The 57,472-nt window shown below is 69.2% G+C and carries 49 protein-coding genes (1 of these 49 cut by a window edge); 18 read left to right on the forward strand and 31 right to left on the reverse strand.

What is annotated here, in order from left to right; all coding sequences use genetic code 11:
* Window positions 1-145 precede the first annotated feature (145 nt).
* The 5 genes from ACFWIW_RS06080 to ACFWIW_RS06100 form a co-directional block, all read right to left on the reverse strand.
* Complete coding sequence (locus ACFWIW_RS06080; RefSeq protein ID WP_378367403.1) at window positions 146-859, reverse strand: ABC transporter ATP-binding protein; 714 nt, start codon at window positions 857-859, stop codon at window positions 146-148.
* The gene (locus ACFWIW_RS06085) at window positions 849-1,622 is read right to left on the reverse strand and encodes an ABC transporter ATP-binding protein (RefSeq protein WP_378367404.1); all 774 of its coding nucleotides are present in this window, start codon (window positions 1,620-1,622) and stop codon (window positions 849-851) included. The genes ACFWIW_RS06080 and ACFWIW_RS06085 overlap by 11 nt, the downstream gene beginning before the upstream one ends.
* Window positions 1,619-2,758 carry a branched-chain amino acid ABC transporter permease gene (locus tag ACFWIW_RS06090; protein ID WP_378367405.1) on the reverse strand — a complete coding sequence of 380 codons (1,140 nt, stop codon included), beginning with the start codon at window positions 2,756-2,758 and terminating at the stop codon, window positions 1,619-1,621. The genes ACFWIW_RS06085 and ACFWIW_RS06090 overlap by 4 nt, the downstream gene beginning before the upstream one ends.
* Entirely contained in the window at window positions 2,755-3,726 is a 972-nt protein-coding gene (locus ACFWIW_RS06095; protein ID WP_340688273.1) for a branched-chain amino acid ABC transporter permease, read from the reverse strand. The genes ACFWIW_RS06090 and ACFWIW_RS06095 overlap by 4 nt, the downstream gene beginning before the upstream one ends.
* A gap of 114 nt (window positions 3,727-3,840) precedes the next feature.
* Complete coding sequence (locus ACFWIW_RS06100) at window positions 3,841-4,995, reverse strand: branched-chain amino acid ABC transporter substrate-binding protein (RefSeq protein ID WP_378367406.1); 1,155 nt, start codon at window positions 4,993-4,995, stop codon at window positions 3,841-3,843.
* A 437-nt stretch (window positions 4,996-5,432) separates the two neighbouring features.
* Here ACFWIW_RS06100 and ACFWIW_RS06105 point away from each other — a divergent pair, with 437 nt between their 5' ends.
* The gene (locus ACFWIW_RS06105; protein WP_378367407.1) at window positions 5,433-6,245 is read left to right on the forward strand and encodes an alpha/beta hydrolase family protein; all 813 of its coding nucleotides are present in this window, start codon (window positions 5,433-5,435) and stop codon (window positions 6,243-6,245) included.
* Here ACFWIW_RS06105 and ACFWIW_RS06110 read toward each other — a convergent pair.
* Together ACFWIW_RS06110 and ACFWIW_RS06115 are read right to left on the reverse strand one after the other, a co-directional pair.
* Window positions 6,211-7,179 carry a LysR family transcriptional regulator gene (locus ACFWIW_RS06110; protein ID WP_378367408.1) on the reverse strand — a complete coding sequence of 323 codons (969 nt, stop codon included), beginning with the start codon at window positions 7,177-7,179 and terminating at the stop codon, window positions 6,211-6,213. The two genes, ACFWIW_RS06105 and ACFWIW_RS06110, sit on opposite strands and share 35 nt — an antisense overlap.
* 133 nt (window positions 7,180-7,312) lie before the next feature.
* Window positions 7,313-7,741: a PaaI family thioesterase gene (locus ACFWIW_RS06115; protein WP_038511292.1), complete on the reverse strand. Its 429-nt coding sequence runs from the start codon at window positions 7,739-7,741 to the stop codon at window positions 7,313-7,315.
* Window positions 7,742-7,961: 220 nt separating this feature from the next.
* Between ACFWIW_RS06115 and polA the strand changes: the two genes are divergently transcribed.
* The 7 genes from polA (at window position 7,962) to ACFWIW_RS06150 (ending at window position 18,736) form a co-directional block, all read left to right on the forward strand.
* Window positions 7,962-10,703 (forward strand): DNA polymerase I, encoded by a 2,742-nt coding sequence (polA, locus tag ACFWIW_RS06120; RefSeq protein ID WP_378367409.1) that lies wholly within the window; start codon window positions 7,962-7,964, stop codon window positions 10,701-10,703.
* A 64-nt stretch (window positions 10,704-10,767) separates the two neighbouring features.
* On the forward strand, window positions 10,768-12,372 hold the full coding sequence (locus ACFWIW_RS06125) for a serine protease (protein ID WP_378367410.1): 1,605 nt from the start codon (window positions 10,768-10,770) through the stop codon (window positions 12,370-12,372).
* Window positions 12,369-14,609, forward strand: a complete 2,241-nt coding sequence (locus ACFWIW_RS06130; RefSeq protein ID WP_378367411.1) for a tetratricopeptide repeat protein — start codon at window positions 12,369-12,371, stop codon at window positions 14,607-14,609. Before ACFWIW_RS06125 ends, ACFWIW_RS06130 begins: the two co-directional genes overlap by 4 nt.
* 10 nt (window positions 14,610-14,619) lie before the next feature.
* Complete coding sequence (locus ACFWIW_RS06135) at window positions 14,620-16,032, forward strand: VWA domain-containing protein (RefSeq protein WP_378367412.1); 1,413 nt, start codon at window positions 14,620-14,622, stop codon at window positions 16,030-16,032.
* Complete coding sequence (locus ACFWIW_RS06140; protein ID WP_378367413.1) at window positions 16,029-17,117, forward strand: hypothetical protein; 1,089 nt, start codon at window positions 16,029-16,031, stop codon at window positions 17,115-17,117. The genes ACFWIW_RS06135 and ACFWIW_RS06140 overlap by 4 nt, the downstream gene beginning before the upstream one ends.
* Entirely contained in the window at window positions 17,114-18,403 is a 1,290-nt protein-coding gene (locus ACFWIW_RS06145; RefSeq protein ID WP_378367414.1) for an ABC transporter substrate-binding protein, read from the forward strand. Before ACFWIW_RS06140 ends, ACFWIW_RS06145 begins: the two co-directional genes overlap by 4 nt.
* A gap of 9 nt (window positions 18,404-18,412) precedes the next feature.
* Window positions 18,413-18,736 carry a CU044_2847 family protein gene (locus ACFWIW_RS06150; RefSeq protein WP_378367415.1) on the forward strand — a complete coding sequence of 108 codons (324 nt, stop codon included), beginning with the start codon at window positions 18,413-18,415 and terminating at the stop codon, window positions 18,734-18,736.
* Window positions 18,737-18,775: 39 nt separating this feature from the next.
* Here ACFWIW_RS06150 and ACFWIW_RS06155 read toward each other — a convergent pair whose 3' ends face one another.
* The 6 genes from ACFWIW_RS06155 to ACFWIW_RS06180 form a co-directional block, all read right to left on the reverse strand.
* Window positions 18,776-19,357 (reverse strand): TetR/AcrR family transcriptional regulator, encoded by a 582-nt coding sequence (locus ACFWIW_RS06155; protein WP_378367416.1) that lies wholly within the window; start codon window positions 19,355-19,357, stop codon window positions 18,776-18,778.
* Entirely contained in the window at window positions 19,354-21,249 is a 1,896-nt protein-coding gene (locus ACFWIW_RS06160) for a YhgE/Pip family protein (protein WP_378367417.1), read from the reverse strand. The genes ACFWIW_RS06155 and ACFWIW_RS06160 overlap by 4 nt, the downstream gene beginning before the upstream one ends.
* Window positions 21,246-21,920: an ABC transporter ATP-binding protein gene (locus tag ACFWIW_RS06165; RefSeq protein ID WP_378367418.1), complete on the reverse strand. Its 675-nt coding sequence runs from the start codon at window positions 21,918-21,920 to the stop codon at window positions 21,246-21,248. Before ACFWIW_RS06165 ends, ACFWIW_RS06160 begins: the two co-directional genes overlap by 4 nt.
* Before the next feature lie 139 nt (window positions 21,921-22,059).
* A complete protein-coding gene (locus ACFWIW_RS06170; RefSeq protein WP_378367419.1) occupies window positions 22,060-22,989 on the reverse strand; it encodes a GNAT family N-acetyltransferase in 930 nt (309 codons plus the stop codon).
* A 207-nt stretch (window positions 22,990-23,196) separates the two neighbouring features.
* Window positions 23,197-24,099 (reverse strand): GNAT family N-acetyltransferase, encoded by a 903-nt coding sequence (locus ACFWIW_RS06175; RefSeq protein WP_378367420.1) that lies wholly within the window; start codon window positions 24,097-24,099, stop codon window positions 23,197-23,199.
* Window positions 24,096-24,947, reverse strand: coding sequence for a class I SAM-dependent methyltransferase (locus tag ACFWIW_RS06180; RefSeq protein WP_378367421.1), 852 nt, complete (start codon window positions 24,945-24,947; stop codon window positions 24,096-24,098). Before ACFWIW_RS06180 ends, ACFWIW_RS06175 begins: the two co-directional genes overlap by 4 nt.
* Window positions 24,948-25,249: 302 nt before the next feature.
* Here ACFWIW_RS06180 and rpsA point away from each other — a divergent pair, with 302 nt between their 5' ends.
* Window positions 25,250-26,749 carry a 30S ribosomal protein S1 gene (gene rpsA, locus ACFWIW_RS06185; protein WP_007028125.1) on the forward strand — a complete coding sequence of 500 codons (1,500 nt, stop codon included), beginning with the start codon at window positions 25,250-25,252 and terminating at the stop codon, window positions 26,747-26,749.
* 151 nt (window positions 26,750-26,900) lie between these two features.
* Here rpsA and ACFWIW_RS06190 read toward each other — a convergent pair whose 3' ends face one another.
* On the reverse strand, window positions 26,901-27,125 hold the full coding sequence (locus ACFWIW_RS06190) for a hypothetical protein (protein ID WP_378367422.1): 225 nt from the start codon (window positions 27,123-27,125) through the stop codon (window positions 26,901-26,903).
* Window positions 27,126-27,322: 197 nt separating this feature from the next.
* On the opposite strand from ACFWIW_RS06190, the gene coaE reads away from it, so the two are divergent.
* On the forward strand, window positions 27,323-28,507 hold the full coding sequence (coaE, locus tag ACFWIW_RS06195) for a dephospho-CoA kinase (RefSeq protein ID WP_378367423.1): 1,185 nt from the start codon (window positions 27,323-27,325) through the stop codon (window positions 28,505-28,507).
* Window positions 28,508-28,515: 8 nt separating this feature from the next.
* Here the strand turns inward: coaE and ACFWIW_RS06200 are convergent, their stop codons facing one another.
* The 3 genes from ACFWIW_RS06200 to ACFWIW_RS06210 all read right to left on the reverse strand — a co-directional run bounded on the left by ACFWIW_RS06200 (window position 28,516) and on the right by ACFWIW_RS06210 (window position 32,295).
* Window positions 28,516-30,036 (reverse strand): ArnT family glycosyltransferase, encoded by a 1,521-nt coding sequence (locus ACFWIW_RS06200; RefSeq protein ID WP_378367424.1) that lies wholly within the window; start codon window positions 30,034-30,036, stop codon window positions 28,516-28,518.
* 90 nt (window positions 30,037-30,126) lie between these two features.
* Window positions 30,127-31,641, reverse strand: coding sequence for an ArnT family glycosyltransferase (locus ACFWIW_RS06205; protein WP_378367425.1), 1,515 nt, complete (start codon window positions 31,639-31,641; stop codon window positions 30,127-30,129).
* A 138-nt stretch (window positions 31,642-31,779) separates the two neighbouring features.
* Window positions 31,780-32,295, reverse strand: coding sequence for a DUF402 domain-containing protein (locus ACFWIW_RS06210; RefSeq protein WP_378367426.1), 516 nt, complete (start codon window positions 32,293-32,295; stop codon window positions 31,780-31,782).
* A 142-nt stretch (window positions 32,296-32,437) separates the two neighbouring features.
* Between ACFWIW_RS06210 and ACFWIW_RS06215 the strand changes: the two genes are divergently transcribed.
* Together ACFWIW_RS06215 and uvrB are read left to right on the forward strand one after the other, a co-directional pair.
* Window positions 32,438-33,748, forward strand: coding sequence for a DUF5685 family protein (locus ACFWIW_RS06215; protein WP_378367427.1), 1,311 nt, complete (start codon window positions 32,438-32,440; stop codon window positions 33,746-33,748).
* 52 nt (window positions 33,749-33,800) lie between these two features.
* Window positions 33,801-35,957 (forward strand): excinuclease ABC subunit UvrB, encoded by a 2,157-nt coding sequence (uvrB, locus tag ACFWIW_RS06220; RefSeq protein ID WP_378367428.1) that lies wholly within the window; start codon window positions 33,801-33,803, stop codon window positions 35,955-35,957.
* 98 nt (window positions 35,958-36,055) lie between these two features.
* Here the strand turns inward: uvrB and ACFWIW_RS06225 are convergent, their stop codons facing one another.
* From ACFWIW_RS06225 to ACFWIW_RS06245, 5 genes are all read right to left on the reverse strand, one after another.
* A complete protein-coding gene (locus tag ACFWIW_RS06225; RefSeq protein WP_378367429.1) occupies window positions 36,056-37,465 on the reverse strand; it encodes a S28 family serine protease in 1,410 nt (469 codons plus the stop codon).
* 69 nt (window positions 37,466-37,534) lie between these two features.
* On the reverse strand, window positions 37,535-38,308 hold the full coding sequence (locus ACFWIW_RS06230; RefSeq protein WP_378367430.1) for an enoyl-CoA hydratase/isomerase family protein: 774 nt from the start codon (window positions 38,306-38,308) through the stop codon (window positions 37,535-37,537).
* Between the two features lie 42 nt (window positions 38,309-38,350).
* Window positions 38,351-38,773, reverse strand: coding sequence for a hypothetical protein (locus ACFWIW_RS06235; RefSeq protein ID WP_378367431.1), 423 nt, complete (start codon window positions 38,771-38,773; stop codon window positions 38,351-38,353).
* 259 nt (window positions 38,774-39,032) lie between these two features.
* Window positions 39,033-39,992 carry an ABC transporter permease gene (locus tag ACFWIW_RS06240; RefSeq protein WP_378367432.1) on the reverse strand — a complete coding sequence of 320 codons (960 nt, stop codon included), beginning with the start codon at window positions 39,990-39,992 and terminating at the stop codon, window positions 39,033-39,035.
* A complete protein-coding gene (locus ACFWIW_RS06245; RefSeq protein WP_378367433.1) occupies window positions 39,985-42,894 on the reverse strand; it encodes an alpha/beta fold hydrolase in 2,910 nt (969 codons plus the stop codon). Before ACFWIW_RS06245 ends, ACFWIW_RS06240 begins: the two co-directional genes overlap by 8 nt.
* Before the next feature lie 319 nt (window positions 42,895-43,213).
* Here ACFWIW_RS06245 and ACFWIW_RS06250 point away from each other — a divergent pair, with 319 nt between their 5' ends.
* A complete protein-coding gene (locus ACFWIW_RS06250; RefSeq protein ID WP_378367434.1) occupies window positions 43,214-44,188 on the forward strand; it encodes a TerC family protein in 975 nt (324 codons plus the stop codon).
* A 30-nt stretch (window positions 44,189-44,218) separates the two neighbouring features.
* Complete coding sequence (locus ACFWIW_RS06255; protein WP_378367435.1) at window positions 44,219-46,180, forward strand: S9 family peptidase; 1,962 nt, start codon at window positions 44,219-44,221, stop codon at window positions 46,178-46,180.
* A 57-nt stretch (window positions 46,181-46,237) separates the two neighbouring features.
* On the opposite strand, the gene ACFWIW_RS06260 is transcribed toward ACFWIW_RS06255, so the two are convergent.
* The 3 genes from ACFWIW_RS06260 to ACFWIW_RS06270 form a co-directional block, all read right to left on the reverse strand.
* A complete protein-coding gene (locus ACFWIW_RS06260; RefSeq protein WP_240593208.1) occupies window positions 46,238-46,894 on the reverse strand; it encodes an RES family NAD+ phosphorylase in 657 nt (218 codons plus the stop codon).
* Window positions 46,895-46,989: 95 nt separating this feature from the next.
* Complete coding sequence (locus ACFWIW_RS06265) at window positions 46,990-47,571, reverse strand: DNA-binding protein (RefSeq protein WP_240593207.1); 582 nt, start codon at window positions 47,569-47,571, stop codon at window positions 46,990-46,992.
* Between the two features lie 324 nt (window positions 47,572-47,895).
* Window positions 47,896-48,876: a LacI family DNA-binding transcriptional regulator gene (locus tag ACFWIW_RS06270; RefSeq protein WP_038511357.1), complete on the reverse strand. Its 981-nt coding sequence runs from the start codon at window positions 48,874-48,876 to the stop codon at window positions 47,896-47,898.
* A gap of 114 nt (window positions 48,877-48,990) precedes the next feature.
* Here ACFWIW_RS06270 and ACFWIW_RS06275 point away from each other — a divergent pair, with 114 nt between their 5' ends.
* Window positions 48,991-50,514, forward strand: coding sequence for an FGGY-family carbohydrate kinase (locus ACFWIW_RS06275; protein ID WP_378367436.1), 1,524 nt, complete (start codon window positions 48,991-48,993; stop codon window positions 50,512-50,514).
* Here the strand turns inward: ACFWIW_RS06275 and ACFWIW_RS06280 are convergent.
* Window positions 50,445-51,131, reverse strand: a complete 687-nt coding sequence (locus ACFWIW_RS06280; protein WP_378367437.1) for a helix-turn-helix domain-containing protein — start codon at window positions 51,129-51,131, stop codon at window positions 50,445-50,447. The genes ACFWIW_RS06275 and ACFWIW_RS06280 overlap by 70 nt on opposite strands.
* Before the next feature lie 30 nt (window positions 51,132-51,161).
* On the opposite strand from ACFWIW_RS06280, the gene ACFWIW_RS06285 reads away from it, so the two are divergent.
* The 3 genes from ACFWIW_RS06285 (at window position 51,162) to ACFWIW_RS06295 (ending at window position 53,094) form a co-directional block, all read left to right on the forward strand.
* A complete protein-coding gene (locus tag ACFWIW_RS06285; protein WP_378367438.1) occupies window positions 51,162-51,566 on the forward strand; it encodes an NUDIX domain-containing protein in 405 nt (134 codons plus the stop codon).
* Between the two features lie 201 nt (window positions 51,567-51,767).
* The gene (locus ACFWIW_RS06290; protein WP_378367439.1) at window positions 51,768-52,253 is read left to right on the forward strand and encodes an MmpS family transport accessory protein; all 486 of its coding nucleotides are present in this window, start codon (window positions 51,768-51,770) and stop codon (window positions 52,251-52,253) included.
* A gap of 73 nt (window positions 52,254-52,326) precedes the next feature.
* Window positions 52,327-53,094 carry an ABC transporter permease gene (locus tag ACFWIW_RS06295; protein ID WP_192741596.1) on the forward strand — a complete coding sequence of 256 codons (768 nt, stop codon included), beginning with the start codon at window positions 52,327-52,329 and terminating at the stop codon, window positions 53,092-53,094.
* On the opposite strand, the gene ACFWIW_RS06300 is transcribed toward ACFWIW_RS06295, so the two are convergent.
* The 5 genes from ACFWIW_RS06300 to ACFWIW_RS06320 all read right to left on the reverse strand — a co-directional run.
* On the reverse strand, window positions 53,057-53,743 hold the full coding sequence (locus ACFWIW_RS06300) for a histidine phosphatase family protein (RefSeq protein ID WP_378367440.1): 687 nt from the start codon (window positions 53,741-53,743) through the stop codon (window positions 53,057-53,059). The two genes, ACFWIW_RS06295 and ACFWIW_RS06300, sit on opposite strands and share 38 nt — an antisense overlap.
* Window positions 53,744-53,761: 18 nt before the next feature.
* Window positions 53,762-55,630: a Na+/H+ antiporter gene (locus tag ACFWIW_RS06305; RefSeq protein WP_378367502.1), complete on the reverse strand. Its 1,869-nt coding sequence runs from the start codon at window positions 55,628-55,630 to the stop codon at window positions 53,762-53,764.
* A gap of 40 nt (window positions 55,631-55,670) precedes the next feature.
* Window positions 55,671-56,066, reverse strand: coding sequence for a VOC family protein (locus ACFWIW_RS06310; RefSeq protein WP_378367441.1), 396 nt, complete (start codon window positions 56,064-56,066; stop codon window positions 55,671-55,673).
* Window positions 56,067-56,071: 5 nt separating this feature from the next.
* Entirely contained in the window at window positions 56,072-56,476 is a 405-nt protein-coding gene (locus tag ACFWIW_RS06315; protein WP_378367503.1) for a helix-turn-helix transcriptional regulator, read from the reverse strand.
* A 117-nt stretch (window positions 56,477-56,593) separates the two neighbouring features.
* Window positions 56,594-57,472: the 3' portion of a CBM35 domain-containing protein gene (locus ACFWIW_RS06320; protein WP_378367442.1), read on the reverse strand. 2,202 nt of this gene lie beyond the right edge of the window; only the last 879 of its 3,081 coding nucleotides appear in the window; its start codon lies beyond the right edge, outside the window; its stop codon occupies window positions 56,594-56,596.

Consider the following 57,472-nt stretch of genomic DNA (forward strand, 5'->3'; position numbering starts at 1 on the left):
GCGTTAATCGCCGGGGGGGTTTTCAAAACCCCATTCCCAAAACCAAATCGTTGCCTATTTTGTATTCCCAAACCCGCCATATTCGACTTATCCGCAACAAAAAGGGCCCCGCCGCGGAAAGCGACGGGGCCCTTCTCGAAAGGCGTCAGACGCCCAGATCGCCACCGAGGTAGGCGGCCCGCACCTGCGGGTCGTCCAGCAGCTCGGCACCGCGGGCGCTCTTGACCACCGTGCCGGTCTCCAGCACGTACGCGCGGTCGGAGAGCTTCAGCGCCTGCTGCGCGTTCTGCTCCACCAGCAGGACCGTGGTCCCGCGTTTGTTGATCTCACGGATGATGTCGAAGATCTGCGCGATCAGCATCGGCGCCAGGCCCATGGACGGCTCGTCGAGCAGCAGCACCTTGGGCTTGGTCATCAGCGCGCGGCCGATGGCGATCATCTGCTGCTCGCCACCGGACATCGTGCCGCCGAACTGGGTCTTGCGTTCGTTCAGCCGCGGGAACAGCTCGTAGACCTCGTCGAGGTCGGCCTTCAGATCGTCCTTGCGGGTGTAGGCACCCATCAGGAGGTTCTCCTGCACCGTCATCCCGGGGAACACGCCCCGGCCTTCCGGTGACTGGCCGATCCCGAGTTCGACCCGCTTGTGGCCCGGTGTCTTCGAGATGTCCTTGCCGTCGAAGAGGATCCGGCCGCTGGTCAGCGGACGCAGGCCCGAGATCGTCTTCAGCGTCGTGGTCTTGCCGGCGCCGTTGGCCCCGATGAGCGAAACGATCTCGCCCTCGCCGACCTCGATGCTCATTCCCTTGAGCGCGGCGATCTTCCCGTAGTGGACGTTGATGTCCTGAACCTCAAGAAGCATCTTCCGCCACCCCCAGGTAAGCCTCGATCACCTTTTGGTTGTTCTGCACCTCGTGGGGGAGCCCTTCTGCGATCTTCTGGCCGAAGTCGAGCACGGCCAGCCGGTCGGCGATCTGCATGACCAGGCCCATGTCGTGCTCGATGAGCAGGACGGTCCGGCCGTCGTCACGGATCTTGCGGATCAGTTGCTGCAGCGAGTTCTTCTCCGCCGGGTTCATCCCGGCGGCGGGCTCGTCGAGCAGCAGCAGCTTCGGGTCGGTCGCGAGCGCACGCGCGATCTCCAGACGGCGCTGGTCGCCGTAGGAGAGGTTCTTCGCGGTGTTGTGCTCGACCCGGCCGATGCCGACGAAGTCCAGCAGTTCCCTCGCCAGCTCGCGGCCCCGCTTCTCCTCCTTGCGGTGGATGGGCAGGCCCAGCGTCGCCGAGATCGCGCCGGTCTTGTGGTGCGAGTCCGCACCGACCATCACGTTCTCGAGCGCCGACATGTTGTGGAACAGCCGGATGTTCTGGAACGTCCTGGCGATCCCGTTCTGGTTGATCTTGAACCGCTTCATCCCGTCGATCCGGGTGTCGCCGAAGCGCACCTGGCCTTCGGTCGGCCGGTAGACGCCGGTGATCACGTTGAAGACCGTGGTCTTGCCGGCACCGTTCGGACCGATGAGAGCGAAGATCTCACCCTGGTCGATGGTGAGGTTGACTTCCTTCAAGGCCGTGACACCGCCGAAGCGCATCGTCACCTTGTCGAATTCGAGCAGCGCGCTCACTTCGTCACCTCCGCCGAAGCCTCGGAATCCGGACCCGCGACTTCGGCGCCCATGGCACCCATCCCGCCCGTTCCTTCTCGTAGTTCCGCCTTGCGCTGCCGCGACGGCAGCAGACCCTCCGGCCGCAGCGCCATCATCAGCACCAGCACACCACCGAAGATCAGGATGCGGTATTCGGACAGGAACCGGAACCGCTCCGGAAGCCAGGCGACGAGGAAGGCGCCGAGGATGACGCCCGGCAGGTTGCCCGCACCACCGAGCACCACGGCCGCGAGGATGGTCGCGGACAGGATGAACGGGAAGTTGTTCGGCTCGATGAAGACGGCCTTGCTGGCGTAGACCACACCGGCCATCCCGCCGAGCATGGCGCCGATGGCGAACGCCAGCAGCTTGAACTTGAACGTCGGGACACCCATCAGCTCGGCGGCGTCCTCGTCCTCGCGGATGGCCGCCCACGCCCGGCCGACGCGGCTCTTGTGCAGCCGCACCGAGAAGACGATCGCGACCACGATCGCCGCGACGATCAGGTAGTAGTACGGCGCCGGGTCGAGCAGGAACTCGGTCCCGAACATGGGTTCCGGGTGCGGGATGTTGGTGATACCGCGGGCACCGCCGATGGCGTCGGTGTTCGTCGCGGTGATCCGGACGATCTCACCGAAGCCGAGCGTCACGATGGCCAGATAGTCACCGCGCAGCCGCAGCGTCGGAGCGCCGAGGATCACCCCCGACATCGCCGCCAGGAAGACGCCGAGCACGAGCGTGCCCCAGAATCCCCAGCCGTGCTGGGTGCCCATCACGGCGAGCGTGTAGGCGCCGATCGCGAAGAACGCGACGAACCCGAGGTCGAGCATACCCGCGTGACCGACGACGATGTTCAGGCCGATCGCCAGCAGGATGTACACCCCGACCGGGAAGATCAGGACCGTGGTCCAGTCCGATTCCGGTGACATGAACGAACCGATCGCGGGAGCGGGAAGGATCAGCGCGCCGATGATCAGGGCGAGGTACACGCCATAACGCTGCCAATGCGGGGCGCGTGCCCACCAATCCCGCATACCGTCCACGGGGTGAAAGCCGTCGCGTCCGGCCTTGCCGTTCTGTGGGGACTTTTCAGCCACTTCTTCGTTGCCCTTCATGCGCGTGCCCGCTGCAGCGATTCACCGAGGATGCCGGTGGGTCGGAACATCAGGACCAGCACCAGTACCACGAAGGCGGTGACGTCCTTCCAAGCCGAACCGAAGAAGATGGAACTCCAGTTCTCCACCAAACCGAGCACGATGCCACCGAGTAGAGCGCCGCGCAGGTTGCCGATACCTCCCAGCACGGCCGCGGTGAACGCCTTGATACCGAGGAGGAAGCCGATGCGGTAATCGGTGTTCTCGTACTCCATCACGTACAGCGCCGCGGCGACACCGGCCATCGCGCCACCGAGCAGGAAGGTGAGGCGGACGATCTTGTCGATGCTGACACCCATCAGCACGGCGGCCTCGGGATCCTGTGCCGTGGCACGGATACCGCGACCGATGCGGGTGCGGCTGACCAGCTGGTCGAGCCCGATCATCATGATCACGGCGCCGACGACGACGAAGACGTGGTCCGTGCGCACGACACCGTTGCCGATGTGGAAAAGCTCCTCGTGCGGGATGAACCGCGGCGCGTTCTGTTGCACACGGCCGGATTTGTCGGTGATCCATTCGATGATCTCGAGGCCGAACAGCTCCTGGAGGAACAGCGAGGCGCCGATGGCGGAGATCAGGGCGGCGAGCCGGGTCGCGCCCTTCTTGCGGAGCGGCCGGTAGGCCACTTGCTCCAGCAGGACCGCCGCACCGCCGGACACGGCGGCCGAGGCGATGATGATCAGCAGCAGTACCGCGATCATCCCGAACACGCCGAGCGTGATCGGGGCGGTGCCGCCCGCGATGGTGATCAGGACGAACAGGGACGTGACCGTCCCGATCATGAAGATCTCGGAATGTGCGAAGTTGATGAGCCGGAGCACGCCGTAGACCATTGTGTAGCCGAGGGCGATGAGGGCGTAGATGCTTCCGGCGACCAGTCCGCCGATGGTGCTACCGAGGAACTGGGCTTGCAGATCTTGAAGCATGACGTGGATGCCTTACGGGACGGGGCGAGGATTTCTTTCGCCACATTTGCGGGAAGCGGGGGTGCTGTGTACGCACAGCGCCCCCGCTTCCGTTAGGTGTTCCTATCTGCTCCGTCAGCCGTTGAGCTTGGCTTCGGTCGAAACGCCGAGGTTCTTCAGGACACCACCGGTGACCTGGTAGATGTTGATCGCGTCCGTCGACGGTTCGCCGTTCTCCTTGAACTTGATCTGCTTCGAGGCACCCTTGAAGTCGATCGTCTTGAGGGCCTCGTTGATCTTCTCCGAGGTGGTGGCGCCGGCCTTGACCGCGTTGATGATGGCGGTCGCGGCGTCGTAGCCCTCGCTCGAGTAGATCGCCGGGTCGACGTTGAACGCGGCCTTGTACTTGGTGCTGAACTCGTCGGTGGAGCCGGCGTCCGGGATGTTGCAGGGGCAGCCGACGACGGCCTTCTCGGCGGCCGCGGCACCAGCACCGCTGATCAGCTGGGCGTCGAGCGAACCGTCACCGGTGGCGAAGGTGGCGGTCACGCCGCCGTCACGCAGCTGCTTGAGCAGACGGCCACCCTGGGCGTAGTAGCCACCGAAGAGGATGATGTCCGGGTTCGCGGCCTTGACCTTCTGCACGGTCGAGGAGTAGTCCGACGCGTCCTTGGCGAACTTGTCGCGTTCGGTCGGGACGTTCTTCTCCTTCAGGGTCTTCTCGAAGTTGTCGGCGAGGCCGACGCTGTATTCCTGGTCGTCCGAGATGACGTAGGCCTTCTTGGGCGACTTCGCCGTGATGAGGAAGTTGGCGATGGCCGGACCCTGGCTGGCGTCGCTCGCGACGACACGGTGCCAGTACTTCCATCCGTTCGACGCCAGGCCCGCGTTGGTGGCCGACGGCGAGACACTCGGGATCTTGTTCTGTTCCAGCTGACCACCGATGGCCTTCGACTCACCGGAGAAGGCCGGGCCGATCAGGGCGGTGATCTTGTCCTGGCCGACGGCGGTCGCGATCAGCGACGTCGCCTGCTCGGGCTTGCCCTGGCTGTCGTATTCCTTGAGCTCCAGCTTCGTCGCCGGGTTCGTCTTGTTGTACTCGTCGATAGCGAGCTTGGCGCCGTTGCGGGGCGGGATCACGATCCCGGAGTTCTCACCGGTGAGGTCACCCATGAACCCGATCTTCAGCGTGCTGCTGTCACCGCTGCCGGACGAGCTGCTGCCGCCTGCACAGCCCGCCAGCGCCAGCGACGCAGCCGCCGCGACGGCGAAAACCCGTCCAAAACGCACTCCTGACACCGACTACCTCCCATGACCAACCAGCCGCCGGTAGGCGTTGCCCCCGACACAGGGGCTAGGTTAGGGCAGGAAGATATCCCCCTACGCCATGATCTGCCCAGACGCCCATCACTCTGTGTCCACATCGTGACGGTCGAAACCAGAACGAATTGCACGAAAAGGCGAATGTTGCCGGTTGACGAGTCTTCGCTGGTCACGCTGGGGATTCACCGCTACCACGTCGATCATGCTCGTGGGTAATGATCATGTTTCGGCCGCGTATCTTGCGTTTTTTCAGCTCCTTCGTGGGCGGCCGTTCGTCGTAGCAAAGCTGCCCCAAAGGGCGTCAACGGTGCCCCCTCTTCCCTGGCGCCATGACAACCGATGGTTGTCGTCGCGGTCCGAACGGCTGTTGGATCCCGGCCCTGACCTCGCGATTGGCTGTTCCCATGACGATGAGTACCGAAGCGATCGAAGGTGTGGCGGCAGGAGTCCCATTCGTGGCGTTGCCGCCGCAGGACGGCGAACGTCCGGCCCCGCTGGTGCTGACCTGGCATCTGCTGGGCGCGCCGTTCAGCGAGGCGGCGATGGCGGCGGCGCTGCCGATGCGGGGACTGCGCGCGTGGCGGGTGCACCTCGGATTGCCGCTGACCGGGAAACGGTTCCCCGAGGGCGGTTTCGAGGGCTTCTTCCGGCTCGCGAGCGAGGACAACGTGCTCAACGTGGTCGAACCGCTCACCAAGCAGGTCGAAGCGGAGTTCCCGGCGGCGGTGGCGGAACTGCGCTCCCGCTTGTCCATTGAGGACGGTCCGGTCGGGCTGGTCGGCGGTTCGCAGGGCGGCGGGGTCGCGCTGCAGATGCTGACCCACGCCGAGATCGACGTGGCGGCCGCCGCGCTGGTGAACCCGGTGACCCAGCTGGCGCCGGTGATCGCGGCGAACGAGCGGGTCTACGACGTCACCTACCCCTGGTCGGACCGCTCCCGCGCGGTCGCGAACGAGTACGACTACGTGCGGCGGGCGGACGAACTGACCGCGCCGATCCTGCTCGTCATCGGCGAGGAGGACGACGTCTCGATCACGGAACCGGCCGAAGCCCTGCACAAGGCGCTGGGGGAGCGGCGATCCGAACTCGTCACCATCCCGGGGATGGCGCACGAATTCGCCGAGGCCCCCGGCCTCGAACCGGCTCCGCAGACCGAACACGCGAAGCTCGTCGACGCCGAGCTCACGCGCTGGTTCGCCCGGCACCTAACTGCTTGAGGTCGTCGTCCGGCAGCCAGGCCCGGCCGGGATCGTAGGCGCACCAACCTTCTTCGTGGCTGGTCCGGCCCGCGAGCGCCAGCAGGCGCCGCAGGGCCGGGCCTTCGCCGCGGCGCCATACGACCGACCACGGGAACAACGGCGACGGCTCGAACGGAAGAACTCGCAGATTGAGGTCGGACGCGAGGTCCATGTCGGCACCGGCGAGAGTGACCCGCTGCTTTCCGTAGCGCGTCTGTTCCAGTGTGTGCCGGAGGTCGTAGCTGACCCCGGAGTCGTCGATCGGGACGTCGAATTCTTTGCATAGGCGTTGCAAATAAGAAAGCCATTCGACCGGGCCGCCCAATTGCGGAATCCAGATGCCCTCGTTCCGGAGATCGGACAATTTCAGGACATCGTTGTGCGCGAGCGGGTGTTCCGGCGCGAGAAGGGCTACCAGCGGTTCGAGCCGCACGAGCCGGTGGTCGAGCTCGGCGGGCACTTCGCGGCCGAGGTCCGCGACCCGGCCGAACGCGAGGTCGATCTCGCCGCGGACCAGCGGGTCGAGGGCGTTGGCCAGCCCGCGCCCGGCGACTCGCTCGACCGCCAGCGCCGGATCCCGCTCCGCGATGCGCCGCAGCATGTACATGGGGGAGAGGCGCGGATCGATGACGTCGAGCCGCGGCGGGCGGTCCTGGAGGCCCATCGCGGCGACGGCGGCGTCGGCCGCGCGGATCAGCTCGCGCGCGTGCGGGAGGAACCGGTCGCCGTCGGCCGTCAGCTCGACGGACCGGTTGGTGCGGCGGAACAGTTGGACCGATAGCGCGTCTTCGAGCTTCCGGATCCGCTTCGACAGCGCTTGCTGCGTGAGGAACAGGGATTCTGCCGCGCGACCGAAATGGCCGTGGTCGGCGGTCGCGACGAACGCGCGCACCTGGGCAGTGTCGAGATCCACGTCCCTGAAGGTACGTGAAGGGCCCCTTCCCTCGGCTCAGCCGAGGAAACTCGACCTTCGTACCGTGAAGGCCCCCTTGCCTACCCTCAAGGTAGTGAAGGAGGCCTTCACGGACTTCCGGTTCCGGTGCCGCTCAGGCGCCCGGCGGCCGCTCCCGCACCACGCAGGTCAGCCGCGCAGTGCACGACCGGCGCCCCTGGTCGTCGGTCAGCACGATCTCCGCGGTCACGGTCCCGCGTCCGACGTGCACCGGCGTCGCGACACCGGTCACCCGCCCGGACCGGACCGCCCGGTGGTGGGTGCACGAGAGTTCGAGCCCCATCGTCGCCTTGTCGGTGCCGGCGTTGAGCGCGCAGACCATCGAGCCGAGGGCTTCCGCGACGACGGCGTTCGCGCCGCCGTGGAGGAGGCCGTAAGGCTGGAGGTTGCCCTCTACCGGGATGCTGCCCACGACGCGTTCGGGACCGAATTCGCTGATCTCGAGCCCGAGCTTGTCGTTGAGCTGCTGTCCGGCGAAGGCCGGGTCGATCCCGGCGAAGGATTCGAGGGCTTGTTCGGTCACGCAGAGCTCCTTAACATTCGTGAACCCGCGACCACGATCGCGTCGCCAGGGCGCACGTTATCGAGTTTTTCTCACGTCCTGCCCAAGGGTGCCCTGCCGCCCCGATCGCGGGGCCTCCGGCCAGGCGGGTTCCTGCGCCAGGGGGCTGAGCGGCCCCGCCGACAGGCCGCAACAGACACGACAGGCAGGACTGTCAGACCCTCACCCTAGACTCGCTCCCGTGAGCCCGAGTGAGAACAAGACCGTTGCCAACGCCACACCCGCCACCGCACCGGCCGAGCGGCCCAAACTGCTGCTGATCGACGGCCATTCGATGGCGTATCGCGCCTTCTTCGCGCTGCCCGCGGAGAATTTCAAGACGAAGACCGGGCAGACGACGAACGCGGTCTTCGGGTTCACCTCGATGCTCATCAACCTGCTGCGCGACGAGGCGCCGACCCATCTGGCGGTGGCGTTCGACCTCTCCCGCAAGACGTTCCGGTCGGAGACGTTCGCGGAGTACAAGGCCAACCGCAGCAGCACCCCGGACGAGTTCAAGGGCCAGGTCGGGCTGGTCGAGGACGTGCTCAAGGTCCTCGGCATCCCGGCGCTGACGAAGGAGAACTACGAAGCCGACGACATCATCGCCACGCTCACGACACAGGCGACCGCCGAAGGTTTCGACGTCCTCATCTGTACGGGCGACCGTGACGCGCTCCAGCTGGTGACCGACCAGGTCACCGTGCTGTACCCGAAGCGCGGCGTGTCGGAGATGACCAGGTTCACCCCCGAGGCGGTCGAGGAGAAGTACGGCCTCACTCCGGCGCAGTACCCGGACTTCGCCGCGCTGCGTGGCGACCCCTCGGACAACCTGCCCAGCATCCCGGGGGTCGGCGAGAAGACGGCCGCGAAGTGGATCAGGCAGTTCGGCTCCTTCAACGAGCTGATCGACCGGGTCGACGAGGTCAAGGGCAAGGTCGGCGACGCGCTGCGCGCGCACCTCGGCGCGGTCATGCTGAACCGCCAGCTCACCGAGCTGATCCGCGACGTCGAGCTGGACCTCGGCCCGACCATGCTCGAGCTGCGCCCGTGGGACCGCGAGGCCGTGCACGCGCTGTTCGACGAGCTCGAGTTCCGCGTCCTGCGGGACCGGCTCTTCGCCACCCTGCAGAGCGCCGAGCCCGAGGCAGAGGAGGGTTTCGAGGTCAGCGGTTCGAAGCTCGCGCCGGGCGCGCTCACGGAATGGCTGTCCGCGCACACCGGCACGGACAAGCCGGTCGGCCTCGCGTTCCGCACCACCGGCGCCTCGGTCCGCTCCGACCTGAAGGCCATCACCTTCGCCGCCGCGGACGGCGAAGGTGCGTACGTCGACGTCACCACGATGGACGCCGAAGACGACAAGGCACTCACGGCCTGGCTCGCCGACGAGAAGATCCAGAAGATCGGCCACGAGCTCAAGGTCCCCCTGCACGCCGTCCGGGCACGCGGCTGGACGTTCGCCGGGCTCGTCATGGACACCGCGCTCGCGGCGTACCTGGTCCGCCCCGGCCAGCGCACCTTCGAGCTCGACGACCTCGTCCTGCGGTACCTGCACCGCGAGCTGCGGTCCGAGGCCGACACCGGGGACGGGCAGCTTTCACTGCTCGACGGCGGCGCCGAGGACATGGAGCAGAAGGAGATCCAGGCCGAGCTGGTCAAGGCCCGCGCGGTCGCCGAGCTCGCGGGCGCGCTGACCAAGGAGCTCGAAGAGCTGGGCGGCGCGCAGCTGCTCGCCGAGCTCGAACTGCCGTTGCTGCAGGTGATCACCGGGCTCGAAGCGGCGGGTATCGCGGTCGACATCGAGCATCTGACCGACCTCGAAGCGCATTACCTCAGCCGGGTGACGCAGGCCGCGGAGGAGGCGTACGCGGTCATCGGCAAGCAGGTCAACCTCGGTTCGCCGAAGCAGCTGCAGGTCATCCTGTTCGACGAGCTCGGCATGCCGAAGACCAAGCGCACCAAAACCGGCTACACCACCGACGCCGAGGCACTGCAGAGCCTGTTCGAGAAGACCGAGCACCCGTTCCTGCAGCATCTGCTGGAGCACCGGGACGCGACCCGTCTGCGCACCACGGTCGAGGGCCTGATCAAGTCGGTCGCCGACGACGGCCGCATCCACACCACGCTGCTGCAGACGATCGCCGCCACCGGACGGCTCTCCTCGGTCGACCCGAACCTCCAGAACATCCCGATCCGCACCGAAGAAGGCCGCCGCATCCGCGACGCGTTCGTCGTCGGCGACAGGTACGCCGAGCTGATGACGGCGGACTACAGCCAGATCGAAATGCGGATCATGGCGCACCTCTCGCAGGACGAGGGGCTGATCCAGGCCTTCAACAGCGGCGAGGACCTGCACACTTTCGTGGCGTCGCGCGCGTTCTCGCTGCCGCCGGAGGAGATCACGCCGGAGCTGCGGTTCCGGGTCAAGGCGATGTCGTACGGCCTGGCGTACGGGCTTTCGGCGTACGGCCTTTCGCAGCAGCTGCGGATTTCCACCGAAGAGGCCAAGGAACAGATGGAGGCGTACTTCTCCCGGTTCGGCGGCGTGCGCGATTACCTCCATTCGGTCGTCGGCGACGCGGCGAAGGTCGGCTACACCGAGACGATCTTCGGCCGCCGCCGTTATCTGCCGGACCTCAACAGCGACAACCGGCAGCGGCGTGAGATGGCCGAGCGCATGGCGCTCAACGCGCCCATCCAGGGCAGCGCGGCCGACATCATCAAGGTCGCCATGCTCAACGTGCACAAGGCGCTGACCGAGGCGAAATTGAAGAGCCGCGTGCTGCTGCAGGTCCACGACGAGCTCGTCCTCGAGGTCGCCGATGGCGAACGCGAGCGGCTGGAAACGTTGGTGCGCCAGGGAATGGGTTCGGCCTACGAGCTGGCGGTCCCGCTCGAGGTCTCCGTCGGATACGGGCGGTCCTGGAACGACGCCGCGCATTAGGCCTCGTGAGTGGTAATGACGGTTAGAACCGTCATTACCACTCACGATCGGTAGGGTCTTCCGCGTGACTTCCGAGCGCGGACGCTGGCGGGTGCGGCTGCGCGATCATCGTGGGCGGGTCCTGGGTGCCGGGACCATGCTCGACGCCGGGCATCTCCTCACCTGCGCTCACGTGGTCGAAGGCCAAGACGGTGTCGCGGTGGATTTCGTGGCGCTTCCCGGTGTGGAGCCCGGAATCGCCACGATCGTCGCGCACGCCGCGCCCATCGGCGACGACGGCGGGGACATCGCGCTGCTCCGGTTGCGTGACCCGGAGGAACAGATCTCCGGCGCCCCGCTTCACCGGACCGCGCTCGAAGACCATCAACGCGTCCGCGCGTACGGCTTCCCGGCCGGGTCGGACGGTATGTGGTCGCTGGCGACCGTCGTCGGCGACGGCGGGCACGGCCTCGAACGCGTCCAGTTGCACCGCGATCCCGGCGCCGAGCCGATCACCCACGGCTTCAGCGGTTCCGCGGTGATCGCCGAGAAGACCGGCCACGTCGTCGGCATGGTCGCGACCCGCTACGCGACCGAGGCCGCCCGTGTCTCGTGGATGATCCCGGTCGAGACCATGCTCGGCTACCTGCCGGAACTGCGCCGCTGGGCCGAAGGCAGCCCCGCGATCGACCCGAGTTTCGGGCACTACCCGGAGCCGCCCGCGCTCGATCCGCGGTTCGCGGCCGAATTCGCCCGATGGCTCGGCGGGGACGGCCGCGCCGACGTCCGGGTGATCATCATGGGACAGGACGATTCCGCCGTCGCCGCCTCGTTGCGGCGCGCCGTCGTCCTCGCCGACCGCGAAAGCGGCGCCGGCCGGACCGTGACCGGGCCGACGGTGCCGCCGGTGGGCAGTGTCGTGCTCGCCGTCGACGCGATCGGCAAGACCGCCGACGAGGTCCGCCGCCGCATCTCCGACCGGCTCGACGTCGCCGCGGATTCGCCCGCCGGCCGTCACGGTTCCGGCCGCACCGTCGTCGTCTACGGGATCGACGAAGCCGCCGAACCCGACGAACTCGTCGGTGAGGTGCTCGTGCCGCTCGCCCAGCGCGCGCACGAACTGGGGCTGCGGCTCGCGCTGGCGTTCCGCGAGGCGACTTCGCCCGGGGTGAGCGTGGTCCGGTCGAGCACGGACGTCCTGCCCGCGGACGAGGACGACACCGAGGGCCGTCTCGCCGTCCTCGAAACCCGGTTGGGTGAACTCGCCAAGCTGGAGAAGGACAATGCGAGCGACGCGCCCCGCTTCTCCGACACCCCGCACGTTCATCCGAAGGAGCGTCGGCTGCGCGGCGCGTTGACGCAACTGCATTCGGCGGATCGGGACGGTGACACGGATTGGGTGAAACGGCAGCTTCCGGTCTGCGAGCGTGCCGTGGCCAAAACCGTCGATCGCGCTCGCGAGCTGCGCCGCCGCCTCGACGAGAACCTCGCCCGGCGCGCGGAACTGCGCGCGCGGCTCGACGCGTACGGGGAGATGGCCCGTAACGGCGGGCTCGTCGAAGACGTCGAACTGGATGCCGCCTACGCCCCCGCCTGGCGGATGCTCTTCGAAGGACCGTGCGACCTGGCGGCCGCCGCGGCCGCCGTCGAGCGGTACGCGGACACCGTACGGAAACGGATCGACGGATGACGGCCTGCGGACGGGACGGGTGCCCGGGTGTGCTCGGCAAGACCGGCTTCTGCAAGATCTGCGGATTGCCGCCCGGCACTCCGGAAGAGCCCGCGCCGCGGGAAAAACCGACGCTGGTGATCCCCGGCCCCGGTGAGGCGCCGACCAGGATCACCAGCACCGTGGTCACCCGCGCCCAGCGGATCGCGGGCCACGCCGGCGCGGACGACCGGGTCCCGCTGCCCGTCGTCGAACTCCCGGACGTCGCGGGCCGCCTGCTCACCGAGCCGCATGTCCCGGAGGAGGAACGGTTCTGCGGCAAGCACGGCTGCACCGCCCCGGTCGGCCGTTCGATCGGCGGCGGGCCCGCGCCCACCGAGGGATTCTGCCCGGTCTGCCGGACGCCGTTCTCCTTCTCTCCCAAGCTCACGGCGGGTGACGTGGTCGACGGCCGCTACCACGTGGTCGGCTGTGTCGCGCGCGGCGGGCTCGGCTTCGTCTATCTGGCAACGGATTCCGGGCTCGGCGACCGGTACGTCGCGCTCAAGGGCCTGATCAACACGAACAACACCGCCGCCGTCCGGATCGCGGAGACCGAGAGCCAGGTGCTCACCGCGCTGGATCATCCGAATATCGTCCGGATCCTCGACGTGGTGGAGCACGACGACTTCCGCTACATCGTGATGGAATTCGTCGACGGTCTTTCGCTGCGGGAGGTCAAGAATCGCGGCCGGGCCGGGCTGGACTCCAGTGAGGGACGGCTGCTGGTGGAGCACGTCGTGGCGTACGGGCGCGAGATCCTGACCGCGCTCGACTACCTGCACGGCGAGGGCCTGCTGTACTGCGACATGAAGCCGGACAACGTGATCCACGGCGAGAAGCGGATCAAGCTCATCGATTTCGGCGCCATCCGCAAGATCGACGACGACGAAAGCCCGATCGTCGGCACCGAGCACTATCAGGTGACGCCGAGGGAACGGGCGACCCACGGCCTCACCGTCCGGTCCGACATCCACACCGTCGGCGTGACGTTGCGGGAACTCTTCCAGGCCAGCGACGGCTGGTCGGTCACCACCGACGCGCGCGGCGTCCGGTTCGGCATCGAATCGTTCCTCCGCGTGCTCGACCGGGCGACCGCGCCGTTCGAACAGCGGTTCGCGACCGCACGCGAAATGCTGGTCCAGCTCGACGGCGTGCTCGGCGAGATCCTTTCCTTGCGGGACAAGCAGTCCAGGCCCGGCGCGTCGACGCTGTTCACCGAAGGGGCGGTGCTGCTCGACGCGGGACTCGGGCAGGCTCCGCCGCTGGAGCACTGGACGCGGGGGACGCCGGTCTCGCTCGGCGCGCGGCCGTCCGCCACGGAGATCGCCCTCGGGCTGCCGGTACCGCGTGAGGATCCGGACGACCCGCGGGCGGACTTCCTCCGTGCCGTTCGCGCGCCCGACGCGGCGCGGTTGCTGAGGAAACTCGACAAGGTGCCCGGTTCGCCGGAGGTCGGATTCCGCCGGTGCCGGGCGCAGCTGGAACTCGGGGCCGTCATCGAAGGCACGCGGGCGGTGGCGGAGGCCGAACGGCTGCTCGGCGAGCGCGCCGCCCACGACTGGCGGGTGGCGTGGCATCGGGGCCTGCTCGCGCTCGGTGCGGGGGATTTCGCCGCGGCCAAGGAGAAGTTCACCGCCGTGTACCGCGACATCCCCGGTGAGGAGCCGCCGAAACTCGCGCTGGGGCTCTGCGAGGAGCACCTCAACGGCGCGGCCGCCGCCGAGCGGTACTACGACGCCTTGTGGGTGCGGGACCGGTCGCAGGTGAGCGCGGCGTTCGGTCTCGCGCGGGTCCGTTTGTCGCGGGGCAACCGGGCCGCCGCCGTCGAGATCCTCGACCAGGTCCCGGAATTCTCGCGCTACGACGAGGCGGCGCGGATCGCCGGCGTGCGCGTGCTGTCCGCGCCGATGCCGGAGACGGGTGACCTGCCGTCGTCCGCGGAACTCGACGACGCCGTGGTCCGGCTGACCGCGTTGGACCTCGACGGCGACGCCTTCGACAGGCTCGTGACGGCGGTGCGCGAGACCGGGCTGGCGGGGGTGCTGCTCGGGCAGGACGGGATCACCGACGGGGAGATCCTGCGCGCGGACGAGACGGGCGCCCGCACCGTGCTGGACAGGTCGTACCGGCGGCTCGCCCACCACGCGCCCGCGCCGGAAGCGCACGACGTGCTGATCGACCTGGCCAACTCCGTGCGGCCGGTGACTCTGGTGTGAAAGGGGAACCATGAAGGAACCGGGTCTGGGCCTCGAAGTGCACCAGAACAAGTTCCTGGCCGAGGGGGACCGGGCGATGACCGCCATCGTCCGCGTCGTCTCCCGCGGCGGTGAGGCGTCCGTCGCGAGGTCGGCCGCCGAGGTCCTGATGATCGACTGCTCCAGCTCGATGCGCTTCCCCAGCACCAAGATCGGCGAGGCCCGGCGCGCGGCCGCGGCGGCCATCGACGTCCTCCCCGACGGCGTGCGGTTCGCCGTCATCCAGGGCACCGATCGCGCGAAGATGATCTACCCGGCCGAGGACGGCCTGGTGACGGCTTCGGACCGGACCAGGGCGGAGGCACGCGCCGCCGTCGAACATCTCGCGGCCGTCGGCGGCACCGCGATGGGCGCCTGGCTCGCCAAGGCACGCGACCTCTTCGACGGCGTGCCCGACGCCGTCCGCCACGCCATCCTGCTCACCGACGGCCGCAACGATTCCCAGACCAGGACCGACCTGATGACCGTGCTGAACAGCTGCGAGGGCCGGTTCGTCTGCGACGCCAGGGGGATCGGCGACGGCTGGGAGCCCGCCGAACTCACCCTGATCGGCCGGGTCCTGCGCGGCAACGTCGATTCCGTCGTCGAGGACGACAAGCTCGCCGAGGATTTCCGGCAACTGGTCGAGAGCGCGATGACGAAGGTGCTGCCCGAGGTCCGGCTGCGGGTCGGCACCATGCCGTTCAGCAGGCTGCGGTCGATCAAGCAGGTGTTCCCCGACGAATACGACCTCACCGACCGGTGCCGGGAGGTCGCCGTCCGCGAGCAGGAGCTGTCGCTCGGTTCGTTCGCGAACGACGAGACGCGGGACTACCAGCTGATCCTGGACCTCGATCCGGACCTCGAACCCAGCCACGGCCAGGACCGTCAGCTGGCGTGGACGGAACTCGTCCCGGTGCCGGGAGCCGCGGTCGAGGAGGACGCGCTGGCCATCGCGGGGCAGTGGACGCGCGATCCGATCCCGCCGACGCTGATTCACCCGATGGTCTCGAAATACGCCGCGCAGGCAGATCTCGGCGAGGCGCTGACCTCCGGCGGCGACGCCTACGCGGCGGGTGACCTGGCCCGGGCCGAACGGGACTGGGGGCGCGCGGTCGTCCTGGCCACCGCCGCGGGCGACGACGAGACCCTCAGCCGCCTCTCGGGCGTCGTCGAGATCGTCGACGCGGAGAAGGGCGTGGTGCGGCTGCGTCCGGACGCGACCCGCAGCCACGTGCTGCACGTCGTCATCCCGTCGAGGGTTTCGGAAATCGCCCTTCCGCAGGAAGATCGGCCGATGCCCGAAGGAACACCGGTCGCCTGCGCCGAATGCCCCGCGCTTTCACCCGCCGGGGCGAACTTCTGCGTCGGCTGCGGCAGACCGTTCAGCGAGGCGGTTTCGTGACGGCCACCCGGGTGCGGCTGGTCCGGCTCCGCACCGCCCTGCTGGCGCTCACCCTCGCGGTACTGGTGGTCTCGCTCTGGGCGTTCCAGAACGTCCAGAACACGGCGGAGACCGTCCGCGACCGCACCGCGCAGGCGGTGCTCGAAGTGACCGCCGCGCGGGCCGCGCTGGTGGCCGCCGACGCCGCCGCGATCGCCAGTTTCGCCTCTGGTGAGGCGAAACTCGCCGGACCGGGGCAGGAGTACTCGAACCAGCTGGCGCTGGCGAGCCAGAGCCTCGCGCGGGTCGCGGAGTTCAATCAGGCGGGTGAGGCGGGCGGTAACGCGCTTCAGGTGATCGAAAGCCAGGTCGCGGCCTACTCGGGTTCCATCGGACAGGCCGACGTGCACTTCCGGCAGCCGGACGCCGCGGTGCTGGGCGCGGTCGATCTCTGGCACGCCTCACGGCTGCTGCACGCGTCGGGCGGTGTCCTGGAGGAACTGCAAGCGTTGCAGGGCAGGCAACGCGAGGCGCTGGACCGGCAGCTGTCGGCCACCGGGATGAGTCTCGCGATGCTCCCGCTGTGGCTGCTGCCGGTGCTGGCCCTGCTGGCGCTGCTGGTCTTCACCCAGCTGTATCTGCGGAAGCGTTTCCGGCGCGTGGCGAACGTGCCGCTGCTCGTGGCGACCGTGCTGATCGCCGCCATCGGGGTCGCGCTGGTGTTCACGCTGGTCAGCCGCGGCAGGCTGGATTCGGTCGGGGAGCGGCTCGACGGTGTCGCCGCCGCGCGGTCCCAGCAGATCCAGGCGGCCGACGACGCCGGCCAGCGGCGGCTCGCCGAGCTGCTGACCGGGTACTGCGACGAGGAGCAGGGGTGCGGGGTGACGGTCGACGAGTTCCTGGCCCGGACACGACAGGCCACGACGGTGGCGACGGACAACACCCGGGTGGCGACGGCGGGCGCGAAGGCGGTGGCGGCCGACGCCTCCGCCGCGGCCGAATCCGGCGGACGGGAGTTCCTGATCCCGGCGGGCACCCTGCTCGCGGGCGGACTCGTCCTGCTCGGGTTGCACGCCCGGATCGACGAATACCGGTATCGCCCATGAAGCGCCTGGTCGCCGTGCTGACGGCACTGTCACTGGTCGCGGGCGGCTGTTCGGCGACGGCGGCGGACGAACCGGTCGTCGTCCTCGCGTCCTGGACGGACGGCGAGGAAAAGGCGTTCCGCCAGGTGCTGGACGCGTTCACGGACGAGACCGGGATCGGCTACCTGTACGAAGGCACCCGGGCCGTCGACCAGGTGCTCGCTTCGGACGTCCAGCGTGGCACGCCACCGGACGTGGCCGTCCTGCCCAACGCCGGGGTGCTGGCGAAGTACCGGAAGTCCGGCGACCTGCTGCCGCTCGACGAAAACCTCTCCGCCGCGGTGAAGCGGTCCTTCAGTTCGCAGTGGGTCACCCTGCAGCAGATCGGCACCGAGAAGCTGTACGCGGTCGCGGTGAAGGCCGATCTCAAGAGCCTGATCTGGTACGACCCGGCGCGGATGACCGGGATCCGCCCCACGACGTTCGCCGCGCTCCGCGAATACTCCGCCGGGCTGACGGCGGCGGGCGGCACGCCCTGGTGCGTCGGGATGGGCGCCCCGCCCACCTCGGGCTGGCCGGGAACCGACTGGATCGAAGACATCCTGCTGCACGCGGCGGGGCCGGAGAAGTACTGGCAGTGGGCGTCCGGCGGGCTGCCGTGGACCTCGCCCGAGGTCAAACAGGCCTGGCTGGACTGGGGTTCCGTACTCGAACCCGCCGCGATCCGCGGCGGCACCGCGGCCGCGCTGCTCACCGATTTCGGCGACGCGGGCAAGCCGATGTTCACCGATCCGCCCGGCTGCGCGCTGGAACACCAGGCGTCGTTCATCATGAGCCGCTACCAGAACTTCAAGCGTCCCGACGGGACGTTTCCCAAGCCGGGTGCCGATTTCGATTTCCTCTCCTTCCCGGGGCGCGACGTCTCCGAGGTCGCGGCCGACCTCGCCGGGATGTTCCAGGACACCCCGCAGGCGCGGAAGCTGATGGAGTTCCTCGCTTCGGAGAAGGCACAGCGGATCTGGCCGTCGATCCCGCGCGTGAACGCCTTTTCCGCCAACCGGAAGCTCGGTCTCGACGTCTATCCGGACCAGGTGAGCCGGAGGGTCGCGGACACGATCACGTCGGCGTCCGCGCTGTGCTTCGACGCCTCCGACCTGATGCCCGCGACGATGACCGGCGCGTTCCACCGCGCCGTCCTGGAGTACCTGAGCAACCGGGACCGGCTGGACATCCTGCTGAAGCAGCTCGAAGACGTCCGGAAGAGCATCCAACCCGGCGAATGGCTGGAAATCCCCTGTGGACAGTGAGGAGCATCGGTGAACGACCTGGCACGGTTCCCGCTCGAAGGCGGCGGTTCGGTGGTCGTCGAGATCGACCCGGCCCCCGGCACCGCCCGGGTCTCCCGGCGTGACGACCTGATCGAGGACACCAAGGGGTCCTTCGAAGCGGCGCTCGCGAACGTGAAGGACGCGGCCGCGGCGGCGCTGGACACCTTCCGGTCGATGACCAGGGGACCGGACGAGGTCGAGCTCAAGTTCGGCGTCAAGCTGACCGCGCAGGCGGGCGCCGTCATCGCGAAAACGGGGCTGGAGGGGAACTTCGAGGTCAAGCTGAAGTGGGTCCGGGAGACCGGGAGCTGAAGGACGCTTTCCCCGCATGAGACGCGGTGAAAGCGTCCTTCAGCTCCGCCCGAGGCCCCGGATCAGCACCATCACCGATTCCCGCACGTCGTCCCTGGTCCGTTTCGGCTGGAACACCTGCCAGTCGAGGGCGACCACCAGCATCGTGCCGAACAATCCCGCCGCGGCCGTCTGGATCTGGACGCCGTCGGGCAGCCGCCCGGCGGCGTCCAGCCGGTGGAGTTGATCGCGCACGATCGAAATGATCTCCTCGCGCAGCAGCGTCAGCGTCTCGTGCCAGGTGCCGGGCGTGCGCCACATCTCGCTCACCAGGATCTGCGAGAAACCGGGGTATTCGGCGATGAACTCCAGCGCACCGTCCACTTGCGACTCGATCACGTCCATCGGGTCGCCGTCGCCGGTCGCCGCGCGCAGCCGGTCCGCGAGCACGCCGACGCCGTAGCGCAGCAGTGCGTCGACAAGACCGTCCTTGCTGCCGAAGTTGTAGTAGACGGTGCCCTTCGCGACCTTCGCCTCGGCCGCGATGTCGTCCACCGTCAGCCCGACGAGGCCACGGCTGGCGGACAACCGCAGCGTCGCTTCGAACAGCTTCTGCTTCGTCGCCTCACCCCGGGGGCTCACAACGCCAGCTCGGGTTTCAGCGCCGAAACCGTCCAGGTGCGCCGTTTCCGCGCCGCCAGTGTCGAGACCAGGATCCCGCCGACGAGATACGCGAGAAGGACACCGATGTCACCGAGGATCTCCATCGAGGCGCCACTGTAGAGCAGGTGCCGGAACCCGTCGATCGCGTAACCCATCGGCAGCGCGATGTGCAGCGGGTACAGCGCGTCCGGGATGGTCTGCCACGGGAACGTGCCGCCCGCGCTCACCAGCTGGAGCACCAGCAGTACCAGGCCGAGGAACTTCCCGACGGCGCCGAAGAACGCGTTGAGCGCGTGCACCACCGACGTGAAGGTCAGCGACACCAGGATGGCGAACCCGATCGCGCCGAGCGGATGCGCGACGTCGATGCCGACCAGCCAGGTCACCGCGCCGAACAGCACGATCACCTGCGCGATCCCGAGCAGCGCCGAGGACAGCCAGCCGCCGAGGGCGACCTTGAACGGCGACGCGCCGGCGGTCAGCGCGCGGGTCGAGAGCGGGCGCAGCAACAGGAACAGCACGAACGCGCCGATCCAGGTCGCGAGCGAGATGAAGAACGGGGCGAGACCCGCGCCGTAGGTCCCGGCCGAGGCGACGCCGGAGGAGTTGACCGCCACCGGGTCCGCGATGGTGTTGGCGGTCGCCGCCCGGGTGGGGTCGTCCGGATTCGGGATCTCCTTGAGCCCGGCCGCGAGCCCGTCGCGCAGCTGCACCGAGCCGTCGGCGAGCTGGTTCGTGCCGGTGACCGCGGTCCGCTCGCCGTCGTTGAGCTTCGCGGCGCCGTCGCGGATCTGCACGGAAGCGTCGGCCGCCTGCGCGATGCCGCTGGTGAGCTGCGGCGTGGCCGAGGCCAGCTGGTGCGCGCCGTCGGACACCTGCCGGGCACCGGACGCGAGCTGGGCGAGCTGGCTGTTCGCGCCCTGGATCTTCGTGTTCGCCTGGTCGACCGGCGACCGGAGGGTGTCGAGGCGGCTCAGGATCTCCTGGACCTTCGTCTCGGGGACGCCGGCGTCGCGCAGGTCCTGTGCGAGCTGGGTGCGGTAGCCGTCGAGTTTGGCCTGGATGTCGCCGGAGGCCGTCGCCGCGAGCGAGGCGGCGTCGGCGACCTTCTGGTTCCCGTCGGCGACCTTGCCGGCGCCGTCGGCGAGCTTCTGGGTCTGCGCGGGGAGCTGGGCGGTGCTGGATTTCAGGGTGCCGAGCCCGGTCGCCAGCTGGGAGCTGCCGGAGGCGAGCTGATTGGCGCCGTCGGCCAGCTGCTGCTGCCCGGTCTTGAGCTTGCCGGCGCCGTCGGCGAGCTGCGAAGCGCCCGTCGAGGCCTCCTGGATCTTGCCGTAGATCGTGGAGAAGCCGACCAGGAACTTGTCCGCCGCCTCGCTGCCGACCTTCTCCGCGATCGTCTTGCGGACCTGCTCGGCCACCTGTTTCGCGATGGTCCCGGACAGGTAGTTGTTCGCGTCGTTGGTGGTCAGCGTGATCGTCGCCTGCTGGGGCTGGAAGTTGCCCGAGGACAGCAGCGCCGTGGAGAAGTCGCGCGGGATGCCGATCGCGAACGAGTACTTGTCGTCGCGGACTCCCTTCGCCGCCTCGTCCTGTGACACCTCGTGCCACTGGAACGTGCCGGATTTGACCAGTTCGTCGGTGACCTCGCGGCCGACGTTGCGTTCCACACCGGCCGAGTCCTTCGCGCCGGTGTCGGAGGTGAAGACGGCGGCGGGCAGCTTGTCCAGGCGCGAGTACGGGTCGTAGTTCGCGTAGAGGTAGAAGGACGCGTAGAGCAGCGGCACCAGCACGAGCGCGGCCATGGCGAGCTTCGGCAGGGTGCCGCTGCTCAGCCGGCGCAGCTCGTTGGCGGCGATCCGGACGGGGTTCATGCCTGGTCTCCTGAAGTCTCTTCGATCTCCTCGGTTTCGGCCGGCGCGCAGCGCACGGGGTCGGGCTGCTCGAGGGCGCCGCAGAGGGCGGGCTTCTCCGGCAGGGCCGAAACCGGGGTGGTGGCGGTCAGCACGATGACGGCGAGGCCGCGCTCGGCGTGTTCGCGGGCGAGCCGCGCCCAGCTGTCGACGTCGCTGGTGTGCCTGTCCGGGGTGTCGAGCACGAGGACGCCGACGCCCTCGCGGCCCGCGGCGAGCGCGGTGAGCAGCCGGGTGCGCGTCACCGGTTCGATATTTTCGAAGCGCGTGGTGGCGAAGGCGGCGGCGTCGTGCTCGGCCAGCCAGGTCGCGACGGCGGCCTTGTTCGCCGGGCGCTTCGCCAGTTCGAGTTCCTCCCCGACGACGACCTGCAGCGGCAACGCGCCGTCCGGCTCGCTCACACCGGGGGAGTCGACGACCGCGACGACCTTGTGCGGGTCACCGCCCTCGACGGTCACCGTCCCGGTGGCCGGCTTCAGCCTGCCTGCCAGCGCCAGCCCGAAGGCGGTGACGCCGACCCCTGGCTCGCCGTGCACGATCGCCAGCTCACCACCCGAAACGGTGAGCGAAGTAGGCGACAGCAACGTGCCGTGGGGTCCGGTCACGGACACCCTGTCGGCTTGAACCCGCACGAAGAACTCCCAGGTCGGTGACTCGCGGAACTTTTAAACTGACTGGTCAGTTCAAAAGTTAGCCCTGACCTGGGAGGTGCACAACCTTGGGGGGCTTACGTCACACACAAGAGTGACGAAACCCCCGCAAACCGGACGGCTAACGCAGGGCCGACGCCGGGTGGACCTCCCAGGACGTCCACAGTGGACGATAACCCTGCCGGTGCCAGAACACCGAGGAGAGCGGGTTGGTCGGGTTGTAGTAGAGGTAGGTGCCGTCCGCGCCGTCGGCGGCGAACTCCTTGTGCACCGCCGACATCAGTGTGCGGCCGAGTCCGCTCCCGCGCAGGCCGGGCACGGTGACGACGTTGTTGACGTAGCCCCAGCGGCCGTGGGGGAGCAGTTCGGCCTCGGCCGACCCCGCCGACGACGTGATCCACGCGCCGTGCGCGAACGCCACGATACGGGCGTCCCGTTCGGCCAGCCACAGCAGCGGGACGTCCTTGTCGAGCGCGGTTTCCAGTGCCGGGGCGAGCAGTTCGGCGGCGTTCGGGCGGTGCCGGGTGGCGACCTGCCCGATGTAGTCGTGGGTCGACACGGCCATCGCGAGCACGGTGTCGAAGTCGTCGCGCCGGGCGCGGCGGACGGTCACGCCCTCGGCGGCAGGGTCGTCCCGATGGCTTCCGGTGCGCACGGCGAGCGCGGACATCGGCACCAGCCCGTGGTCGAGGAAGGCGCGGATCGCCTCGGCGTCCCGGCTCGGCCAGTTGACCACACAGGACGAGTCCTCGCCGGGGGATTCGGCGTCCATCCACGTCCGCCACGCGCGCAGCAGCACGTCCATGCCCTCGGTGCCGGTGTTCCCGATGAACGGGAAGAGCTGGCGCACGTCGGCGGCCGACCACAGCAGGGGGACGTCGTCGGGGCCGTGCAACTGACGCTGCACCACCCCGGTGACCTGGACGCCCGCCGCGGTGGCCGCGTCCACGCGTTCGCCGACGACCGGGGCCGGCGCCGCCTCGGGCAGGAACCTGTCGATCGACGCGAACCGGGCGCGGTGCGCGTCGAACAAGGTCTTCTCGATTTCCATCCCGTCCTCAGTGTCTGTAGGTGAACCCGCGTCCGCGATCGACGTCGGCAGGGCGCGCGCTGGTCTTTCGGGTCGCGAAGGTGGTGAAGGCGCCCTGCCACCGCGATAGCGGGGCCTTCGGCCGGGCGGGTTCACGCGTATGGTCACTTTCCGGACAAATCCTCAGCTCCGCCAACAGGCTCTCAGGGCCGGCCGCGCCGGGCACCGCTACCGAAGGGCCGCGGCCGGGGCGGCCGCCCACGTCGTCCACAGTGGACGATAACCCTGCCGGTGCCAGAACACCGGGGACAGCGGATTCGCCGGATTGTACGAGACGAAGGTACCGCGCAGCGACGGCGAGAACAGCTCGTCGTGCGCGACGGCGGTCAGCGCGCGCCCGATCCCGCGTCCCCGCGCGGCCGCGGTGACCGCGAGCGTCCCGACGTAACCCCATTCGCCCGGCGGCAAGCGTCCGGCGAGCGCGTCGCCGGGGATCGGGGAGCGCTTTCCGCCGGTCACCATCCCGACCGTGACCCCGTCCTCTTCGGCGATCCAGACGCGGCCGCCGAACTGCAGGCCGCGCCGGACCTCTTCCGCGAGCAGGGCCTTGGCGCCCGGCCGGACGACACCGTGGCCGACGAGCGAGGTGTAGCGAAGTTCTTCGAACCGAAGGTCGACGATCTCCTCCAGATCACCCCGTGACGACGCGCGGACGGTCACGCCGGGCACGGAATGCGCTTCCCCCGCCGCGGGCGCCCGGACGGCCAGCGCCAGTTGCGGTGCGAGCCCGTGGTCGAGCAGGGCCCGCGAGACCGCGACGTCACGGCTGGGCCAGGTGACCGTGCATGACGAATCGGGTTCGGCGTCGTCGAGCGCGATCCGCTCGCGCCAGGCGGAGAGCAGCGCGCTCATGCCCGCGAAGGCGTCGAGGGGGAGGACCGCGGAGAGGATCTGCAGATGCGCGGGGCCCCAGAGCCGTTGCCATGAACCCGCCGCGAACCGCACGTGCGTGATCGTCCCGGTGGCACCTCCCGCTTCGAGGGGTTCGCCAGGCGGGAGCGGGGGCGGCGGCGGAAGCAACGGGTCGAGCGCGGCGAACCGCGCCCGCTGCCGTTCCGCCGCCGGGGTCATCCCCGCTGCGTGCAGAAGATCGCGGTGCCGGGGAAGAGCTTGCCGCGCAACGGGCTCCACTGCCCCCAGGTGCGGGTGTGACCCTCCGGCCAGGCGGGCTCGATGAGATCCGTGAGCGCGAAACCGGCGTCGGCGAGCGCGCGGACGTAGTCGCCGAGGGTGCGGTGGTACTCGACGTACGTCGCGACACCCTCTTCGTCGACCTCGACGTACGGCGTGCGGTCGAAGTACGGCTGGGTGACCGTGAGGCCCTGCGGTCCGGGATCGTCGGGGAAGATCCACCGCATCGGATGGGTCACCGAGAACACCCAGCGGGCACCCGGCCTGAGCACCCGGCGCACTTCGGCGAACACGACGTCCACCGACGCCACGAACGGCACCGCGCCGAAAGCCGAGCAGGCGGCGTCGAAGCTGGCGTCGGCGAACGGGAGCGACTCCGCCGTCGCCTGCACGAGCGGGACGGGCGTGCCGGTCCGCTCGTTGCCCTCCCTCGCGTGCCGCAGCATGCCCGCCGACAGATCGGTCGCCACCGCCTCGGCGCCCTGCGCGGCGAGCCAGCGCGAGCAGGCCGCCTGCCCGCAGCCGACTTCGAGGATCCGCTTGCCGGCCACTTCACCCAGAAGCGCGACATCGGCTTCGCGGACGCCCTCCGGGCACCAGACGAAGTCCGCGTCGCCGAGGAACCCGCCGTGCGTCGCCTGGTAGTCGTCGGCGTCGGCGTCCCACCACGCCAGGTTCGCGGCGGTCGCTTCCGGCGCCGAGACCGCCCGGTAGGCGACCCCCGCGGTGCCGAGCCGCTCCTCGGCCTGTGCGTGCCGATCGGGCTCGGTGACGGACTGCTGGCTCAAACCGATATCCTTTCCCCAGGTCAGGGCTTCGCGGCACAGCTTATCCGCCCGTCGTGATCGTGGGGGCGACCCTGATTGTGCCGTGTACAGGGGGCCGCGTAGGATATCTGTTAGCGCAGTGGGTTCGCGCTACTCTTTCCCCCGGTTCGCTCAGCGTCCGGGTCAGGGGGTCGCGTACCGGATGCGGTGATGCTCGCGGTCGTTCCCTGTGGACGTTTGCTTTTGCGGTCGCCTCATGTCGGAAGCCCATGGTGCCCTAACTGCAAACCCACTACTTCCCATCCACCGGAGCAACCCGCCTAATGACGACCGACACCGCCACCGCCCCGACCGCCCCCGCCGGGCCCCAGCAAGTCGCTATCAACGACATCGGGTCGGAGGAAGACTTCCTCGCTGCGATCGACAAGACGATCAAGTACTTCAACGATGGCGACATCGTCGAAGGAACCATCGTCAAGGTCGACCGTGACGAGGTCCTGCTCGACATCGGCTACAAGACCGAGGGTGTCATCCCCTCGCGCGAGCTCTCCATCAAGCACGATGTCGACCCGGCTGAGGTTGTCACCGTCGGCGATGAGGTCGAAGCCCTGGTTCTCCAGAAGGAGGACAAGGAAGGCCGTCTGATCCTGTCCAAGAAGCGCGCGCAGTACGAGCGCGCCTGGGGCACGATCGAGGAGCTCAAGGAGAAGGACGAGCCCGTCAAGGGCACCGTCATCGAGGTCGTCAAGGGCGGCCTCATCCTGGACATCGGCCTGCGCGGCTTCCTGCCCGCGTCGCTGGTCGAGATGCGCCGCGTGCGCGACCTGCAGCCGTACGTCGGCCGCGAGCTCGAGGCGAAGATCATCGAGCTGGACAAGAACCGCAACAACGTGGTCCTGTCCCGCCGCGCCTACCTGGAGCAGACCCAGTCCGAGGTGCGCAGCGAGTTCCTCAACGCGCTCGCCAAGGGCCAGGTCCGCAAGGGCGTCGTGTCGTCCATCGTCAACTTCGGTGCCTTCGTGGACCTGGGTGGCGTCGACGGCCTGGTGCACGTCTCCGAGCTGTCCTGGAAGCACATCGACCACCCGTCCGAGGTCGTCGAGGTCGGCCAGGAGGTCACGGTCGAGGTTCTGGACGTCGACATGGACCGCGAGCGCGTCTCGCTGTCGCTGAAGGCGACCCAGGAAGACCCGTGGCGTCAGTTCGCCCGCACCCACGCGATCGGCCAGATCGTGCCGGGCAAGGTCACCAAGCTCGTCCCGTTCGGTGCGTTCGTGCGCGTCGAGGAGGGCATCGAGGGCCTGGTGCACATCTCCGAGCTGGCCGAGCGCCACGTGGAGATCCCGGAGCAGGTCGTCCAGGTCAACGGCGACGTGATGGTCAAGGTCATCGACATCGACCTCGAGCGTCGTCGCATCTCGCTGTCGCTGAAGCAGGCGAACGAGGGCGTCACGCCGGAGACCGAGTTCGACCCCACTCAGTACGGCATGGCCGCCGAGTACGACGCCGAGGGCAACTACATCTACCCCGAAGGCTTCGACCCGGACACCCAGGAGTGGCAGGAAGGCTTCGACAAGCAGCGTGAGGAGTGGGAGCGTCAGTACGCCGAGGCTCACACCCGCTACGAGGCTCACATGAAGCAGGTCCAGAAGGCCGCCGAGGCCGACGCGGAAGCCGCGGCCGACGCCGCGACCGGTGTCACCTCCGGCGACTCGGGCGAGCAGAGCTACACCTCCGCTCCGGCCGAGGCCAAGAGCGGTGGCACGCTCGCCAGCGACGAGCAGCTCGCGGCTCTCCGCGAGAAGCTGTCGGGCGGCGCGTGATCCAGGCGCTCAGCCAGTAGCTGACAGACAGCGGCCCCGGTCCACACGGACCGGGGCCGCTGTCTTTGCCGCGTTTAGTCCTCTGAATGCGGTCCTTGCACGCGCAACTACCGCATTCAGAGGACTGAATGCGGTAGGGGAGAGAGCGAGGTCAGGAGGTGGCGGTCCGGACGGACGGCACCCAGACGCGTTCGAGCGCCGCGGCGCGGGCCTTGCGGCGGAGGCCGGCGAAGCTGTGCTTGGCCGGAACCAGGAGCGCGCTCAACCACGTGCGACGGTATTCGGCGAGGGCCTCGGCCACGGGACGATGGAGGACACAGTGCACCAGGCCCGGCGTACCGAGCCGGTGCCTTCCGACGTGCTTGCCGTCTGCCATCTTTCCTCCGTGTGGGCTACCTTCGCCGCGCACGGTACGCAATCAGGCTCCCGATACGGCGTAACCGCCCGGCGTGTCACCCATAAAGGTCGTGTAACGCGTCACTATGAACTTGCCTTTTGCATCCTTCTGTGCCGGATGCGTACATCTCGTGACCCTGCGCGGTCGGCCCGGTTCGCGCCACTAGGCTGATCGACATGCTGCGTGTGGGCCTGACCGGCGGGATCGGCGCCGGAAAATCGACGGTGGCGAACCGGCTTTCCGAGCACGGCGCCGTCCTCATCGACTCCGACAAGATCGCCAGGGAGGTCGTCGAACCGGGGACGCCGGGCCTCGCCGAGCTCGTCGAGGCCTTCGGGGAAGACATCCTGGCCTCCGACGGCGCGCTCGACCGGGCCGCGCTCGCCGCGAAGGCGTTCGCCGACGAGGACTCGCGCAAGCGGCTGAACTCGATCGTCCATCCGAGGGTCGGCGCCAGGACGGCCGAGCTGATGGCGGCCGCCGCGCCGGACGCGATCGTCGTCCACGACATCCCGCTGCTGGTCGAGGGCGGGCTGGCGCCGATGTACCACCTCGTCGTCATGGTCGACGCGCCGGAGGAGGTCCGGGTCCGCCGCCTGGTCGAGGCACGGGGAATGGCGGAAACGGACGCGCGAGCCAGGATCAAGGCGCAGGCCACGACCGATCAGCGCCGGGCGGTGGCCGACGTGTGGTTCGACAACAGCGGAGCGCCCGACATCGTGCTCGCCGAGGTCGACGCGCTGTGGGCGGACCGGCTGACCCCGTTCGAGGCGAATGTGCGGCTCCGCAAGCCGCGCGCGCCGATGTCGCCGAAGATCGCGCCGTACGACGAGACGTGGCCGGCGCAGGCCGAGCGGGCGCTCGCGCGGATCCGCGTGGTGGTGGGCGACAAGGCCGTGCGGGTCGATCACATCGGTTCGACGTCCGTGCCGGGCCTGCCCGCCAAGGACATCCTCGACCTCCAGCTGACGGTGTCCACTTTGGACAAGGCCGACGAGCTGGCGGACGCGCTCTCCGACGCGGGGTTCCCGCGGGCGGACGGGGAGTGGTACGACGACGCGCACGGTGAAGAGGGCACCTGGCCCAAGCGGTTCCACTTCGGCGGCGACCCCCGGCGTCCGGTCAACCTGCACGTCCGCTCGCAGGAGACCCCGGCCTGGCGGCTCGCGCTGCTGTTCCCGGAATGGCTGCGACGGAACCCCGGCGAACGCGACACCTATGCGGCGGTCAAGAACGCCATGGCCGCGAAGCACGCCGGCGACGGGACTGTCGAGCGATACACCGACGAGAAGCAGGTCTGGGTCGACGCCGCCTTCACCCGCGCCGACGCCTGGGCGGAATCGGCCGGCTGGACTCCGTAAGCCTCAGGTCATACTCGGAATTCCCTCAACCCCGGCCACGCCGTCGCCCAGGTTTCGGTATGGCCGGTGACCAGCCAGATCGGCATCCCGCGGCTCACGTTGCGGACACCGGCCGCGTTGTCCACGCGCGCGACGATCCGGGCGTCGGTGAAGGACCGGAGCAGCCGCGCGGGATCCGGACCGACGAACAGGACGCTGTCCGCGGTCTCGGGTGGATGCCCGAAGTACCAGAACCCGCGGCTCGGGCTGTACACGGCGGGCAGCCCATGGTCGGCGCCGTACCGGTCCAGCGCTCCGGCCTGCCAGTAGCCGGCCGTGACGAGGGTGGTGCTTGCCCGCTGCTCCGGCGGGAGCCGGTGATAGGCGTCGGCGACCGAACGGGCGAGGTCCGGCCAGCCGATCTCCTCCAGCGCGTACGCCGGACGCGGTACATCGCGGCCCTCCGCGAGCCAGGCGGCGGGCCACACGGGCAACGCGTACGGGAGGGTGTACAGCGCGGAAAGCAGGAACACCGGCCAGGTCGGGATCCAGCGGAACCACAGCGATGGCTTCAACTGTCCGAAGTGGACTGCCGCACCGGCCCACAGGACACCGAACATGCCCGCCGCGTAGTAGTACCGGCCGTTGGACAGGATGAACAGCGCGATCACGCCGACGGTCGTCCAGCCGAGGAACCGGTAGGCGCGCAGCCTAGGCGAGAACGACAGGACCCAGAGTCCGTAAAGGACACCGACGACACCGATGCCGAGCCCGGCCCCGGTCAGCAGGGCGGGCAGGAACCCGGCGCGCCCGCTCCAGCCTCCGGTGGTCTCGTGGGCGATGACGTCGCCCATCTCCAGCTGCGGCCAGCCGTTCGCGGCCTGCCACCAGAGCGTCGGCACCATCGACACCGCGGCGATCGCCGCACCGGCCCAGAGTTTGGGCCTGCGCAAGAGATCCCGGGGCCCGAAGAGCAGGATCGCGATCCCGGCGGCGACCCAGAACGTCGCGATGAGGAGTTTGACGTTCAGTGCGACGGCGGTCGCCACGCCCAGCCACAGCAGTAGGTTGTCGTCACGCGTCCGTATCCACCGGACGAGCAGCCACGCGATGAGCGCCCACAACGCCGGATCGATCGTCGAAGTGGCCAGGTAGTGCCCGCTGCCGAGGAACTGCCCGCAGATCGCGTACGCGGCGGCGGCGCGGGTCTGCGCACGGCGGTCCCCGCCCATCTCGTAGGCGATGAGCCCGGTGAACACGACACCGGCGGCCGTCGCGAGGACGGCGGGCAGACGGAACACGAAGACGTTGCCCGGCGCGAGCGTGTCCATCGCCAGCGCCAGGAAGGGGAGCACCGGCGGCTGATCCGCGTAACCCCAGGCCAGCCGCTTGCCCGCGGAAAGGAAGTACAGCTCGTCGCCGAAGTAGCCGTAGCGCCACGCCGTCGCCATCAGCACCGCCGCGGCCGCGGCGGCGAGCAGTCCCACCGGGAGCCGGGCGAACGCCGCACTGGACGCGGTCGGTGTTTCGGCCGCGTGGGCGGCTTCCATCCATTCCTCGCAGATCCCTCGGGTGCCGGTCCTCTCGCACCTTACGTGCCACCGGCCTGGCGCGTCGGTCGTGAGAGGACCGGTGAGGCATCAGAAGCCCCAGTCCGTGAGCTTCGGCCATACCGTGTCCCAAGTCCCGTTCCGGCCGGTGGCCAGCCAGATCTTCATGCCCTGACTCGTGTTCGCGACCCCGGCCCGGTTGTCGAGCGCGCCGATCTCCTGGATCCGCGTGAAGTGCGGCACAAGTCCCGAAGGGTCGTTCCCGACGAACAGGACGTCCCGGGCCGATTCCGGCGGCCTCGGCAGCGTCGCGTAGCCGCGGTTGGGACTCGACGGCGACGGGAGCCCCAGCTCCGGTCCATAGTGGTCGATCGCGCTCGCCTGCCAGTACTTCGCCGCGATGACGCCGGTACGGGACGGATCGGGCACGGTCCGGTACGCCCGGGCCACCGACTCCGTGATCTCCCGCCAGCCGATCTCCTCCACGGCGAAGACCGGCCGGGCCCACTCCGGCGCACTCGCCAGCTCAGCCCTCGGGAGGACCGGGAGCGATTGCGGGATCGCGACCACCGCGGCCACGACGTACACCGGCCAAGCCACGATCCAACGCCAGTACTTCGACGCCTGACCCGCTTCGATCTCCACAGCCGCGGCCGCGAACAGCGGGGCGAACATCCCCGCCGCGTAGTAGTAGCGCCCGTTCGCGAGCACGAACAGGGCGAGGACGCCGAGCGCGGTCCAGCCGAGGAAACGATACGGGCGCAGGCGTTCGGACCGCAGCAGCCGCCACAGGCCGTAGCCGACCAGGATCATCCCCACCGGCACTCCGGCGCTGATCACCAGTGTCGGGACGAACGTGGCCCGTCCGCCCCAGCCCGCCGAGACCTCTTGGGAGATCGCCGCGCCCATGGTCAGTTGCGGCCAGCCGTTCGCCGCCTGCCAGACGAGCGTGGGCGCGATCATCGCGGCGGCGATCAGCGCGCCGAGCCACAGCGCCGGACGGCGGACGAGGTCGCGGGGCCCGGACAGCGCCGCGGCGATCAGCGCGACCAGCCAGAAGCCGCCGATGAGGAACTTCGTGTTCAGCGCGAAGCCGGTGACCACTCCGCTCCAGAGCAGAAGCCCGTCCTCGCGCGTCCTCACCCAGCGCACGAGCAGCCAGACCAGCAGTGTCCACAAGAACGGGTCGATCGTGCTGGTCGCCAGGTAGTGCCCGCTGCCCAGCATCTGGAGGGAAACCGCGAAGGTCGCCGCCGCGACGGTCTGCGCTTTGCGGCCGCCGCCCAGTTCCCTGGCGACGAGCGCCGTCAGCACGACCCCGGCGACCATCGCCAGCATCGCCGGGATCCGTAGGACGAACGGCGAATCGGCGCCGAATCCGTCCATCAGCCGGGCCAGTAGCGGCAACAGCGGCGGCTGGTCGGCATACCCCCAGTCCAGATGCCGACCGGCCGCCAGGAAGTACAACTCGTCGCCGAAGTAGCCATAGCGACCCGCCGTCGCCGCGAGAACCGCCCCCATCGCGCCGGCGATCGCCAGCACCGGTGCCCTCGCGAACGGCGCGGTCTTCGTGCGTTCTCGGAGCCCCTCGGTCTCGATGACCACGGGTATCCGCCCCCTCTCGATCGGTTACGCCGTGATCGAGAGTCCCGCAATGGCGCCCCTCCCGGTATCCATCGGCCGGTCGGGATCCGCGCGCCCAAGGGATGAGCGAAGATCAGCCGAACGATGGATGGCGGTGGCTCAGTGCCGTCTCCAGCCGAGCGTGATGTCCTTTGTGGACAGCCATCCGCGCAGGTCGTGGCCGTGAGTGGCCAGTCCGTCGACGGTCGTGTGGCTGATGCCGAGCGCGCGTTCGCCGTCGGCTGGGGAAAGCAGCCCGGCGGTGACCGCGGCGAGGAGTTCGTCGGTGTCGATCACCTGGACGGACTTCTTGTCCCGCAGCACGAGATCGAGATAGAGGTCGGTGGCCACCCAGACGCCGTCCTCGCGCCGGATGTCGACGACGTCGAGGTAGAAGTCCTGATCGCGTTCGTGGCCGGGGTTGAACCAGAAGTCGGTGATCCGCAGGCCGAGATCGGGCAGCAGCCATGACTCGATGTAGTGGAACTGCGTCCGTCCCGGGGTCGGCCGCGCCATGTAGAGGCCGAAGGGTTCTTCGCGGTATTCGTCGACGTCCCTCACGAAGCCCTTGGGATCGGTGTTGGTCTTCGCGGCCGGGTCGAAGTACTCGACCTTCGGCGGATGCAGCGCGGTCATCCGCCCATCTTGGAAGGCGCCGACGCCCGCGAACACCGCCCAACCGGGTGGACGATCACGGTTTCGCGGTTCCGGGGGAGCGGAGCCGGCCGGCCGGATAAGGTGCGCTGGTTGCGCCGTAGGGGTGAGTGGGAGTCGACGTATGTTCGGGATCATCAGGCCGTGCCGCCACCGGCTTTCCGCCGGTCTGCACGCGGAGTGGCTCGCCCATCTCTGCGGGCTGTGCCTCGCACTGCGCGACGAACACGGACATCTCGCCCGAATGGTGACGAACTACGACGGCTTGATCATCTCGGCGCTCGTCGAAGCCCAGTCGCCGCGCGCGGAGGGGCGGCGCGAAGCCGGCCCCTGCCCGCTTCGGGCGATGAAGGGAACGTCGGTCGCGAAGGGCGGCGGTGCCCAGCTCGCGGCGGCGGTCTCCCTGGTGCTGGCGTCGGCCAAGATCAGTGACCACGTCGAGGACCGTGACGGCGCCTTCGCGCGGCGTTCCGTCGCTCTCGCCGCGAAGCGGGTCGCGACACGTTGGGCGGATCAGGGGAGCCGCACGGGCGTCCGGATCGGCTTCGACACGGCGGTCCTGACCGAGGCCGTCGACCGGCAGGGCGAGATCGAGCGCGCCCTCCACCTGGGTGATTCGGCCGTGCTCGCCACCGAACCGGCCGAACTGGCGACGGCGGCCGCGTTCGCGCACACCGCGGTCATCGCGGGCCGTCCGGAGAACGCCGCGCCGCTGGCCGAGGCCGGGCGCCTGTTCGGCAGGGCGGCTCACCTGCTCGACGCCGTCGAGGACCTCGCCGAGGACGAGGCCGCCGGCGCGTGGAACCCGCTGACGGCCACCGGCACCGGCCTCGCCGAGGCGCGACGGCTGTGCGACGACGCCGTGCTCGGTGTCGAACTCGCCCTTCGCGAAGTGCGGTTCGAGCAGCCGAAGCTGATTCACGCGCTCCTTGTGCACGAACTGCGGCAGGCGGTGCGACGTTCCTTCGGGCACCATCTCAGCGGTCACGGGCACGGTCCCCAGCAGCCGCCGCCGGGCTGGATCGGGCCCGGACCCCGGCCGCAACAGCATCCCCACCAGCCGTATCAGCAACAGCCCTATCCTCAGCCGCCCTACCCGCCGGGCGGACACCAGGCGCCGCCTCCGGGGCCTGTCCCGCCGCAGGGCGCTCCCGGTGGCGGTGGCCCGCCGCAGGAGCCGCCGAAGAAGAAGCGGAAGCACGGCGGCCCGCCGACCGACGGCCAGGGCGGCTGCTGCTGGACGCCGAAGTTCCGGGTGCCCGCCCAGCCGCGAGGGTTCTTCTTCGGCTGCGCGGTGGCGACCTACATGTGCTGTTCGTGCCAGGTCTGCTGCCGGGACCCGTTCCCCGGGGCGTGGAGCGGGAAGCCGCACGAGGCCTGGTGCAACAACTGTGACGGTTGTGACTGCTGCAACTGCTGTGACTGCTCGTGCTGAGCTGACCAGGGGATCGAAGAAACTGTCGGACCCAGCGCCTACTCTGGTTCCCGTGGCTTTCGCAACCGAACACCCCGTGCTCGCCCAGTCGGACTTCCGCCCCGTCACGGACATCCCCCGGACCGGCGGCCGGTTCGAGGTGGTCAGCGAATACAAACCCGCCGGTGACCAGCCGGCGGCCATCGACGAGCTCGAACGCCGGATCAAGGCGGGCGAAAAGGACGTCGTGCTGCTCGGCGCCACGGGTACCGGCAAGTCGGCGACGACGGCTTGGCTGATCGAGCGCGTCCAGCGCCCGACGCTGGTGATGGCGCCGAACAAGACGCTCGCCGCGCAGCTGGCGAACGAGCTGAGGGAGCTGTTCCCGCACAACGCGGTCGAATACTTCGTCAGTTACTACGACTACTACCAGCCCGAGGCGTACATCGCGCAGACGGACACCTACATCGAGAAGGACTCGTCGATCAACGACGACGTCGAGCGGCTGCGGCACTCGGCGACGATGAACCTGCTGTCCCGGCGTGACGTCATCGTGGTCGCGAGTGTCTCGTGCATCTACGGCCTCGGCACCCCGCAGTCGTACCTCGACCGGTCGACGAAGCTGAAGGTCGGCGAACAGCTCGACCGCGACGTCTTCCTCCGCGCGCTGGTGGACGTGCAGTACACCCGCAACGACATCGCCTTCGCGCGCGGCACCTTCCGCGCCCGCGGCGACACGGTCGAGATCATCCCGGCGTACGAAGAGCTGGCGATCCGTGTCGAGTTCTTCGGCGACGAGATCGAAAAGCTCTACTACCTGCACCCGCTCACCGGCGACATCGTGAAAGAGGTCGACGAGGTCCGCATCTTCCCGGCCACGCACTACGTCGCGGGCCCGGAGCGGATGGAGAAGGCCATCCGCGGTATCGAGGCCGAGCTGGAGGAGCGGCTGGCCGAGCTGGAGAAGCAGGGCAAGCTGCTCGAGGCGCAGCGGCTGCGGATGCGCACCGCCTACGACATCGAGATGATGCGCCAGGTCGGGTTCTGCTCCGGTATCGAGAACTACTCGCGGCATATCGACGGCCGGTCCGCCGGCTCCGCGCCCGCCACGCTCATCGACTACTTCCCGGACGACTTCCTGCTGGTCATCGACGAGTCGCACCAGACGGTCCCGCAGATCGGCGGCATGTTCGAAGGCGACATGTCGCGGAAGCGGAACCTGGTCGACTTCGGCTTCCGGCTGCCCAGCGCGGTCGACAACCGGCCGCTGACCTGGGAGGAGTTCAGCGACCGGATCGGGCAGACGGTGTACCTGTCGGCGACGCCGGGGCCGTACGAGATGGGGCAGGCCGGCGGCGAGTTCGTCGAGCAGGTCATCCGGCCCACCGGTCTGGTCGACCCGAAGGTCGTCGTGAAGCCCACCGAGGGCCAGATCGACGACCTGGTGCACGAGATCCGCGAGCGGGCCGAGAAGGACGAGCGTGTCCTGGTCACCACGCTCACCAAGAAGATGGCCGAGGACCTCACCGACTACCTGCTGGAGCTGGGTATCCGGGTGCGGTACCTGCACTCCGAGGTGGACACGCTGCGCCGGGTCGAGCTGCTGCGGCAGCTGCGCGCGGGCGATTTCGACGTGCTGGTCGGCATCAACCTGCTCCGTGAGGGCCTCGACCTGCCCGAGGTGTCGCTGGTCGCGATCCTCGACGCGGACAAGGAGGGCTTCCTCCGCAGTGGCACGTCGCTGATCCAGACGATCGGCCGCGCGGCGCGAAACGTGTCGGGCGAGGTGCACATGTACGCGGACAAGATCACCGACTCGATGCAGCACGCCATCGACGAAACCGATCGCCGCCGCGCCAAGCAGGTCGCCTACAACGAGGAACGCGGTGTCGACCCGCAGCCGCTGCGGAAGAAGATCGCCGACATCTTGGACCGCGTCTACAGCGAGGCCGAGGACACGGAGTCGGTCGCCGTCGGTGGTTCGGGCCGGAACTCCTCGCGTGGCAAGAAGCCCGAGCAGGGCGACCGCGTACGCAGCTCCGGGATGCTGGCGGACAAGGACGTCGCCGGGATGCCGCGCGCCGAACTGGCCGACCTCATCCAGCAGATGACCGACCAGATGATGCAGGCCGCGCGCGACCTGCAGTTCGAACTGGCGGCCCGGCTGCGTGACGAGGTCTCGGATCTCAAGAAGGAGCTCCGGGGAATGGACGCGGCCGGCATCAAGTAATGCCGCGTTTCGTCCGGTGGTCGACCCGCTCGCCTGACCCTTGGGTCTCGTGAGTGGTAAGGACGGTTCTAACCGTCCTTACCACTCACGAGGGTGGGTCAGAGGCGACGGCGTTCCAGCATGGTCAGGTCGGCGTCGAAGTCCGGGAACCCGGCGGGCGCCGAACGCGTGCTGACGCCCGGCGAAACGGGCGGCAGACCGGCCCAGCGCCGCACGGTGTTCGTCGCTTCGGCGGCCTGCTCCGCGGGAAGCTGCGAGATCCGGGCGCCGTGATTCCCGCCCGGCACCGTGTAGCTGTAGGAGTCCTTCGTGCCGAAGCCGAGCTTGAACGGCTCGGCACCCCACGGGTCGTTCCCGCCGTAGACGAACATCAGCCGCTTCCCCCGCGACTTCACCCAGAAGTCGATGTCCGGCATCGCCAGATGGTCGAACCGCGGGATGTCGACCGACTTCGGCACGAACGTCCGCGACACGTTGGAGCCCGGGTAGCGCAGCAGGTCCCGGAGATAGCCCTCGTAGGACTCGGGGGCGCCGAGCTGATAGGCCGCCTGGAAGTAGTACGGGACGTAGACCTCGAGGTTCTGGTCGGAGTAGGTGTTGAGGCTCTCGACGCGTTCGAACCAGGCGTAGACCTCGGCCGCCGGGGCACCCGCCTTCGGGATCGTCGCGCAGTCCGACTGCCTCTGGTACTGCCAGAAGGCGAAGTACGAGTCGATCACCGAGATCTCCAGCGACACATCGGCCGAGCCGACGGTCTTGAACGTGTAACCGTTCTTGGCCGCGTCGGCGGCGGCGAGCGCCGCGAACTCGGAGCGCCGGGTCAGCACGTCACGCTGGATCGCCTTCAGCGCCGAACGGCAGGCCGGATCGTTGCCGACGTTCGCCAGGAAGGCGTTGTAGCGATCGTGCGAGTTGATGACGTCGTTGGGCGCGACGTACGGGATCGTCGCGTCGACGTCGTCCGGGAAAAACCTACGGAAGTAGGTCGCCGTCATGCCGCCCTTGCTGCCGCCGGTCGCGAGCCATTTGCCCGGATAGATCCGCTTGAACGCCTCGACGGCGCGGTGCTGATCGGCGGCGGCCTGCCAGATCGTCAGCTGCTTGCCCCAGTCCGGCCGCTCGGGCCGCGAGGGGGTGAAGAAGCGGTATTCCATCGACAGCTGGTTGCCGTCGACGAGCTGTGTCGGCTCCGAGCGGTTGGGCGATTGGGACACGTTGTACCCGCTCGTGTACACCACGGTCGGTGAGCGGAATTCCTTGTGCAGCAACGTGAAACGCTGCTGGAAGGTGCCGCCGTCCGGCCTGCGGTGATCGACGGGCTGGGTGTAGGTGAGTTTGAAGAACCGGTATCCGGTCGGCGCCGGGTTCTCGGAGACGACGGTCAGCCCGGGGATCCGCCCGAGCGCCTCCTTGATGTCGTCGGGTGCCGCCTGCGCGGCCGGGGCAAGCCCGGCCAGTGCGAGAACGGTGGTCGCCAGAACCGACCACGCGGCCGTGAGCTTCCGCATCCATGCCCTCCCCATCGGGACCTGTTGAGCGGTCGGATACTCACAGAGTCACCGCCGGTGGGCAATCGCCTATCCGGTCGAGCCGCGCAGCACCTTGTCGACGTAGGCCTTGATGGCCGCGCGGGCTTCGGGGGAGCTCCACAGGTCGAGGACGTGGGCGTCGTCGCCGGTGCGGTGTTCGGCGATCCGCTCGTGGAACGGCCGGTGCAGCTGCGCCTTCGTGTGCGCGTACGTGGCGGCGGGAACCTCGGCGAGTTTCCGGGCCACCTCCACCGCCCGCTCGACGACGTTCCCCGGCGCGATCACCTCGTGCACCAAGCCGAGCCGGAGCGCGTCCGCCGGAAGATGGGTCTCACCGAGGAACGCGAGTTCGGCGAGGATGTCGGCGCCGAACCCGGACCGCAGGATCTCCAACGCCGCCAACGGGAACGGCACGCCGACGAGCAGTTCGGTGACCCCGATCCGGCCGGGGCCGTCGGCGAGGACCCGGCGGTCGCAGGCGGCGGCGAGCACCGCCCCGCCGGCGATCGCGTGTCCGTTGACGGCCGCGACCACCGGACCGGGGAAACCGAACACCGAGAGGAACGCGTCCGACAGCGCGGGCAGGAAGTCCTCGAGATAACCCGTGCCGCCGTCGTGCACCCGCCGCAGGTCGACGCCCGCGGAGAAGATGCCGCCGATACCGGTCAGGACGACACCGCGATAGCCGCCCAGCTGCACGTCTTCGAGCCGGACGACGAGTTCCTGGCAGAACTCGGTGTCGAGGGTGTTCGCCTTGCCGTGCTGCAGGGTGACGACGGCTATCCCGCCTTCGTCGTCCACGCGGATCGAGGAGGTGGCCATGGGCCGACCGTACCCGAGCCCGCGCGGATCTACAGTGGACCGCTAGTCCCTCAGCCGCACGGTGACCGTCGGGCTGAAGGACCGTTTGCGGTTCCAGCCGGTCTCGGCGCCGATGCTGAGCTGGATGGCGCGGTCGGCGGGCGCCCAGTAGCCGGTGCGCACGAAGTAGGCGTCCATCGAGCACAGCCTGCTGCAGGACTTGCGGTTGCAGATGGTCTCCCAGCCCCACTGCCTGCCGCTCTCCTCGACGCCGTTGCGCCGGACGAACAGATGCGGGTTGCCGATCTCACGGCAGTAGGTGCTGCCCTCGGAGATGTAGAGGACCCCGTCGATCTTGTAGAACCGATTGTTGTCGAGAAGCGTCACCTGGCCCGAGACGGCGAATCCGACCCGGCCGCCCTTGCCGGCGCTCATGGTCCAATCAAGAGAGAATTCTTGGACCGGGGTCTCGACTGACTGGGTCATGGTGACGTCCCCGCTTTCTTCTCGCGTCGGCACCTTATTCACTGAAGATAAGGATTACCCGGAGGTCTCCGAAGGTGAATGCGAGCTTTTCACCCAATGAGTCGATGATCGGAAAACAGATGTTCTCATGCGCATGAAACACCGGTTACCGGCGCTAATGGGTGAAGGTCGCCACGGCCAGTGAAAACCGGGGCCCACCAGGGAAGAGGATTTCGTCTTCCCGGTGGACCCCGGTCGTTTATCCAGTGCGGAAACGCTCTCAGCTGGTGATGTCCTTCGTCGCGAACCGGCGGCCGGCGAGGAGGAAGAACACCGTGCCGTACAACGCCGCCGACAACATGCCGTTGGCCATGTTCGTCCAGTCGATGTCGGTCGAGATCAGATCCATCCACGAGAACGCGAAATGCGTCGGCAGATAGTCCCGCAGCCCTTCGAGCGCGGTGATCTGGTCGAGGATCTGCGAGACGATCGCGACGATCACCGCGCCGCCGACGGCGCCCAGCGGGGCGTCGGTGGCGACCGAGAGCAGCATCGCCAGTCCGGCCACCCACGCCAGCTGCAGGATGATGTAGATCGTCGCCAGCCCCATCGCGATGAGACTGTCGCCGAACGACACCGCGTCCCCGGTCGGGCTGATCGCGTCGCCGGCGCCGTACCAGATGACGCCGACCACCAGCGACACCAGCGGCAACAGGATCAGCGCGACCGCCGAGAGGATGCCGGAGACGATCGCCTTCTGCCGCAGCACCCGATGCCGGGGGACCGGCATCGCGAGCAGGTATTTCAGGCTCGACCAAGACGCCTCGCTCGCGATCGTGTCGCCGTAGAACAACGCCACGATCATCGGCAGCAGGAACGTCCCGGACACGAACAGCGCGAGCACCACGAAGTTCGGCGCGCTCGCGGTGGCGAGGTCGACGAAGCCGCCGCTGCGGCGGTTCGGGTTGGCCTGCCCGATCTCGAACGCGATCACCAGGATGAACGGCAGCAGTGCCACGAATCCCAGCATCAGCTGGGTTCGCCGCCGTTTGAGCTGCCGCTTCAGTTCGACGCCCAGCTTCAGCGTCCGGTCGGCGCGGTATCCCGCCACCGCCCCGTCCGGGCCGACCTCGGTCGGTTCGTGCGACGCGACCTCGGTCAGCTCCAGCAGCGCCGCCGGATCGGTGTGCACGCCGTGATCCGCCCGGGTCGCCGGGCCGGAACCATTGGTCTTACTCACCCTTCGAGTCCTCTCCGACCAGCTGCAGGAACGCGTCTTCCAGCCGCCGCCGCGGCCCGGCCTGCTCGACCGCGACCCCGGCCCGCACCAGGACGGCGACCGCCTCGGCGCGCGCGAGACCGTCGAGATCCGCGTGGACCAGTTCCCCGTCGACGTCGACGCCGGAAACGCCACCGACCTTTCGTAGCGCTTCGGCCGCTTCGGCGGGCTTGTCGACGCGGAACGTCGCTTCGCCACTGGACGCGGCCAGTTCGCCGACCTCACCCGAAGCGACCAGCATGCCGCGGTGCATCACGACCACGTGCGTACAGGTCTGCTCGACCTCGGCCAGCAGGTGGCTCGAGACCACCACGGTGCGCCCGGTCGCCGCGTAGCGCTGGAGCACCTCGCGCATCTGGTGGATCTGTGGCGGGTCGAGCCCGTTGGTCGGCTCGTCGAGCACCATGAGCTCCGGCAGGCCGAGCATCGCCTGCGCGATCGCGAGCCGCTGCCGCATGCCCTGGCTGTAGGTGCGGACCCGCCGGTTCACCGCGTCGCCGAGCCCGGCGATCTCCAAAGCTTCGGCGAAATGCGCCTTGTCCTTCGGGCGGCCCGTGCTCGCCCAGTACAGCTCCAGGTTCTCCTTGCCGGACAGGTGCGGCAGGAAACCCGAACCCTCCACAAAGGACCCGATCCGGGACAGCACCGGCGCGCCGGGCGCGATCAAATGGCCGAACACGCGGATGGTGCCCGCGGTCGGCGTGATGAGGCCCATCAGCATGCGCAGGGTCGTCGTCTTGCCCGCGCCGTTCGGCCCGAGCAGGCCGAGCACCTGGCCGGGTTCGACCCGGAAGGACAGATCCTTCACCGCGACGAAACCGCCCGCGTAGGCCTTGCGCAGACCTTCGATCACCAGCGGCGTCTTCGCCAGGCTCTCGTCGACGTCGTGGGCGCGGCGGCGGCGGAACGCGGCGATCACCGTGATCGCGATCCCCGCGAGCAGTGTCCCGGCGATCCCGAGCAACTGCGCGATGGGCGCACCCGCGCCGACGGAGTTGCCCGGCACGACCGGGATGGCGAGCCGTCCACCGTCCGCCAGCCCGATGCGGAACACCGCGGGCTCGACCGGCGTCGCGAACGCCTGGTCCGTCGTACCGACGACCAGCCGGAGCGTGTGCCCGGCCTCCAGCGGCCGCACGATGCCCGGCAGGGTCACCGTCACCTCGACCGGGCTGCCGTCGGCGGGCAGGCCGGAGACGCGGAACGGCGCGACGGCGTTGGCCGGAAGCGTGCGGACGCCTTCCGAGTTGACGTCGTAGAGCTTCGCGAACAGGACGGCTTCCTTCTGCGGAGTCCCCGCGGAGGGATCCGCGGAGACCTGGAGCCGGACCGTCGAGGAACCGGCCGCGATCGTCTGCGCGTCGAGCGGCGGCGTCGCGAACTGCGCGGCCTGCCCCGGCGGGTCGAGGCTGAACAGCCCGGAAAGCCGCGACGAGCCCGCCACCGCGCCGTTCAATCCGGGGATCCCGCTCACCGCGGCGGGATTGCCGCCGGCGGGCCGGACGACGGCCTGGGCCGTGCCCGCCAAGGCGAACTGACGTCGTTCGGTGGCGTCGCCGGTCGCGCCCGGATACGCCGGGGCGCTGACGGTCCGGACCGAGGGGGCGCCGTTCGCCCGCAGTGTGCCCTGGATGTCGTAACTGAACCCGGTGCCGGGATCGGTGCCCTGCCCGGTGAGGGAGAACTTGAGGAAGTCGGCGATCTGCGCGCGCAGCTTCTGCCCTGGCTTCCCGCCGTCATGGCCGCCGGTGTACCAGATCGTGCGGACCTTGCCGCCCGCGGCGGAGATCTGCCGGGCGGTCGCGTCGGACTGGTCCAACCCGAACAGCGTGTCGCTTTCCCCTTGCACCAGCAGGGTCGGCACGGTGATCTTGTCCGTCACGGACGCGGGGGAGACCCGGCGGAGCAGGTCGACGGTCTTCTGGCTCGCCTTCCCGGTGGTGGCGAGTTCGGTGTAGGCCTGGCAGACCTCGGCGGTGAACCGTCCACAAGGGTCGGCGGGGCCGGACGGCGGCCGTTGTCCGTTCGGACCACCGAGCGGCAGCGACTGCGCCGCGGCCCCCGCCGCGCCCGTGCCCTGTGCCGCACCGGATTCACTCGTCTCGTCACCCGCTTCGGGTGCGTCGTTGGCGGGGGAGCCGCTCTGCGCCGCGCCGGAACCGGCGGAGAAGAAGATGCCCGCCCACGACTTCTTGAAGACGCCGTCCGCGCTGAACGCGCCGGCGGCCGGGGTGGTGGCGTTCGGCGCGGCCGGGGCTGCGGCGTTCGGGAAGAGGCCCTGCGCGAGATCGTTGTAGGTGATCACCGGCGCGATCGCGTCGACCCGTTTGTCGGTCCCGGCGAGCAACAGGGAGAGCGCGCCGCCGTACGAAGCGCCGGACACGGCCACCTTCGGGTCGCCGTTGTCGTTGAGGACCTCGGGCATCGAGGCGAGAGTGTCGATCAGCTTCCTGGCGTCGGCGACCTCGCGGTCGGGGTCGTTCAGCGCGATCTTCCCGGTGCTGCGGCCGAAACCGCGCGCGGACCAGGTCAGCACGACGAAACCCTTGTCGGCGAGTTCGCGGGCTTCGGTGGCGACGCTGTTCTTGTCGCCGCCGAAACCGTGGGCGAGCAGCACGGCCGGAGCCGGGGTCTGTTCGGGCAGGTACGTGGTCGTGTCGATCTTGACGACCTCGGAAGAGCCCGGGGTTTCGGGCAGATCGAGGGTCTTGTCCTGGGTTCTGACCGCGGACGGCGCGGGTTCGCTGTTCGTCCACACGACGGCCGCGGCGGCCAGGACCACCACGACCGCGGCGAGCGCGGTGAGCTTCGCGCCTCGCGTACGAGGGAGCGGGATTCGGGGCACGGAATGACCGTATTTCACCGAACCTGAGAGTCGCTCCTCCAGCACACAGGGACCACACAAGCGTGATGTGTGGCCACCACCGGAACGGGTAACCCCGCGAGAGAGAAGAGGTGGGTGTGACGGGAGTTACGCCATCATCTTGGTGACAAGGGCAACCTTAACTGGCGTCAGACGTACAGACAGGTCAAACTGGACCAGCTGTGAGGGGAGTATTCCTTCGCGGCGGTGTCGTCAGCACGGTGGCCTTCGCGGGCCCCCGGCACCGTCGGCCGGTTTCGCACCGGCGGAAGAGACCTCCGGTTAGTTGCTGCTGTGCACTATCCGGAGGGTTGGATACATGTCTGTTCCCCTGTGGCTATGGATCGCCACGGTCGGTGGCCTGCTCGCGCTCATCGCGCTGGACCTGGTCATCGTCGATCGCAAGCCGCATGAGGTCACCACCGGCGAAGCCGCCCGGTGGGTCATCTTCTACATCGCCGTGGCCGTCGCGTTCGGCGTCGGTGTCTGGGTGTTCGCCGGCCACGACCCAGGGGTCCAGTTCTTCACCGGGTACATCACCGAGTACTCGCTGAGCGTCGACAACCTGTTCATCTTCATGATCATCATGACGTCGTTCAAGGTGCCCGCGATCCACCAGCACCGGGTGCTGCTGATCGGCATCCTGCTCGCGCTCGCCATGCGCAGCGTGTTCATCGCCGTGGGCGCCGCGCTGATCGCGCAGTTCGTCTGGGTCTTCTTCCTCTTCGGCGCCGTCCTCATCTGGACCGCGGTCAGCATGGTCCGCAACAAGGACGAAGAAGAGGAATACGAGGAGAACGCGCTCACCCGCTGGGTGCGCAAGCTCTTCCCGGTCACCGAGGAGTGGCACGGGCACAAGTCCTTCGTGAAGAAGGACGGCAAGCGCTGGATCACCCCGATGTTCCTGGTGATCGTCGCGATCGGCAGCGCGGACCTGCTGTTCGCCGTCGACTCGATCCCCGCGATCTTCGGTATCACGCAGGAGGCCTTCCTGGTCTTCACCGCCAACGCGTTCGCGCTGATGGGCCTGCGCCAGCTGTACTTCCTGCTCGGTGGCCTGGTCACCAAGCTGGTGTACCTGTCCTACGGTCTCGCGGTGATCCTCGCCTTCATCGGCGCCAAGCTGTTCCTGCACGCGCTGCACGAGTACCACGTCGTCCCGGACTGGCTGGACATCAACAACTGGGTCTCCCTGGGTGTCATCGTCGTGGTCCTGACCGTGACGACGCTGGCCAGCCTCGCGAAGGCGAAGAAGCTGGAAGCCGCTGAGCAGGAGTCTTCAATCAGTAGTTAGAGCTGCTAAGGATCGGGTACCGTCGGGGCCGTGCGTCCCGTTGACATCGAAGCCCTGACGGTCCCCGGCATCCTCGCGCTGCACGGCGACCTGCTGCTCACCGCGGTGAGCAGGCCTGATCTGAAGACGAACAGCTACCGCGGCGGCCTGCGCAAGGTCGATCTCGGCGGTGGCGGGGAAGGGCCCTGGACCCACGGGGCCAAGGACTCCGCCCCCGCCATCTCCCCGGACGGCCGGTGGGTCGCGTTCCTCCGGGCGGGAGAGGGCTCCGGGCGCGTGGCCAAGCCGCAGGTGCACGTGATCCCCGCGGCCGGTGGCGACGCGAAGCGGATCACCGATCTTCCCCTCGGCGCGGGCGCGCCGGTCTGGGCGCCCGACTCCCGCCGCGTCGCCTTCGTCGCCCGCGTGCCGGAGCCGGGCCGCTACGGCACCGAGAACGCGGACGGCGAAACACCGGAGCCGTCCGAAGAAGCGCCGCGGCACATCAAGAACCTCTTCTACCGCGTCGACGACGCGGGTTTCCTCAACGACCGTCCACAGCGTCTGTTCGTCGTGGACGCCGCCGCCGCGCTCGGCGAGGAGGAGCCCGCCGAGCTCACGCCGCTGACCGACGACCGGGCCGACGTCGACCATCCTTCGTGGACGGACGACGGCGAGCACGTCCTGTTCACCGCCCCGCGTGACTGGGCCGCCGAAGACACCGTCCGCTCGGACGTCTACGCGGTGCCCGCGGCCGGCGGCGAACCCCGGCTGCTCGTCCGGTCGCTGGGCACCGCGGACCGGCCGGTCGTCGCGCCGGACGGTTCGATCCTCTTCTACGGCACCGAGTTCTCCGGCCAGGAGGAGATCGCCCGCAACACCGGGCTCTGGCAAGCGTCTTGGCCCGCCGGCGCCGGGCCCTCGTCCCCACGGCGGCTGACCGACGTCGAAACGGTGGACTGCGACAACGCGGCGAGCCCTCCGGTCTCCTTCGGCGACGAGGTCCTCGTCGTGGTCCGCACCCGCGGTGCCGCCGAGCTGCGCGCCGTCCCCTTCGACGCCGAACTGGCCGAGCTGAAGACGTTGCGGCGCCTGGCGGGCGAGCGCACCGCGGTGAAGTCGTTCGCCGTCGACGGCGCGCGGATCGTCGCGGTGATCGGGACGCCCGAAAGCTCCGGCGACGTCGTGCTGCTGTCGGACGGGGAGCCGCGCGTGCTCACCGACTACTCGAAGGCGTTGCGGGACACCGGGATCCTGCCCCTGGAGGAACTGGACACGACCGCTCCCGACGGCTACCCGGTCCACGGCTGGATCGTCCGGCCCGAGGGCGACGGACCGCATCCCGTGGTCCTGATGATCCACGGTGGACCGTTCGCGCCCTACGAATGGAAGGTCTTCGACGAGGCGCAGGTGCTCGCCGCCGCGGGCTACGCCGTCGTTCTGGGGAACCCGCGAGGCTCCGCCGGCTACGGCGAAAGCCACGGGCGCAGCATCGTCCACGGCTTCGGCACCGTGGACGCGGACGATCTGCTGGCCTTGCTGGACAAAGCGCTCGAACTGCCCAACCTGGACGGCGATCGCGTCGGCGTGATGGGCGGCTCGTACGGCGGTTTCATGACCAGCTGGCTCGCCGCGCATCACGGCGGCCGGTTCCGCGCCGCGTGGAGCGAGCGCGCGGTCAACGCCTGGGACTCGTTCGTTGGCAGTTCCGACATCGGCTGGTTCTTCGCCGGGGGGTACGTCGGGGACGACCCCGACGAGCAGCGCAAGCGCAGCCCGCTGACGTACGCGGGGAAGATCGACATCCCGTTCATGGTCGTGCATTCCGAACAGGACTGGCGATGCCCGCTGGAGCAGGCGCAGCGGATGTACGTGGCCTTGCGGCAGAACGGCGTCGCGGCCGAGTTCCTGCTGTTCCCCGGCGAGGGGCACGAACTCACGCGGTCGGGGCTGCCCCGGCACCGGGTGCAGCGGTTCGACGCCGTGCTCGAGTGGTGGGGCCGCCACCTCTGAGTCTCGTGAGTGGCAAGGACGGTTCTAACCGTCCTTGCCACTCACGAGGCCCGAAGATCAGCTGAGCAGTGTGTAGTTCAGCTCTTCGCATACCCGGCCCAGCGGGACGTCGAGCCCCGGATGGTCCAGCGGGAGCAGCACGTCGGGCGCGACCGGCAGCGAGTTCCCGGCAGGCGGGTCCCACAGCGCGAGCGCGGGGCCGCCGGAGTCCATGGACGACCGGTACCAGACCCCGTCGAGGTCGCCGAAGGCGGCGCGGATGGCGCGCGCCCAGGCCTGGGTGATCTTCTTCGGGCCGCTGGAGATCTCCTGCGAGGCACCGACGCGGGTCGGCCACAGGCCGGCGAGGTCGAGAAGCCGCAGCGTGCGGGTCGGCCGGACGACCACCAGCCGCGGGCCGCGGGATTTGCGGTCGACCGTCGACGTGGTCTGGAAGACCTCCGCGATGCTGGTGCGCACGGTGAGCCCGAAGTACAGGACGCCGTTGCCGGGGTCGGTGACCGGGCGACCGCCGCGACCGGGGGTCTGCGGGTCGAAACGGCCGTGCGGGAGCGGGCCGCTGTAGCGGAACGAATTCCACTGCTGGGGGTGGTTGCCGTGCGCGGTGAAGATCCTGACCAGCCTGGTGCCGGGGTGCACCGCCACCACGTCGTTGGTGCGGTGCAGCTCCTTGACCAGGACAGAGCGTGCGGGCGGCAGGGGGAGCCGGGCCATACCTCGGGAGTCGTCCGTCCTTGTCGGGTGATCTTGCTCGTTGGGGTCAGCCTACGGCCTACCCCCGACTGAAATTCCGTCGTCGGGCAAAGATCTCAGAACGGCGACCCCAGCGTGGCCACCAGTCTCGCGACGTGCTCGGGATCGCCGCCGGACAGGAGCCATTGGCGCGGGGTGGCGGGATGCTCGTTGATCACCAGATCGGTCTGCGGGGTGCTCATGAACGCGGCGACGACGAGGGCGGGCTGGTCCTCGGGGACGGCGCGCAGCACGACCTCCAGGCCGGGCAGTACCCCGGAGCCGGCGAACTGCCAGGCGGGCAACCGCCAGCCCTGGTCCTTCCAGCCGGTGAGCCTGCCCTCCTTCAGGCGGTGGCGGATCCGGCTGTCGTCCACGCCCAGCGTTTTCGCCGCCTCCAGCACGCTGAGCGCGGAATCGGCGAGCACGGCGTGCGCGGCGACCGTCCTGGCGCGGAAGTCCGGCTCGGCTTCGCCGCGGGGCGAGAGGTCCAGGCCGACGTCGGTGAGCGCGGCCCGCTGGTCGGCCGAGAAGTAATGCGACGGGTCGGGGTTCGGTGGGGTCAGCCTCCGCGCCGCGTCCTCGACGAGGTTCAGGAACTCGTTGGCGTCGACCTTCAGGCCCGCCTTGGCGAGAACGTTCTCGAGCGCTATCGACATAACGCCTAGGGTAACGCGTCTGTGCGGGTTCGTGCGGTCTCATCTCGATTTCGTGGGTGAATTCACCAGAGATGAACACAGAGCGCACGGAATCAAACACGTGCAGTAGGGAATATCGCCATAGTGTGCCCGGATCGGGCGAGCTTGTCCAGGACTTCGGCTTGACAGGTGGTAAGTGGGAACTTACCTTCCGAAAGGTAAACGATTTCTTCCCACCGCTTCGGAGAACCCGGCTGGTGTGGGGCCGGCTTGGGGGAACAAGGGGGTGGGGCGTTCCTGGGCGGCCGGTGCGAACCGGTCGCCCAGGCACGTCGTCTCCGGTCGTCAGTCGCGCCGTGAGCTCCGGCGCACGATCAGTTTCGCCTGCAACGTGGTCGTCGTGGCCTTGCGCGTGCTGTCGCCGATACGGGCGAGCAGCAGCTCGGCGGCGACCCTGCCCACCTCGTTCGCGGGCTGCGCGACCACCGTCAGCGGCGGATCGATCAGTGTCGTCCACGGCGCGTCGTCGAACGACACGATCCCCACGTCCTGCCCCGATCGCAGGCCGCGTGAAGCCAGCGCCTCCAAAACGCCGATCGCCATCGTGCTGTTGCCGACCAGCAGCGCGTCCGGCGGCTCGGGCTCGTCGAGCAGGCTGAGCGCGGCGAGTCTGCCGCCCTCGGCGCGGAACTCGGCCCGCCGGGTGAGCGCGTTCCCCTCGCCGACGGCGTCGGTGTAGCCGGCCAGCCGGTCTTCGGCCGTGCGGACCCCGGGCGGCCCGCTGACGCAGGCGACCCGCCGGTAGCCGCCGTCGAGCAGATGCCGGGTCGCGTCGCGGGCGGCGAGCCGGGTGTCGACCAGCACCTGGTCGCCGGTGTTCTTCAGCAGCGGCCGGTCGACGGCGACCACGGGGGTGCCGCGTTCGGTCAGCCGGTCGACGTTGGTGGCCCGGCCGGTAGGGGAGAGCACCACGCCGGCGACCCGCTCCTGGAGGGCGACGTCGATGTAGCGCCGCTCCTTCTCCTCGTTGTCGTCGGCGTTACAGAGCACCACCGAGTAGCCCGCGGTCTGCGCGATGTCCTCCACGCCGCGGGCGATCGCGGTGAAGAAGGGGTTCTCCACGTCGGAGATGATGAGCGCGAGCACCGCGGTCTCCTGGCGGCGCAGATTCCTCGCGAGGCCGTTCGGGTGGTAGCCCAATTCCGCGGCGGCGGCCTGCACCCGTGCCGCGAGTACCGGGTCCACAGTGGACTTGCCGTTGAGCGTCCTCGACACGGTCGCCGTCGAAACCCCGGCCTTCGCCGCCACGTCGTTGATGGTGGCCACCGTGACCTCCCCTTCTGCAGGTGTATTGACACCTTCGCACGGGAAGAATAGCTTGACCGACAATCGTTACCATCCGCTGATCGCGCTACTCGCGCGGAGGAGTTCGGAGGGGTCGTGGGGGAACCGGGCCTGGTGCTCGGCATCGACATCGGCACTTCGAGTTCCAAAGGTGTCCTCGTCGATTCCCGGGGCACGGTGGTGGCGCGCGAGTCCCGGCCGCACGAGACTTCCCGGCCCCGCCCCGGCTGGTTCGAGCACGACGCGGAAACCGTGTGGTGGCAAGACTTCCTCGCGCTCGCGAGGGAACTTTCGGCGGGCGCGGCGGATCATCCCATCATCGGGGTGTCGGTCAGTGGGATCGGTCCGGTGCTCTTGCCCGCCGGCGCTTCCGGTGAACCGTTGCGCCCGGCGATCCTTTACGGCGTCGACACCCGCGCATTCGACGAAATCCGGGAATTGAACCGGGAATTCGGCGAAGAATCCATTGTGGAACGCGGCGGGAGCGCGCTCGGCTCGCAGGCCGTCGGGCCGAAATGGCGCTGGCTGGCCAAGAACGAACCGGACGTGTTCGGCAGGGCGAAGCTCTTCTTGATGGCGAGTTCGTTCCTCGTGCTGCGGCTGACCGGTGAATACGTCCTCGACCATCACTCCGCGAGCCAATGCGACCCGATGTACGACCTGCGCGAGGCCCGCTGGGCGACGGACCGGGTCGCCGCGATCGCCCCCGGCATCGAGCTGCCGAGGCTCGCGTGGCCGACCGAGGTGGTCGGCTCGGTCACCGCCGAGGCGGCCGCGGAAACCGGCCTGCCGCAAGGGATCCCGGTGACGGCTGGCACGGTGGACGCCTGGGCCGAGGCGACCAGTGTCGGGGTCACCGCGCCCGGGGACACGATGCTCATGTACGGCACCACGATGTTCCTGATCCAGATGCTCTCCGATCCCCGCCCCGGGCGGGGGTTGTGGACGACCCGCGGCGCTTTTCCCGGTACCTATTCGCTCGCGGCGGGGATGGCCACCTCCGGCGCGATCACCGACTGGTTGCGGGAGCTCGTCGGCGGCGAGTTCGGCGACCTGGCCGCGGCGGCGGGCGAGGTACCGGCGGGCAGCCGCGGACTGCTGATGCTGCCGTACTTCGCGGGAGAACGGACACCGGTGCCGGATCCGGACGCGAGGGGTGTCATCGCCGGGCTCACCACTTCCCACGATCGCGCCGATCTGTATCGCGCGGCGCTGGAAGGCACCGCGTACGGGGTGCGGCACAACCTGGAAGCCATGCGGGAGGCCGGCGGCGGCACCGGCCGGTTCGTCGCCGTCGGCGGTGGGACCCAGGGCGGCGTGTGGACGCGGATCGTCAGCGACGTCGCGCGGATCGACCAGGAGATCCCCGCGGAAACCATCGGTGCCGCTTTCGGGAACGCGATTCTCGCGTCCGTCGCACTGGGACGGGAGCCGGATGTCGAAGCCTGGAACCCCGTCGCCGGGATCGTCCGCCCCGGCGCGGACGCCGATGTCTACGACGAGTTCTACCCGCACTACCGCGCGCTGTACGAGTCCACAGTGGACATCGCTCACTTCCTGGCGCGGAAGAACTCGCTCGCCTTCAGCCCGGAGAACTCCCGGCAATCCCGGCTCAGGTGAGCTTGGTCGGCGTATCCCGCCGAGAACGCCAGCGAAGCGAGATCCGGCGCCGACCCCGAGAGGCCGATGGCGCGCTGGAACCGGCTGACGCGCAGGTACGTCGCCGGGCCGTAGCCCACCGCGAGGGTGAACCGCCGCCGCAATTGCCGCTCCCCGGTGGCGAACCGCCTCAGCGCGGAGGAAACCCGGGATACCCCGCCGTCCAGCCTGGCGATCAGCTCCGAGATCTCCCGGTCGGCCCGTCCGGCCCGGCGCCGCGCGACGACATCGGCCAGCGAAGCGGCGCCGGAGAGCACCCGCTCGGCCAGCAGCTCGCCCTCCCTGCCCCAGAGATCGCCGAGGGAGACGCGCTGATCACGCAGCTCGTCGGCACCCAGCCCCAGGACGTCGCCCGCCCGGCCGGGGGCGAACCGCACGCCGTGCGCCCGCTCGCCGGCCTCCCAGGTCCAGTGCGCCGTGTCCGGCCCGGCGACGAAGACCTCGCCGTCGCATTCCACGAGGTCCACACAGCCATCGGGCACGATCCGCTTCGGCGCTCCGCCCGCGTCCTCCCACAGGCAGCGCACCACGCCGTCCAGGCCGCCGGGTGCCGTCGTCTCCCGATACACGGTTGCCATGATGCCCCCGGGCTACGACAGAATCAGGCCGTGTCCGAAGCAGAGATCGATTCACTGGCCTGGATCCACGTCCGTGACCGCCGCCTCCTGTCGGTGCGGACCGAGGGCAAGGCCAAGTTCTACCTGCCGGGAGGCAAGCGGGAGCCGGGAGAGGGCGACGTCGCCGGCCTGTGCCGGGAGATCAGGGAGGAGCTCGGCGTCGAGCTCGACCCGCTGAGCTTCCGCTTCTTCGCGGTGCTGAACGAGCAGGCCGACGGTTACGCGGACGGCCGCCGTGTCCGGATGACCTGTTACACCGCCGAACATCGCGGGGAGCCCGTGCCTGGACGCGAGATCGCGGAGTCCGCGTGGCTCTCCTCGGCCGACGCCCACCTCTGCCCGCCGGCGGGCAGGCGGGTGCTCGGGCTGCTCGCCGACACGGGTCTCGTCGATTGACGCGGTGTCACTCAAAGTGAGCTGTTCGGCTCACTGTGTTTACGCCGATCGCCCCATGAGCAGGCACTCTTCACTCACTGGGACACCCAAAAGGGTGAATATCGGGTTTCTTCCCGATAACGGCTAACGCGGAGTCACCTTCGAGCGAGAAGTAGTCGACGCACTCGACGGAAGTGCGCTCGGACGAGAGAAGACCTCTCCATGGGTGTTCCCACCGCGACCCCTCCGGCATCGGCGCCGGAGCAGGGTGCTCCCGGCAGGCTGAAGCCGCTGGGGACCGTCGTGGTCGTGCTGGGTGTGGTGGCCGTCGCCATCACCCTGACCAGTTACGTGCTGCCGAAGGCCTCGCGGCCGGTGCAGAGCCCGCCCGCGCCCCGGGTCGAACAGGCCGCGGCCGCCGTGCGCACCGTGATCCACTCGGTCGTCTACGAACTTTCCGGCGCGAAGGGCGCCCAGAACGTCACCTACGTCGCGCAGGGTTCCGAACTTCTGCAGAAGACCGAGGTGACGGCGCCGTGGAGCACCACGTTCGAGCGCGAGAGCCAGGAAGGCCACGACGAGTTCTACAGCCTCTCCGCGCAGGGTTCGGGCAGCGGCGCGTTGCGGTGCCGGATCGTCGTCGACGGCGAGGTCGTCAGCGACCGCACAGCTCCCGCCCCGGGCGCACCGGTGACCTGTACGTCCTAGGCGGTGTCCTGTGAGTCTGCGCGAAGACCGCGAACAAGACTTGCAGGACACCGCCTAGGGCAGGATCGTCCGGGTGACGGATGGTGCGATCGAGTTCGGCCCGGTGCTCGCCGTGGTCTTGGCCGTGCTGGCGATCTTCGGCGCGGCGGTGGTGCAGTTCGGGCGGCTGGGGCAGGGCAAGGCGGTGCTGTTCGCGGCCGGACGCGCCGTCGTGCAGCTGGCCGCCGTGTCGCTGGTCATCGTCGGGATCCTGAAATCGGGCTGGCTGACCGGCGGCTTCGTACTGCTGATGTTCACGATCGCGGCGGTCACCTCCGCGCGCCGGATCGGGGTGGCGAAGGACCTCGCGTGGGTCGCGCTCGCCATCGCCTCCGGGGTGGTGCCGGTGCTGACGCTCGTGCTCGCGACCGGGGTGGTCCCGTGGCGGCCCATCGCGATCGTGCCGATCGCCGGGATCGTCATCGGCGGCGCGATGTCCGCGACCTCGCAGGCGGCGCGGCGGGCCCTCGACGAACTCGTGTCCCGGCACGGCGAGTACGAAGCCGCGCTGGCGCTGGGTTTCCTTCGCCGTCCGGCCGCGCTGGAGATCTGCCGCCCGTCGGCGGGGCACGCGCTGATCCCCGCCCTCGACCAGACCCGGACGGTCGGACTGGTGACCTTGCCCGGCGCCTACGTCGGTGTCCTCCTCGGTGGCGCCGGGCCGGTGCAGGCCGGGGTGACGCAGGTGCTCGTGCTGATCGGGCTGCTGGCCGCCGAGGCGGTCGCGGTCCTGGTCGTCGTGCACCTGGTCGCGGCGGGCCGGATCAGCCGAAAGGCGACTGAAGATGCGACGTGTCGTTGAACCGTCGCACCATCCAGTTCTCGCCCGACACCACCAGATGCGAGATCGAGCCGTTGTCCGCCCCGAGGAAGGCGAACCGGTTCTTCGCGCCGCTCGCCTGCGCGAAGACCTCGCCGATGACGCCGCCGTGGGTGAACACGGCGATCCTCCGGTCCGGGTTGGCCGCGGCGAGCCTGCCGATGGCCGCCTTGATCCGCCCGCCGAACGACTCCATCGTCTCCGCGCCGGGGATGACGTCCCAGCGCTGTTCGCGCCACAGCCGCTCGACGATCGGGTGACCTTCGTAGGTGTAGCGCCGGAAGAGCCCGTTCTCCCAGTCGCCGAGGTGGATCTCGCGCAGGTCCGCCTCGACCTCCGGCGTGAGCCCGAGCTTCGCCGCCAGCGGTGCCGCGGTCTGCGGCGTCCGGCGCAGTGTCGTCACGTACAGCGCGGAGATCCGCTCGTCCGCCAGGCGGCGCCCCACGCGCTCGGCGTGGTCCCTGCCTTCCGGCGCCAGATCCGGATCGGCCTGCCCGTCGACGAGGTCGAACGGGTTGTCGCCCTTCGCCGGGGCGGATTCACCGTGGCGGACAAGGAAGATCTCGGTCGCGCCCGGGGGAGGTGAGAACCGGTGCTGGCGGTATTCGACTTCCTGCTCAGGGGTGCTCATGAGCGCGACGATACCGATTCACCCCAGCCGTTTGTCCACGAAGCACCACCGCCAGGTCTCGCCGGGCTCGTGGCTGCGCATCACCGGGTGCAGGGTGTCGTGGAAATGCTCGGTCGCGTGCTTGCCCGGTGAGGAATCGCAGCAGGCGACGTTCCCGCATTTGACGCATTCGCGCAGGTGCACCCAGGTCATCCCGTTCTCGACGCAGACCGCGCAGACGTCCGGGGAGCTGGGTTCGACCGACGGCCAGTTCTTGGTCAGATGTTTGCAGGATCCCGCCGTCGCGGCGGGGGTGCGCAGTTCCCGATCGGAGTCCGGCACGGTCTCCTCCTCCCTGTCCAGCATGGATTCCTCGATGTCGAGGCGTTCGAGGATCCGGCGCAGGACATCATCATCGGCCATCCCGGAGTCGCGCGCCTCGAGGAACTTCTCCCGCTCGACTTCGAGCAGCCGCAACCGCAGCCGCCGATACGCGTCGCTCGGCGTTTCGTTCAGCGCGCTCTGCCTGCCGAGCTCCTCCCAGGCCGAGTCCGAGCGGTGCTGGAGCCGGCTGCGCAGGCGTTCGACGATGTCTTCCGGGTCCTCGGGGGTCCGGATCTTCTCCAGTTCTTCGAGCGCTGCCCTGGTCATGTCGTGGAGCACGGCCGCTTCCTGCAGCGCGTCCTCGGCCGGATCGGGCGGCGGCAGTTTCAAGCGGCGGACCAGCACCGGCAGCGTCGTCCCGTGCAGCAGCAGTGTTCCCGCCACCACGACGAACGCGACCAGCACCAGCACGGCCCGCTGCGGGGTGTCCGCGGGCAGCACGAACGCCGCCGCGAGCGTGACGACGCCGCGCATCCCCGCCCAGGCGATCACGGCCGAGTACCGCCACGGCCAGGCGTGGCGGCGGAACACGCGGCGCGCCAGGCCGATCCCCGCCATCCAGATGATCCGGGTGACGATGGTCGCGGCCAGGGTGGCGGCGCAGATCAGGACCAGTTCCAGCGCGGTCAGCCCGCTGTCGCCCACCTCGGTCATGATCCGGCGGACCTGCAGCCCGATCAGCAGGAAGACGATGTTCTCCAGCAGGAACTGGATGGTCTGCCAGTTCAGCCTGCTGGCCAGCCGCGAACGGCCGGAAAGCATGCTCGGCGCCTTGTGCCCGAGGATCAGCCCCGCGACGACCACGGAGATCACGCCGGAACCGTGGATCGCTTCGGCGGCCAGATAGGCGACGAACGGGACCACCAGCGAAAGCGCGGTGTCGGTGACCGGGTCTTCGAGGCGGGTGCGGATCAGCGCGGCGAGGGCGCCGACGGCGAAGCCGATCACCAGCCCGCCGCCCGCGGCCAGCAGGAAATCGCCGCCGACCTGCAGCAGGCTCACCGAACCGGCGATGGCCGCGATGGCGGTCCGCAACGCGACCAGCGCGGCCGCGTCGTTGAACAGGCTTTCGCCCTCCAGCAGCCGGGTCAGCTTGCGCGGCATCCCGACCTTGCGGGCGACGGCGGTGGCCGCGACCGCGTCCGGCGGCGCGACCACCGCGCCGATCGCGAGCCCGGCGGCCAGCGGCAGACCGGGGATCACCAGCCACGCCACGACCCCGACCGCGGCCGTGGTGAAGATGACGAGCCCCACCGACAACAGCAGGATCGGCCCGCGGTTGCGGCGGAAGTCGATGAGCGACGTGCGGATCGCGGTGGCGTACAGCAGCGGGGGCAGCAGCCCCAGCAGCACGACCTCCGGATCCAGTTCGTACTCCGGGACGCCCGGCACGTACGAGGCGACGACCCCGACCGCGATCAGGCACAGCGGCGCCGACCAGTCGAGTTTCCGCGCCGCGGCGGTGACCAGGAGGACGGCCACCACCAATGCCACGAGTTCCACCGCGATCTCCACGCCGCTCATCATCACCCGGGAGCGTCAGAGTGCGCGCACCGAGGCCGGGCTACCGCTCCTCGAACCGCACCAAATTGCCCGCCGGGTCGCGGAAAGAGCAGTCGAAAGCGCCCCAGGACTGCTTCATCGGTTCTTGGACGACGTCCGCGCCCTTCGCCTGGATCCGGTCGAAGGTCCCGATCAGGTCCGGGGTGGACAGCACGATGATCCCGTGGACGCCCTTGGCCATCAGTTCGGCGATCGTGGCGCGTTCTTCGTCGGTGAGCTCCGGCTCGGCGGCGAGCGGCCGGAGCACGAGCGACGTCTCCGGCTGCCCCGGCGGGCCGACCGTGGCCTGGAGCGGGCCCTGGTCGCGCACTTCGAAGCCCAGGATGTCGCGATAGAAGGAAAGTGAAGCCTCGAGATCGTCCGCGGGAAGGTAGGACGCCTGAATCGAGAGGGTCATACGACTCAAGGTAGGTCGGCGCGCGGCGGCGACGCTTCTCGATTCCTGATCGGTCGCATGACCTGTTTGACGACGCAGCCGGGCATGCCCCGGCCGTCTTCCGCCGCCTGTTTGCGGTACGCGCTCGGCGAGATGCCGACCAGTTCGGAGAAGCGCGTGCTGAACGTGCCCAGCGACGAGAAACCGACGTCGAAGCACACTTCGGTGACCGACATGTCCCCGCGGCGCAGCAGCATCATGGCCCGCTCGATCCGGCGGGTCATCAGGTAGCTGTACGGCGATTCGCCGTACGCGGCGCGGAACTCGCGGCTGAGGTGCCCGGCGGAGACGTGCACGCCGCGCGCCAGCGCTTCGACGTCCAACGGCTGCGCGTAGTCGCGGTCGATCCGGTCGCGGACACGGCGCAGCATCGCCAGGTCCCGCAGGCGCGGGTCGGGTTTGCCGGTCACCCGGAAAGCGTAACCCACGCCCGCACGGGAGAGGCCCCCTTCGCCGGGTGGCGAAGGGGGCCTCGGGCGACTCCCGCGCTAAAGGGTGATCTTGTCGATGTTGGGGCCGCCGTTCGCCGTGGTGGCGACCGCCTTGATCTTGTTCGCTCCCGCCGCCAGCGTGACCTTGACGGTTCTGGTCGTCCAGTTCGGCCAGGCCCCGGTGCCGCCGAAGCCGACACCGGACGCGCTGATCGAGCCGTTGACGGAGAAGTCCAGCGGCCGGTTCGCCGTCGTCCCGTTGGCGTACCGGACGACCACGTCGTAGGTGCCCGCGGCCGGCACGTTCACCGTCCACTCGACCGAGCTGCCCGCGACGTTGTCGTAGTTGACGAATCCGGTGCCGGTGAACCCGGCGTGGTTCGACTCCACCGCGCCCTGGTGGATCGTGGCGTCCTCGGCCTGGTAGTCGACCGGGTCGGCCGGTCCGGAGCCGTCGGCGGGAACGGTCTGCGTGCCGGTGTTCCAGCCCGAGACGCGGACCGAAGGCTTGGAGCCCTTGAGATCGGCGGTGCGGTACTTCGCGGTCAGCGTGGTCGTTTCACCCGGCCACAGGCTCACCGCGTTGTCGTTCCACTCCACCGGCAGCACCGGCTTGCCCGCGGCGTCCACGACCTTGGAGTCGACGTAGAACGCCGGGAGCTTGCCGCCCGAGGTGTTCTTCAGCGTCACGGTGGTCGTGGTGGTGCCGTCGCCACCGGCGACCGACTTGGCCGTCGCGCTGACCGCGGACTGGCCGAGGTTCTTCAGCCCGGTCAGGTCGGCGTAACCCGACTGGGGCGTGTAGTACCAGTCGCTGCCGGCCCAGTTCAGCGTGTCGGCCTTGGTGGAGAGCCAGTACACGTTCCGGCTGACCTCCTTGCCCGACGAGTCGGTGAGCACCAGCTTCGCCAGGTAGGTGGTCGACAGCCCGCTCAC

It is taken from the genome of Amycolatopsis sp. NPDC058340 (assembly GCF_042723975.1).
GTDB lineage: Bacteria > Actinomycetota > Actinomycetes > Mycobacteriales > Pseudonocardiaceae > Amycolatopsis.

What these genes read in the sequence shown, in the direction of transcription:
- ACFWIW_RS06080 (WP_378367403.1), bottom strand. Translation starts at nt 859, where the DNA reads ATGCTTCTTGAGGTTCAGGACATCAACGTCCACTACGGGAAGATCGCC.
- ACFWIW_RS06090 (WP_378367405.1), bottom strand. Translation starts at nt 2,758, where the DNA reads ATGAAGGGCAACGAAGAAGTGGCTGAAAAGTCCCCACAGAACGGCAAG.
- ACFWIW_RS06095 (WP_340688273.1), bottom strand. Translation starts at nt 3,726, where the DNA reads ATGCTTCAAGATCTGCAAGCCCAGTTCCTCGGTAGCACCATCGGCGGA.
- ACFWIW_RS06105 (WP_378367407.1), top strand. Translation starts at nt 5,433, where the DNA reads ATGACGATGAGTACCGAAGCGATCGAAGGTGTGGCGGCAGGAGTCCCA.
- ACFWIW_RS06130 (WP_378367411.1), top strand. Translation starts at nt 12,369, where the DNA reads ATGACGGCCTGCGGACGGGACGGGTGCCCGGGTGTGCTCGGCAAGACC.
- ACFWIW_RS06135 (WP_378367412.1), top strand. Translation starts at nt 14,620, where the DNA reads ATGAAGGAACCGGGTCTGGGCCTCGAAGTGCACCAGAACAAGTTCCTG.
- ACFWIW_RS06145 (WP_378367414.1), top strand. Translation starts at nt 17,114, where the DNA reads ATGAAGCGCCTGGTCGCCGTGCTGACGGCACTGTCACTGGTCGCGGGC.
- ACFWIW_RS06160 (WP_378367417.1), bottom strand. Translation starts at nt 21,249, where the DNA reads ATGAACCCCGTCCGGATCGCCGCCAACGAGCTGCGCCGGCTGAGCAGC.
- ACFWIW_RS06170 (WP_378367419.1), bottom strand. Translation starts at nt 22,989, where the DNA reads ATGGAAATCGAGAAGACCTTGTTCGACGCGCACCGCGCCCGGTTCGCG.
- ACFWIW_RS06175 (WP_378367420.1), bottom strand. Translation starts at nt 24,099, where the DNA reads ATGACCCCGGCGGCGGAACGGCAGCGGGCGCGGTTCGCCGCGCTCGAC.
- rpsA (WP_007028125.1), top strand. Translation starts at nt 25,250, where the DNA reads ATGACGACCGACACCGCCACCGCCCCGACCGCCCCCGCCGGGCCCCAG.
- ACFWIW_RS06190 (WP_378367422.1), bottom strand. Translation starts at nt 27,125, where the DNA reads ATGGCAGACGGCAAGCACGTCGGAAGGCACCGGCTCGGTACGCCGGGC.
- coaE (WP_378367423.1), top strand. Translation starts at nt 27,323, where the DNA reads ATGCTGCGTGTGGGCCTGACCGGCGGGATCGGCGCCGGAAAATCGACG.
- ACFWIW_RS06200 (WP_378367424.1), bottom strand. Translation starts at nt 30,036, where the DNA reads ATGGAAGCCGCCCACGCGGCCGAAACACCGACCGCGTCCAGTGCGGCG.
- ACFWIW_RS06210 (WP_378367426.1), bottom strand. Translation starts at nt 32,295, where the DNA reads ATGACCGCGCTGCATCCGCCGAAGGTCGAGTACTTCGACCCGGCCGCG.
- ACFWIW_RS06215 (WP_378367427.1), top strand. Translation starts at nt 32,438, where the DNA reads ATGTTCGGGATCATCAGGCCGTGCCGCCACCGGCTTTCCGCCGGTCTG.
- ACFWIW_RS06225 (WP_378367429.1), bottom strand. Translation starts at nt 37,465, where the DNA reads ATGCGGAAGCTCACGGCCGCGTGGTCGGTTCTGGCGACCACCGTTCTC.
- ACFWIW_RS06230 (WP_378367430.1), bottom strand. Translation starts at nt 38,308, where the DNA reads ATGGCCACCTCCTCGATCCGCGTGGACGACGAAGGCGGGATAGCCGTC.
- ACFWIW_RS06235 (WP_378367431.1), bottom strand. Translation starts at nt 38,773, where the DNA reads ATGACCCAGTCAGTCGAGACCCCGGTCCAAGAATTCTCTCTTGATTGG.
- ACFWIW_RS06250 (WP_378367434.1), top strand. Translation starts at nt 43,214, where the DNA reads ATGTCTGTTCCCCTGTGGCTATGGATCGCCACGGTCGGTGGCCTGCTC.
- ACFWIW_RS06260 (WP_240593208.1), bottom strand. Translation starts at nt 46,894, where the DNA reads ATGGCCCGGCTCCCCCTGCCGCCCGCACGCTCTGTCCTGGTCAAGGAG.
- ACFWIW_RS06265 (WP_240593207.1), bottom strand. Translation starts at nt 47,571, where the DNA reads ATGTCGATAGCGCTCGAGAACGTTCTCGCCAAGGCGGGCCTGAAGGTC.
- ACFWIW_RS06280 (WP_378367437.1), bottom strand. Translation starts at nt 51,131, where the DNA reads ATGGCAACCGTGTATCGGGAGACGACGGCACCCGGCGGCCTGGACGGC.
- ACFWIW_RS06290 (WP_378367439.1), top strand. Translation starts at nt 51,768, where the DNA reads ATGGGTGTTCCCACCGCGACCCCTCCGGCATCGGCGCCGGAGCAGGGT.
- ACFWIW_RS06300 (WP_378367440.1), bottom strand. Translation starts at nt 53,743, where the DNA reads ATGAGCACCCCTGAGCAGGAAGTCGAATACCGCCAGCACCGGTTCTCA.
- ACFWIW_RS06305 (WP_378367502.1), bottom strand. Translation starts at nt 55,630, where the DNA reads ATGAGCGGCGTGGAGATCGCGGTGGAACTCGTGGCATTGGTGGTGGCC.
- ACFWIW_RS06310 (WP_378367441.1), bottom strand. Translation starts at nt 56,066, where the DNA reads ATGACCCTCTCGATTCAGGCGTCCTACCTTCCCGCGGACGATCTCGAG.
- ACFWIW_RS06315 (WP_378367503.1), bottom strand. Translation starts at nt 56,476, where the DNA reads ATGCTGCGCCGTGTCCGCGACCGGATCGACCGCGACTACGCGCAGCCG.